The organism is Terrihabitans rhizophilus, from assembly GCF_033898525.1.
Taxonomy (GTDB): Bacteria; Pseudomonadota; Alphaproteobacteria; order Rhizobiales; family Methylopilaceae; genus Flaviflagellibacter; species Flaviflagellibacter rhizophilus.
The window spans coordinates 1-54,100 of the sequence record NZ_JAXAFJ010000009.1 but is presented as its reverse complement, the minus strand read 5'-3'; the positions used below and the strand labels follow the sequence as shown (position 1 = coordinate 54,100).

The 54,100-nt window shown below is 65.3% G+C and carries 58 protein-coding genes, 1 tRNA gene and 1 pseudogene (1 of these 60 cut by a window edge); 34 read left to right on the top strand and 26 right to left on the bottom strand.

The annotated features are described in order from the left end of the window. Positions 1-511 carry the 3' portion of a histidinol-phosphatase gene (gene hisN, locus SCD90_RS13665; protein WP_319845245.1) on the top strand. Its footprint begins 281 nt before the window's first position, so 511 of the gene's 792 nt are visible here — the last part of the coding sequence; its start codon lies beyond the left edge, outside the window; the stop codon is at positions 509-511. Here hisN and SCD90_RS13660 read toward each other — a convergent pair. Further along, positions 508-1,257, bottom strand: coding sequence for an arginyltransferase (locus SCD90_RS13660; RefSeq protein WP_319845244.1), 750 nt, complete (start codon positions 1,255-1,257; stop codon positions 508-510). The genes hisN and SCD90_RS13660 overlap by 4 nt on opposite strands. 70 nt (positions 1,258-1,327) lie before the next feature. Then, positions 1,328-1,768, bottom strand: a complete 441-nt coding sequence (locus tag SCD90_RS13655; protein ID WP_319845243.1) for an RDD family protein — start codon at positions 1,766-1,768, stop codon at positions 1,328-1,330. Positions 1,769-1,984: 216 nt separating this feature from the next. Here SCD90_RS13655 and SCD90_RS13650 point away from each other — a divergent pair, with 216 nt between their 5' ends. Continuing rightward, positions 1,985-2,251, top strand: coding sequence for a hypothetical protein (locus SCD90_RS13650; protein ID WP_319845242.1), 267 nt, complete (start codon positions 1,985-1,987; stop codon positions 2,249-2,251). A gap of 46 nt (positions 2,252-2,297) precedes the next feature. Here the strand turns inward: SCD90_RS13650 and SCD90_RS13645 are convergent, their stop codons facing one another. From SCD90_RS13645 to hemB, 3 genes are all read right to left on the bottom strand, one after another. Continuing rightward, complete coding sequence (locus tag SCD90_RS13645; RefSeq protein WP_425265699.1) at positions 2,298-2,939, bottom strand: 5'-methylthioadenosine/S-adenosylhomocysteine nucleosidase; 642 nt, start codon at positions 2,937-2,939, stop codon at positions 2,298-2,300. Then, positions 2,939-4,204 carry a threonine ammonia-lyase gene (locus SCD90_RS13640; protein WP_319845240.1) on the bottom strand — a complete coding sequence of 422 codons (1,266 nt, stop codon included), beginning with the start codon at positions 4,202-4,204 and terminating at the stop codon, positions 2,939-2,941. The genes SCD90_RS13645 and SCD90_RS13640 overlap by 1 nt, the downstream gene beginning before the upstream one ends. Positions 4,205-4,266: 62 nt before the next feature. Beyond that, positions 4,267-5,325 carry a porphobilinogen synthase gene (gene hemB, locus SCD90_RS13635; RefSeq protein ID WP_319845239.1) on the bottom strand — a complete coding sequence of 353 codons (1,059 nt, stop codon included), beginning with the start codon at positions 5,323-5,325 and terminating at the stop codon, positions 4,267-4,269. A gap of 167 nt (positions 5,326-5,492) precedes the next feature. Between hemB and SCD90_RS13630 the strand changes: the two genes are divergently transcribed. Further along, entirely contained in the window at positions 5,493-5,909 is a 417-nt protein-coding gene (locus SCD90_RS13630; RefSeq protein ID WP_319845238.1) for a DUF6163 family protein, read from the top strand. Positions 5,910-6,087: 178 nt separating this feature from the next. Then, positions 6,088-6,603, top strand: a complete 516-nt coding sequence (gene ldtR, locus SCD90_RS13625) for a transcriptional regulator LdtR (protein WP_319845237.1) — start codon at positions 6,088-6,090, stop codon at positions 6,601-6,603. A 3-nt stretch (positions 6,604-6,606) separates the two neighbouring features. Here the strand turns inward: ldtR and SCD90_RS13620 are convergent, their stop codons facing one another. Both SCD90_RS13620 and SCD90_RS13615 read right to left on the bottom strand, forming a co-directional pair. After that, on the bottom strand, positions 6,607-7,008 hold the full coding sequence (locus tag SCD90_RS13620; protein WP_319845236.1) for a hypothetical protein: 402 nt from the start codon (positions 7,006-7,008) through the stop codon (positions 6,607-6,609). Between the two features lie 9 nt (positions 7,009-7,017). Then, positions 7,018-7,848 (bottom strand): TIGR02587 family membrane protein, encoded by an 831-nt coding sequence (locus SCD90_RS13615; RefSeq protein ID WP_319845235.1) that lies wholly within the window; start codon positions 7,846-7,848, stop codon positions 7,018-7,020. Between the two features lie 252 nt (positions 7,849-8,100). Between SCD90_RS13615 and SCD90_RS13610 the strand changes: the two genes are divergently transcribed. The 9 genes from SCD90_RS13610 to SCD90_RS13570 all read left to right on the top strand — a co-directional run bounded on the left by SCD90_RS13610 (position 8,101) and on the right by SCD90_RS13570 (position 17,382). Next, a complete protein-coding gene (locus tag SCD90_RS13610; protein WP_319845234.1) occupies positions 8,101-9,393 on the top strand; it encodes a L,D-transpeptidase family protein in 1,293 nt (430 codons plus the stop codon). Positions 9,394-9,565: 172 nt separating this feature from the next. Continuing rightward, a complete protein-coding gene (glyA, locus tag SCD90_RS13605) occupies positions 9,566-10,870 on the top strand; it encodes a serine hydroxymethyltransferase (protein ID WP_319845331.1) in 1,305 nt (434 codons plus the stop codon). 22 nt (positions 10,871-10,892) lie between these two features. Continuing rightward, the gene (nrdR, locus tag SCD90_RS13600) at positions 10,893-11,363 is read left to right on the top strand and encodes a transcriptional regulator NrdR (protein WP_319845233.1); all 471 of its coding nucleotides are present in this window, start codon (positions 10,893-10,895) and stop codon (positions 11,361-11,363) included. Positions 11,364-11,398: 35 nt separating this feature from the next. Next, positions 11,399-12,469: a bifunctional diaminohydroxyphosphoribosylaminopyrimidine deaminase/5-amino-6-(5-phosphoribosylamino)uracil reductase RibD gene (gene ribD, locus SCD90_RS13595; protein WP_425265698.1), complete on the top strand. Its 1,071-nt coding sequence runs from the start codon at positions 11,399-11,401 to the stop codon at positions 12,467-12,469. 1 nt (position 12,470) lies between these two features. Continuing rightward, positions 12,471-13,082 (top strand): riboflavin synthase, encoded by a 612-nt coding sequence (locus SCD90_RS13590; protein ID WP_319845231.1) that lies wholly within the window; start codon positions 12,471-12,473, stop codon positions 13,080-13,082. A gap of 30 nt (positions 13,083-13,112) precedes the next feature. After that, positions 13,113-13,607, top strand: coding sequence for a 6,7-dimethyl-8-ribityllumazine synthase (gene ribH / locus SCD90_RS13585; protein WP_425265697.1), 495 nt, complete (start codon positions 13,113-13,115; stop codon positions 13,605-13,607). Position 13,608: 1 nt separating this feature from the next. Next, positions 13,609-14,091 (top strand): transcription antitermination factor NusB, encoded by a 483-nt coding sequence (gene nusB, locus SCD90_RS13580; RefSeq protein WP_319845229.1) that lies wholly within the window; start codon positions 13,609-13,611, stop codon positions 14,089-14,091. After that, positions 14,088-15,092 carry a thiamine-phosphate kinase gene (gene thiL, locus SCD90_RS13575; protein ID WP_319845228.1) on the top strand — a complete coding sequence of 335 codons (1,005 nt, stop codon included), beginning with the start codon at positions 14,088-14,090 and terminating at the stop codon, positions 15,090-15,092. The genes nusB and thiL overlap by 4 nt, the downstream gene beginning before the upstream one ends. A gap of 163 nt (positions 15,093-15,255) precedes the next feature. Continuing rightward, positions 15,256-17,382 carry a sodium-translocating pyrophosphatase gene (locus SCD90_RS13570; RefSeq protein WP_319845227.1) on the top strand — a complete coding sequence of 709 codons (2,127 nt, stop codon included), beginning with the start codon at positions 15,256-15,258 and terminating at the stop codon, positions 17,380-17,382. 41 nt (positions 17,383-17,423) lie between these two features. Here SCD90_RS13570 and SCD90_RS13565 read toward each other — a convergent pair whose 3' ends face one another. Then, positions 17,424-17,870 (bottom strand): outer membrane protein assembly factor BamE, encoded by a 447-nt coding sequence (locus SCD90_RS13565; RefSeq protein WP_319845226.1) that lies wholly within the window; start codon positions 17,868-17,870, stop codon positions 17,424-17,426. A 117-nt stretch (positions 17,871-17,987) separates the two neighbouring features. On the opposite strand from SCD90_RS13565, the gene SCD90_RS13560 reads away from it, so the two are divergent. The 6 genes from SCD90_RS13560 (at position 17,988) to SCD90_RS13535 (ending at position 22,411) form a co-directional block, all read left to right on the top strand. Then, positions 17,988-18,542, top strand: a complete 555-nt coding sequence (locus SCD90_RS13560; protein ID WP_319845225.1) for a ubiquinol-cytochrome C chaperone family protein — start codon at positions 17,988-17,990, stop codon at positions 18,540-18,542. Continuing rightward, positions 18,539-19,090, top strand: coding sequence for a YceD family protein (locus tag SCD90_RS13555; RefSeq protein WP_319845224.1), 552 nt, complete (start codon positions 18,539-18,541; stop codon positions 19,088-19,090). Before SCD90_RS13560 ends, SCD90_RS13555 begins: the two co-directional genes overlap by 4 nt. Positions 19,091-19,183: 93 nt before the next feature. Beyond that, positions 19,184-20,245 carry a phosphate acyltransferase PlsX gene (plsX, locus tag SCD90_RS13550; protein WP_319845223.1) on the top strand — a complete coding sequence of 354 codons (1,062 nt, stop codon included), beginning with the start codon at positions 19,184-19,186 and terminating at the stop codon, positions 20,243-20,245. 2 nt (positions 20,246-20,247) lie between these two features. Continuing rightward, positions 20,248-21,222 carry a beta-ketoacyl-ACP synthase III gene (locus SCD90_RS13545; protein WP_319845330.1) on the top strand — a complete coding sequence of 325 codons (975 nt, stop codon included), beginning with the start codon at positions 20,248-20,250 and terminating at the stop codon, positions 21,220-21,222. Positions 21,223-21,305: 83 nt separating this feature from the next. Further along, positions 21,306-21,620, top strand: coding sequence for an integration host factor subunit alpha (locus SCD90_RS13540; RefSeq protein WP_319845222.1), 315 nt, complete (start codon positions 21,306-21,308; stop codon positions 21,618-21,620). 32 nt (positions 21,621-21,652) lie between these two features. Next, on the top strand, positions 21,653-22,411 hold the full coding sequence (locus tag SCD90_RS13535) for a MerR family transcriptional regulator (RefSeq protein WP_319845221.1): 759 nt from the start codon (positions 21,653-21,655) through the stop codon (positions 22,409-22,411). A 672-nt stretch (positions 22,412-23,083) separates the two neighbouring features. Here SCD90_RS13535 and SCD90_RS13530 read toward each other — a convergent pair. Together SCD90_RS13530 and SCD90_RS13525 are read right to left on the bottom strand one after the other, a co-directional pair. After that, positions 23,084-23,161: transfer RNA gene (locus SCD90_RS13530), tRNA-Pro, on the bottom strand. Positions 23,162-23,307: 146 nt separating this feature from the next. Continuing rightward, positions 23,308-24,507, bottom strand: coding sequence for a porin (locus SCD90_RS13525; RefSeq protein ID WP_319845220.1), 1,200 nt, complete (start codon positions 24,505-24,507; stop codon positions 23,308-23,310). Between the two features lie 333 nt (positions 24,508-24,840). Here SCD90_RS13525 and murJ point away from each other — a divergent pair, with 333 nt between their 5' ends. After that, positions 24,841-26,376, top strand: coding sequence for a murein biosynthesis integral membrane protein MurJ (murJ, locus tag SCD90_RS13520; protein WP_319845219.1), 1,536 nt, complete (start codon positions 24,841-24,843; stop codon positions 26,374-26,376). A 49-nt stretch (positions 26,377-26,425) separates the two neighbouring features. After that, complete coding sequence (locus SCD90_RS13515) at positions 26,426-27,655, top strand: O-antigen ligase family protein (RefSeq protein ID WP_319845218.1); 1,230 nt, start codon at positions 26,426-26,428, stop codon at positions 27,653-27,655. Positions 27,656-27,667: 12 nt separating this feature from the next. Here the strand turns inward: SCD90_RS13515 and SCD90_RS13510 are convergent, their stop codons facing one another. The 5 genes from SCD90_RS13510 to SCD90_RS13490 form a co-directional block, all read right to left on the bottom strand. Then, a complete protein-coding gene (locus SCD90_RS13510) occupies positions 27,668-28,489 on the bottom strand; it encodes a glycosyltransferase (protein ID WP_319845217.1) in 822 nt (273 codons plus the stop codon). Beyond that, entirely contained in the window at positions 28,486-29,829 is a 1,344-nt protein-coding gene (locus SCD90_RS13505; protein ID WP_319845216.1) for a lipopolysaccharide biosynthesis protein, read from the bottom strand. Before SCD90_RS13505 ends, SCD90_RS13510 begins: the two co-directional genes overlap by 4 nt. Then, positions 29,819-31,330, bottom strand: a complete 1,512-nt coding sequence (locus SCD90_RS13500; RefSeq protein WP_319845215.1) for an undecaprenyl-phosphate glucose phosphotransferase — start codon at positions 31,328-31,330, stop codon at positions 29,819-29,821. The genes SCD90_RS13505 and SCD90_RS13500 overlap by 11 nt, the downstream gene beginning before the upstream one ends. Positions 31,331-31,391: 61 nt before the next feature. Then, on the bottom strand, positions 31,392-32,549 hold the full coding sequence (locus tag SCD90_RS13495; protein WP_319845214.1) for a glycosyltransferase family 4 protein: 1,158 nt from the start codon (positions 32,547-32,549) through the stop codon (positions 31,392-31,394). After that, a complete protein-coding gene (locus SCD90_RS13490) occupies positions 32,546-33,109 on the bottom strand; it encodes a polysaccharide biosynthesis/export family protein (RefSeq protein ID WP_319845213.1) in 564 nt (187 codons plus the stop codon). Before SCD90_RS13490 ends, SCD90_RS13495 begins: the two co-directional genes overlap by 4 nt. Positions 33,110-33,240: 131 nt before the next feature. On the opposite strand from SCD90_RS13490, the gene SCD90_RS13485 reads away from it, so the two are divergent. Both SCD90_RS13485 and SCD90_RS13480 read left to right on the top strand, forming a co-directional pair. Continuing rightward, positions 33,241-35,403, top strand: a complete 2,163-nt coding sequence (locus SCD90_RS13485) for a GumC family protein (RefSeq protein ID WP_319845212.1) — start codon at positions 33,241-33,243, stop codon at positions 35,401-35,403. Then, entirely contained in the window at positions 35,403-36,443 is a 1,041-nt protein-coding gene (locus SCD90_RS13480) for a polysaccharide deacetylase family protein (RefSeq protein WP_319845211.1), read from the top strand. The genes SCD90_RS13485 and SCD90_RS13480 overlap by 1 nt, the downstream gene beginning before the upstream one ends. On the opposite strand, the gene SCD90_RS13475 is transcribed toward SCD90_RS13480, so the two are convergent. After that, positions 36,440-36,652, bottom strand: coding sequence for a DUF2842 domain-containing protein (locus SCD90_RS13475; RefSeq protein WP_319845210.1), 213 nt, complete (start codon positions 36,650-36,652; stop codon positions 36,440-36,442). The genes SCD90_RS13480 and SCD90_RS13475 overlap by 4 nt on opposite strands. Positions 36,653-36,740: 88 nt before the next feature. On the opposite strand from SCD90_RS13475, the gene SCD90_RS13470 reads away from it, so the two are divergent. Next, entirely contained in the window at positions 36,741-37,790 is a 1,050-nt protein-coding gene (locus SCD90_RS13470) for a COX15/CtaA family protein (RefSeq protein ID WP_319845209.1), read from the top strand. Between the two features lie 20 nt (positions 37,791-37,810). On the opposite strand, the gene SCD90_RS13465 is transcribed toward SCD90_RS13470, so the two are convergent. The 4 genes from SCD90_RS13465 to SCD90_RS13450 form a co-directional block, all read right to left on the bottom strand. Then, positions 37,811-37,981 (bottom strand): hypothetical protein, encoded by a 171-nt coding sequence (locus SCD90_RS13465; RefSeq protein WP_319845208.1) that lies wholly within the window; start codon positions 37,979-37,981, stop codon positions 37,811-37,813. A gap of 211 nt (positions 37,982-38,192) precedes the next feature. Then, entirely contained in the window at positions 38,193-39,050 is an 858-nt protein-coding gene (locus SCD90_RS13460; RefSeq protein WP_319845207.1) for a 23S rRNA (adenine(2030)-N(6))-methyltransferase RlmJ, read from the bottom strand. A gap of 21 nt (positions 39,051-39,071) precedes the next feature. Continuing rightward, positions 39,072-39,740, bottom strand: coding sequence for a ribonuclease T2 family protein (locus SCD90_RS13455; RefSeq protein WP_425265696.1), 669 nt, complete (start codon positions 39,738-39,740; stop codon positions 39,072-39,074). A 2-nt stretch (positions 39,741-39,742) separates the two neighbouring features. Next, positions 39,743-40,195 (bottom strand): hypothetical protein, encoded by a 453-nt coding sequence (locus tag SCD90_RS13450; RefSeq protein ID WP_319845206.1) that lies wholly within the window; start codon positions 40,193-40,195, stop codon positions 39,743-39,745. 136 nt (positions 40,196-40,331) lie between these two features. On the opposite strand from SCD90_RS13450, the gene SCD90_RS13445 reads away from it, so the two are divergent. Continuing rightward, the gene (locus SCD90_RS13445; protein ID WP_319845205.1) at positions 40,332-41,567 is read left to right on the top strand and encodes a type III PLP-dependent enzyme domain-containing protein; all 1,236 of its coding nucleotides are present in this window, start codon (positions 40,332-40,334) and stop codon (positions 41,565-41,567) included. Positions 41,568-41,608: 41 nt separating this feature from the next. Here the strand turns inward: SCD90_RS13445 and SCD90_RS13440 are convergent, their stop codons facing one another. After that, positions 41,609-41,962 carry a cupin domain-containing protein gene (locus tag SCD90_RS13440; RefSeq protein WP_319845204.1) on the bottom strand — a complete coding sequence of 118 codons (354 nt, stop codon included), beginning with the start codon at positions 41,960-41,962 and terminating at the stop codon, positions 41,609-41,611. A 161-nt stretch (positions 41,963-42,123) separates the two neighbouring features. Between SCD90_RS13440 and SCD90_RS13435 the strand changes: the two genes are divergently transcribed. The 5 genes from SCD90_RS13435 (at position 42,124) to SCD90_RS13415 (ending at position 45,336) form a co-directional block, all read left to right on the top strand. Continuing rightward, on the top strand, positions 42,124-42,516 hold the full coding sequence (locus SCD90_RS13435; protein WP_319845203.1) for a septal ring lytic transglycosylase RlpA family protein: 393 nt from the start codon (positions 42,124-42,126) through the stop codon (positions 42,514-42,516). A 115-nt stretch (positions 42,517-42,631) separates the two neighbouring features. Beyond that, complete coding sequence (locus SCD90_RS13430; protein WP_319845202.1) at positions 42,632-42,868, top strand: DUF3072 domain-containing protein; 237 nt, start codon at positions 42,632-42,634, stop codon at positions 42,866-42,868. Positions 42,869-42,964: 96 nt separating this feature from the next. Further along, a complete protein-coding gene (locus tag SCD90_RS13425; protein WP_319845201.1) occupies positions 42,965-43,414 on the top strand; it encodes a DoxX family protein in 450 nt (149 codons plus the stop codon). Positions 43,415-43,531: 117 nt separating this feature from the next. Then, complete coding sequence (locus tag SCD90_RS13420; RefSeq protein ID WP_319845200.1) at positions 43,532-44,632, top strand: OpgC family protein; 1,101 nt, start codon at positions 43,532-43,534, stop codon at positions 44,630-44,632. Then, positions 44,569-45,336, top strand: coding sequence for an SGNH/GDSL hydrolase family protein (locus SCD90_RS13415; protein WP_319845199.1), 768 nt, complete (start codon positions 44,569-44,571; stop codon positions 45,334-45,336). Before SCD90_RS13420 ends, SCD90_RS13415 begins: the two co-directional genes overlap by 64 nt. Positions 45,337-45,365: 29 nt before the next feature. Here SCD90_RS13415 and SCD90_RS13410 read toward each other — a convergent pair whose 3' ends face one another. From SCD90_RS13410 to uvrB, 3 genes are all read right to left on the bottom strand, one after another. After that, a complete protein-coding gene (locus SCD90_RS13410) occupies positions 45,366-45,626 on the bottom strand; it encodes a PepSY domain-containing protein (protein WP_319845198.1) in 261 nt (86 codons plus the stop codon). 91 nt (positions 45,627-45,717) lie between these two features. Beyond that, complete coding sequence (locus SCD90_RS13405) at positions 45,718-45,990, bottom strand: PepSY domain-containing protein (protein WP_319845197.1); 273 nt, start codon at positions 45,988-45,990, stop codon at positions 45,718-45,720. 82 nt (positions 45,991-46,072) lie between these two features. Beyond that, positions 46,073-48,847, bottom strand: a complete 2,775-nt coding sequence (uvrB, locus tag SCD90_RS13400; RefSeq protein ID WP_319845196.1) for an excinuclease ABC subunit UvrB — start codon at positions 48,845-48,847, stop codon at positions 46,073-46,075. 158 nt (positions 48,848-49,005) lie between these two features. On the opposite strand from uvrB, the gene SCD90_RS13395 reads away from it, so the two are divergent. From SCD90_RS13395 to SCD90_RS13385, 3 genes are all read left to right on the top strand, one after another. Further along, complete coding sequence (locus SCD90_RS13395) at positions 49,006-50,151, top strand: WG repeat-containing protein (RefSeq protein WP_319845195.1); 1,146 nt, start codon at positions 49,006-49,008, stop codon at positions 50,149-50,151. Between the two features lie 126 nt (positions 50,152-50,277). Further along, positions 50,278-51,606: an NCS2 family permease gene (locus SCD90_RS13390; RefSeq protein ID WP_319845194.1), complete on the top strand. Its 1,329-nt coding sequence runs from the start codon at positions 50,278-50,280 to the stop codon at positions 51,604-51,606. A gap of 49 nt (positions 51,607-51,655) precedes the next feature. Beyond that, the gene (locus SCD90_RS13385) at positions 51,656-52,009 is read left to right on the top strand and encodes a DMT family protein (RefSeq protein ID WP_319845193.1); all 354 of its coding nucleotides are present in this window, start codon (positions 51,656-51,658) and stop codon (positions 52,007-52,009) included. A 9-nt stretch (positions 52,010-52,018) separates the two neighbouring features. Here the strand turns inward: SCD90_RS13385 and SCD90_RS13380 are convergent, their stop codons facing one another. Continuing rightward, a complete protein-coding gene (locus tag SCD90_RS13380) occupies positions 52,019-53,131 on the bottom strand; it encodes a PQQ-dependent sugar dehydrogenase (RefSeq protein WP_319845192.1) in 1,113 nt (370 codons plus the stop codon). 289 nt (positions 53,132-53,420) lie between these two features. Here SCD90_RS13380 and dksA point away from each other — a divergent pair, with 289 nt between their 5' ends. Further along, on the top strand, positions 53,421-53,831 hold the full coding sequence (gene dksA / locus SCD90_RS13375; RefSeq protein ID WP_319845191.1) for an RNA polymerase-binding protein DksA: 411 nt from the start codon (positions 53,421-53,423) through the stop codon (positions 53,829-53,831). A gap of 70 nt (positions 53,832-53,901) precedes the next feature. Here the strand turns inward: dksA and SCD90_RS13370 are convergent. Then, positions 53,902-54,100, bottom strand: a pseudogene (locus SCD90_RS13370) (flagellar biosynthetic protein FliO); the annotation flags it as partial.

The window sequence follows — 54,100 nt, the reverse complement described above, 5'->3', positions numbered from 1 at the left end:
CATCACCGGGCTGCCCACGTGGGGCACGCTGATCGGGCTGCTGAAGGGTGGCGTGCCGGTTTATGGCACGATGAGCCAGCCCTTTACGAAGGAGCGCTTCTTCGGGGATGGGGGCTCGGCGCGGTGCCGGGGCCCTCACGGCGAACGCAAGCTGCGCACGCGCGCCTGTGCTCGGCTGGAGGATGCGACGCTCTCCTCAACCTCGCCCCGCTTGTTCTCCGGGGGGGACCTCGTTGCCTTCGAGGCGCTGGAGGACCGCACGCGCCACACCCGCTTCGGCGGGGATTGCTATGCCTATTGCATGCTGGCCGCCGGGCAGATCGATCTTGTGGTCGAGGTCGGGCTGAAACCCTATGACATCGTCGCCCTTATCCCCGTCATCGAAGGGGCGGGCGGAGTCATCACCGATTGGGAGGGCGGTCCGGCCGCCGCCGGCGGGCGCGTCATCGCGGCCGGTGATCGCCGCATCCACGCGGCAGCCATGGACCTTCTGAGGAGCGCTGGCGCCTAGGCGTCGGCGCGTTCCCATCCGGCAGGCGCCAGCCGCTCCTGCGGCATGAAGCGGCTCTTGTAGCTCATCTTCTGCGAGCCGCCGATCCAGTAGCCCAGATAGACGTAAGGAAGACCAAGCGCTTTCGCGCGGGCGATATGGTCGAGGATGATGAAGGTGCCGAGACTGCGGTGCGGCTCGGTCGTGTCGTAGAACGAGTACACCATCGACAGCCCGTCCGAGAGCACGTCCGTCAGCGCCGCGGCGATCAGGGGGCCCGTGCCGCGCCCGTTGATGGCGGTGTCCGGGCCGCGCCGCCGATACTCCACGAGACGGCTGCGAACATGGCTCTCCTCGACCATCTGCGAGTAGTCCAGCACGCTCATCGAGGCCATGCCGCCATCGGCGTGCCGCCCGTCCACATAGCTGCGGAACAGGCTGTACTGCTCGCCCGTGGTGACCGGCGCCTTCATCTCGCCAACCAAATCGGTGTTGTGCGCCCGGATGCGACGGAAACCGCGTGTCCAGTCGAACTCGTTGACGAGCACGCGCACGGACACGCAGGCATGGCAGCCCTCGCAGGCCGGGCGGTACGCGATGGTCTGGCTGCGGCGAAAGCCGCCCTGGCTCAGAAGGTCGTTCAGGCCCGGCGCGCCGCCGCCCACAAGATGTGTGAACACCTTCCGCTCGACTTGTCCCGGGATGTACGGGCAGGGCGCTGGAGCTGTCAGATAGAACTGCGGTGTGTTGCGTGGATGCTCTGTCACGGCTCGGTCGGCAAACGCCCTCTCGTCACGATAGCACTGACCAAACCGAGCCGGAATGGGGCGTCTGCGTTCAAGCGTTCTCGACGGTGGCGCCGATGAGAATATCCTGCAGCAGGCGCTTGCGGGAATTGAACAGGCTGACAAGCAGGACAAGCGGCGTCAGGAACGTCACGGTCACGTAGAACAGCACGACATGCGCCGCGCCGGTGACGAAGCCCGCGGGTTCGCCGCTTTCGGTGCGGAAGACCAGCCCCATGATGCGCATGCCCGGCGTGCCGCCATAGCTTGCCACCGCGAAGCCCGAGTAGATCACCGCGACGATCGGGAAGATCACGCCGTACAGGCCCCAGGCAAGTCCGAGCGTGACGATGCCGAGGAAGAACACCAGCACGCCCGCACCGATGCTCAGCAGCGTCACCGCCGTGAAGTCCATCAGGAAGGCGAAGATCCTCTTTCGGCGCACGCCATCGAAGCGGCGGGTGTCGTACAGGGGTTCGGCAGCAAGGCTCATGTCGGTCTCCTCGATGGAGATATGGGGGCTTTCCAATCGGGCACAACGGCCAAGTGGTTCCATGCAGAAATGCACGGCTGCAGTGCATCAGGGGCCCTTCATTTGCGTAGCGGAAGGTACAAATAGGGGTGCAGGACGACACGCCCATAGAGACGCCGCCGCCCGTAACGCAGCTAGAAGGACGCTCGAAGGAGCGCCCGTTCGGGAGCCAAGACCATGAACACCATCAAGACCCTGATCCTCTCCGGTGCCCTTGCCCTGACGGCCGGAGCCGCACTTGCCCAGCAGCCGGCCGGCGCGACCCATGACAGCCAGCGCATTCAGGAAGGCATCTACGCCGCACAGTCCAACGAACAGGCCGCCCCTGTCCTGCGTGAGGGCCGCGCCTCGGCAGTCGGTGCCGCGCCGGTCCGGCAGGAGCAGGTCCGCGAGCCTTTCTACTTCCGCCAGGCCACCAGCGGCAGCGACCGCAACGCGAACTGAGCGCTACGCGCAATCGCCTGAAAGGCCGCCCATCGGGCGGCCTTTTTCATGCCGGCAGCCGGCACCAATAAGCGCGCTTTTGCCTTGAGAAGGCATCTGGCAAGGTCTCGATCACTGAAGCCAGGCGGACATCGATCTCCGCCAGATAGCGCGTCCAGTCGGAGAAGCGGGACACGGGCTCGGCGCCATCCGAGATGCCGCGCAGCCCGATCATCCCGGCACCTGCGGTCATCGCCGCACGCATCACCGCGAAGCTTTCCATGTCCACCATGTCGGCCGCCAGATTCCCGTAGGCCGCGCCGCTGATGATGGCGCCTCCGGTGCTGAGGCTGGCCACCGGTAGACCCGGCAGGCGAGAGTGGATTGGCACGATGGCGGGAAGGTCGAGGAAAGGCGTGCGCCCTTTCTCGAAGCCAAGAGGGCTCGCATCCATGTCGCGGTAGCTCAACGCAGCGACCTGGAAGATTTCGGCCTGCGGCAGGCTGCGGGACCCCGCCGAACCAAGGCTGATGACGAGATCGGCCGGGTTTTCGGCCAAGGCGCGCGTGGTGTTCACAGCCGCCTCGACCGGCCCGACGCCGATCATCACCGGCTGGATCAGCGCGCGCAAAGCGGGGCCGAACTCCGCCTGTGCCGCCATTGCGAACAGCACCCGGACAGTGCCATCCGCCGCGTCGAAGGTCTGGATCACTGGCTTTGCAGCGGTGAGCCGCCGGCGTCGATGCGGCGGCACGGAATGCCCTCGAACCTGCACAGGGCCTCATAGACCTGCTGTGCGTGCCGGCCGTCGCGTGTCTCCACTGTTATGTCGAGCGTGGCGCCCTTGGCCGGCACGTTGAGGAACAGCCGGCGGTGCTCCACTTCGAGGATGTTGGCGCCCATCTCGCCCAGCCGCGTCGCGATGCGGCCCAGCACGCCCGGCTGGTCGTTGATGGTGAGACGGAAGGAGGCGATGCGCTGCTCGCGTTCCAGTTCGCGCACCATGATGGAGGCAAGGATGCGGGCGTCGATATTGCCGCCGCACAGCACGATGCCGACCTTCCGGCCGCGGAAACGGTCGGGATGCGCCAGCATCGCTGCGAGGCCTGCTGCGCCAGCACCTTCGGCCATGGTCTTCTGGTTCGCGGCGAAAGCATTCACCGCGCGTTCCAGATCGGGCTCCGACACCAGCAGGATCTCGGACACGAGGGCCTGCACGACAGGCAAAGTCAGGCCACCGACATTCTTGACGGCGATGCCTTCCGCCAGCGTGGGGCCGCCATTCGGCTTCGGCTGGCCCTGCATGGCGTTGATCATCGAGGGGTAGAGCGCGCTCTCCACGCCCACGATCTCGATGCCCGGCTTGAGCGCCTTCGCCGCGATGGCAATGCCGGAGATCAGCCCGCCGCCGCCGATCGGCACAACGAGAATGTCGAGGTCAGGCGCGTCCTCCAGCATCTCCAGCGCGACGGTGCCTTGGCCTGCGATGACATCCACATCATCATAGGGATGGATGAGGCTGAGCCCTTCCTCCTCGGCGATCCGCAGGGCACGGATCTGCGACTCGGCCAAAGTCTCGCCGTCGAGGACGACGCGTGCGCCGAACGCCTCGGTGGAGCGCACCTTCACCTGCGGCGTCTGCTCCGGCATCACGATGGTGGCCGGGATGCCGAGCCGCTGCGCGTGATAGGCGACGGCCTGCGCATGATTGCCGGCCGACATGGTGATGACGCCGGCGCGGCGCTGTGCCTCATCCAGCCGCGACATGCGCACGAAAGCGCCACGGTCCTTGAAGCTGTTCGTGACCTGCATGTTCTCGTACTTCACCCAGACCTCGGCTCCGGTCAGCGCCGACAGCTTCGGTGCAGGCAAAGTGGGCGTTCTCAGCACCTGCCCTTCGAGCTGGGCCTGGGCCGCCCGTACATCGTCCACGCTGACGGGCAGGGGCGGGACCCCGTTCTGGGCAAGCGACATGCGAATCCTCCGGCTGGCACCAAGCATAGACCGGGCCAGCTGGCTTGATGTGAAAGGGGAGGTCAGCCGCGCTTGAGGCGTTCGGCCACGGTCGCGGCATAGTAGGTCAGCACCGCATCGGCTCCGGCGCGCTTGAAGGCCAGCAGGCTCTCCATCATCGCGCGGTCGTGGTCGATCCAGCCATTGGCGGCGGCAGCCTCGATCATCGCGTACTCACCGGACACCTGATACGCGAAAGTGGGCCGCTTGAAGGTTTCCTTCAGCCGCCACAGCACGTCCAGATAAGGCATTCCGGGCTTCACCATCAGGATGTCGGCGCCTTCCTCGAGGTCGAGCCGTGCTTCAAGCAGCGCCTCGTTCGTGTTGGATGGGTCCATCTGATAAGTGCGCTTGTCGCCGATCAGGCAGGCACTGGTGCCGATCGCATCGCGGAACGGGCCGTAGAAGGCCGACGCGTATTTAGCGCTGTAGGCCACGATCTGGACGGTGTTCAGGCCCTCGGCATCCAGCGCGCGGCGGATGGCGCCGACGCGGCCGTCCATCATGTCGGAGGGCGCGATCATGTCGGCACCCGCGCGGGCCTGCAGCAGCGCCTGCTCGACGAGCACATCGACACTCGCGTCGTTCATGATCTCGGAGCCGTCCAGCAGGCCGTCATGGCCGTGGCTGGTATAGGGATCGAGCGCGACATCGCACATGATGCCGATTTCCGGCACCCGCTCCTTGATGGCGCGCACTGCTCGGCACACCAGATTGTCTTCGTTGAAGGCTTCCGAGCCAATGGCGTCCCGCAGCAGGGGATCGGTGAAGGGGAACAGGGCAATGGCCGGAACCCCGAGGCTTGCCGCACGCTCGGCTTCCGCCACGGCCTCGTCCACACTGAGGCGCTCGACGCCCGGCATGGACGGCACGGCCTCGCGATGGCGTTCGCCCTCGATGATGAAGAGCGGCCAGATCAGGTCATCGGCGGTGACGAGGTTTTCGCGGACGAGGCGCCGCGACCATTCGGTCTTGCGGTTGCGGCGCGGGCGCACCGCCAGGTCGAGCGTCGACGCGCGCAGGCGGTCCACGTTCTCGGTTCCTGCATCGCTGGCGGGGATGCGCCCGAAATTGTCGTGCATGATCCTGACCTCGTTCAACCGGCGCCGCCCACTCTCTGCACCGAGCCGCTTATTAGCACGGGCGGCCCCTTGCGGACATCCGACCATCCGCTTGCAAGGCGTACCGGCGCGTTGACGGGTGGGGCGCCGGCTCCTAATCCTCCGCCAAGCAGCCGGGAGCAGCCAGAATGATCGAGTTTCTGCGCCAGAGGGCGGCACCCCTGAACGATGCGGGCGAGGTGGACTGGCCGCGCGCTCTCATCCTGTTCTTCCGTGTCATGGCCGCGGTCCAGTTCATGAAGGGGCTTGTCCACTGGGGCCTGCTTCTGGGGGACGCTGGCGGGGAGGGCGTCGGCACCGACCTCGAGTATCAGGCGGCCAACATCTATTTTGCGGTGCTGGATCCCATCGCCTCCGTCGGCCTGTGGATGACCTCCTCATGGGGCGCAATCCTGTGGCTGCTCGCGGCGGTCAGCCAGATCGCTGCCTGCGCGGCTTTCAATGAGGTGTACGGGACGCTTTGGCCGCTTCTCGTGTTCGAGCTGATATCCGTCGGAGTCTACGTTTACATTACTTGGCAGGTCTCGAAGGTCTCAGATGATTAGAGCCTTAGTATAGTCCGTAAGGAGCGGTTAAGGACGAAGGGTTACCAGTTGTTCAGTACAAGAAATAAAGACAAATTTAGCCAAGGCTTTTAAGCGCATTTTTAGCCCTGACCGCTAGTTTCCAATGCAAGAGTGGCAAACATGGCAACGCGCCACCACAGCTTGGAAGAGGCGACCGATGAACAATCTTGCCCGTGCAGTGCAGCAGCCGCAGGAAAGTGCCGTAAAGGCGGAGGAGATCCGTCCTCTCTACCTTGAGGCACTTACCCTGGTGGAGCGTCTGCACCGCCGCCTGCTGGACGTCATCAAGGATGAGTTCGACCGCCGTGGTCGTTCCGACGTCAACAGCGTGCAGGCGTTGCTGCTCTACAATATCGGCGACGCCGAGCTTACTGCAGGTGAGCTGCGCACCCGAGGCTATTATCTTGGGTCGAACGTTTCCTACAATCTGAAGAAGCTCGTCGAAGCCGGTTTCCTGCATCACCAGCGCTCGCGCATGGACCGCCGCTCGGTGCGCATCAGCCTCACCGAGAAGGGCAAGGAGATCCACGACATCGTGGACGCCCTCTACGCGAAGCATGTCCGCTCCATCGAGCAGGTCGGCGGCATCGGCCCGCAGGATTTCCAGGTCATCAACAAGGCCCTGGTCCGCCTCGAGCGCTTCTGGACCGACCAGATCCGCTTCCGGCTTTGATCCCTAGGGCTCCCGGTAGCCCAGCACCCTGAGCTCCACGCCGTTGGGGCCGGGGTCCATCCGGAACACGACCGTTCCCTTGCGCTCGCTGCCGCCGGGCACGAAATCGAACGTGGTCTCGCCGGTTTCCTCGCCGGCGCGGCCTTCGACCCGGACGTCCGCGGCAGTTTTCGAGCCGCGGTTTGCCGCCAGGATCTCGGCGGCAAATCCCCCCGAGCCCGGCTGAACCGAGAGCATCTGAAGCGCGATGTCGGGCTTGCTGTCGTCGCCCGTCCACGCCTCCACGACGATGACGCTTGCGAAAAACAAGGCCAGAGCCGCGCCGGTGGCGGCCGCCACATATTCGAGCCAGGGCATGCCGTCGCCTTCCGGCTTCCCCGTCTGCCCTTCCTTCGTGCCTGCCATGTCCGGTTCCTAGATGACGAGCCGCGCGGTGGCCGCGCCCAATGCTGCGGGGAAGCCGAGCACGATGACCATGTTCGCCACCTCGTGCAAAGCAAGCCCGTCGAGTCGGCCGAAGGTCCATGTCACGTACAGGCTGACGAGCAGGGCGACCCCGTAGCCGGCCACGGTGAACCCGAAGAAGACGAAGGCGAAGCGGCGGCCCTCGGGCCAGCTTTCCTGCCCGGCGAATTCCACGCTGTAGACCAGTGCGTGCTGGATCACGAGGGTGACGGCCGCCAGCATCAGCACCTGCCACCAGGTCATCATGTGGCTGATCAGCTCCACTTCGTCGGTCGGCGCCACATTGAAGGCCACGAAAACCGCGCCGCCGAACATCAGGAACAGCTCTGCGGGATAGGATGATTTCGCCTCTGTCTCCGCCTTGTCCCCACCGCTGCCTGACGAAGACTGAAGTTGCTTGCGCGACAACATCGCGCCGATGGCGGACGGGACGGCGACCAGCGCCACCTTGCCGACGATCTCGCGCAGCGGCATTTCCAGAGTGATGACGCCGAAGACGGCCAGGAAGAAGGCGGATATGGCCGCTCCCAGGGCAAAGCCGGAAAGCGCGTCGAGAATCACGTCCGGCCAGCCCTCGTCCTCGCCGAACCCGGAGAAATAGGACAGGCCGAAGAGCAGGGCGAAGCTGACCAGCAGGAACAGCAGGAAACGGACGGGTTCGAGGTAGAAGCCCATCCACCACATTTCCATGGTCATCATCAGGGGGAACGCGAACAGGATCGCGCCGGCGGCACCCCGCGCCAGTTCACGTGCATATTCCCGGTTGGTGCGTGTCAGCACGAGAGCCTCCGCGGAAATCGGGCTTGATGTGCGCGAGCAACAGGCTGCGCACATCGATCGCAGGAGATGCATGACACCATCGTTCCGCCCCAAATCAATGGTGTGACACGCCCATGTCGACGGACGCTCCGGGGAGCCTGCCGACATTTCTTTAACCCTGTCATGGTTAAACCACTGGTCTGGTGGGGTGATAGCCGGATGCGAGGACCAAAGGCGATGAGTTCAGCGGCACCTGTTACGACCAAGACTGTGATGCGTAACTTTCGCCGCCCAGCATATGCCGCATTGACGGCTATGGGCTGCGTCTTGCTGGCGGATGCGGCATTGGCGCAGAACGCGAAGCTCCAGACCGTGTCCGCGGAATGGGAGCAGCGCTTCGATGGCGCGCCCCAGGCCGCCCGGATGCCCAAGACGTCCGTACCGATCCTGAGCCAGCAGACCGCGATGTCCAGCGAGGCTGGGCTTCAGCAATACATCCAGATCGAGGCCGCCGGCGGCTGGCCGACAATGCCCGACGGCCCCGTGCTGAAGCTCGGCACGCGCAGCCCGGATGTTCGCATCCTGCGCGAGCGCCTGCTGGTCTCCGGCGATCTTCCCGTCAATGCCGGCGATCCGACGGTGTTCGATTCCTATGTCGACGCCGCCGTCAAGCGGTTCCAGGCCCGGCACGGCCTGATCGTCAACGGCGCGGTCGGCCCCGACAGCCGCGCGGCCATGAACGTGCCGGCATCGATGCGCCGCCACCAGCTCGAGACCAGCCTTGCGCGCCTCGCCACGCTGACCAAGAAGATCGAAGAGCGCTTCGTGATGGTCAACATCCCGGCGGCGCAGATCGAGGCCGTGTCCGGCGGCATGGTGGACCTGCGCCACACGGCCGTCGTGGGCAAGATCGACCGCCAGTCTCCGCAGCTTGCCGTGAAGATCCAGGAGGTCAACTTCAACCCCTATTGGACGGTGCCGACCTCCATCATCCGCAAGGATCTCATCCCCAAGATGCAGCAGGAGCCGGATTACCTCGCAAAGAACAAGATCCGCATCTTCACGCAGAAGGGCGAGGAGTTGCAGCCCGAGCAGGTGAACTGGAATTCCAACGAGGCGATGGGCTACCGCTTTACGCAGGATCCGGGCGATCTGAACTCGATGGGGTCCATCCGTCTCAACATGCCCAACAAGGATGGCGTGTACATGCACGACACCCCGTCCAAGGGCCTGTTCGGAGAGAACAATCGCTTCCATTCGTCCGGCTGCGTGCGCGTGCAGAACGTGCGCGAACTCGTGGATTGGCTTCTGCGACCGACGCCGGGTTGGGACCGCCAGCAGGTCGACGCGGCGATCCGCTCCGGCAAGCGCATCGATGCGAAGCTCTCCGCTCCGGTGCCCGTGCATTGGGTCTACATCACCGCCTGGGCCGATGCCGAGGGCATCGTCCAGTTCCGCGACGACATCTACAATATGGACGGCGTGGGCCAGCTTGCCTCGGCCGACATGTCCCAGATGCCTTACGATCAGAGCTACGGCGCACAGCCAGCCGGCCAAGCGCACTAAGCCACCGAAGTTTTCGGTTCAAAGGCCGTCGGGACCAGCAATCCCGGCGGCCTTTTCTCGTCCGGAGTGCCAACACCGAGTAGGCCGTTGGCGCGGATCAACCGGATATGGTAATCGCCCACCAGATTTTGGGTGCATGGGCGAGGGGCGCCTGGGCGCCAGGGAGCATATGATGTCGCAGACAGGGATGAACGGCACGGCCGGGTTCGACGGCTTCTTCTCCGCATCGCTTGCCGATGCAGATCCGGAAATCTTTGCCGCGACACAGAAGGAACTGCACCGCCAGCAGGAGGAGATCGAGCTGATCGCCTCCGAGAACATCGTCTCGCAGGCGGTGCTGGAAGCCCAGGGGTCGGTGCTGACCAACAAATATGCCGAGGGCTACCCCGGGCGCCGTTATTACGGCGGTTGCCAGTATGTGGATGTGGTTGAGCAGGTCGCGATCGACCGGGCCTGCAAGCTGTTCAACGCCAAGTTCGCCAATGTGCAGCCGAACTCCGGCTCCCAGGCCAACCAGGCGGTGTTCCTCGCGCTGCTCCAGCCGGGCGACACCTTTCTCGGCCTCAACCTCGCCGCTGGCGGACACCTGACGCACGGCGCCTCTGTGAACGTCTCCGGCAAGTGGTTCAAGCCGGTCCCCTATACGGTGCGTCCCGACGACCACCTGATCGACTACGATCAGGTGGAGCGGCTGGCCCATGAGCATCGTCCCAAGATGATCATCGCCGGGCACTCCGCCTATTCGCGGCATCCGGACTTCGCCCGTTTCCGCAAGATCGCGGACGATGTCGGCGCAATCTTCTTCGTGGACATGGCCCATTTCGCCGGTCTCGTGGCGGCCGGCGAGCATCCGAACCCGCTGGACCATGCCCATGTCGTCACCACCACCACGCACAAGACCCTGCGCGGTCCGCGTGGCGGCATGGTGCTGACCAATGACGAGGCCATTGCCAAGAAGATCAATTCGGCCGTGTTCCCCGGCATGCAGGGCGGGCCGCTGATGCACGTCATCGCCGCCAAGGCGGTGGCGTTCGGCGAGGCGCTGCGCCCCGAATTCAAGACCTACCAGCAGAACGTCATCGCGAACGCCCGTGCGCTGTCCGACAACCTGAAGGGCCACGGCTTCGACATCGTCTCCGGCGGCACCGACAGCCATCTCTTGCTGGTCGACCTGCGTCCCAAGCGCCTGACCGGCAAGGTGTCCGAGATCGCGCTCGGTCGCGCCAACATCACCTGCAACAAGAACGGCATCCCGAACGACCCGGAGAAGCCGATGGTGACATCCGGCATCCGCCTCGGCACGCCGGCCGGCACCACGCGCGGCTTCGGCACGGCCGAGTTCCGCGAAGTGGGCGACATGATCGCCGAGGTGCTCAACGTGCTGTCCCAGAACGGCACGGAAGAGGACAGCCTCGTGGAAGCCGCCGTAAAGGAAAAGGCCAAGGCGCTGGTGAAGCGGTTCCCGATCTACGCCTGATCGACGAGGGCAGGGGTCCGACATGCGCTGCCCACATTGCAACAGCCTGAACACGCAGGTGAAGGATTCCCGGCCGACGGAGGATGAGACCGCCATCCGCCGCCGCCGGGTGTGCCTCGACTGCAGCCGCCGCTTCACGACCTTCGAGCGCGTGCAGCTGAAGGAACTGGGCGTACTCAAGCGCTCCGGCAAGCGCATCCCGTTCGACCGCAACAAGCTGGAACGCTCGGTGGAGATCGCGGTTCGCAAGCGCCCCGTCTCGCCCGAGCAGATCGACGAGATCGTCAGCAGCGTCGTCAGGCGGATGGAAGGCTTCGGCGAATCGGACGTGCCGTCCTCCGTCATCGGCGGCTACGTGATGGAGGAGTTGAAGGCGGTGGACGACGTCGCCTATGTGCGCTTCGCCTCCGTCTACAAGGACTTCCGCGAGGCCCGCGACTTCGAGGCGGCCCTGGCCGAGATCGCGGATCGCGGCCCGCCGGCAAAGCCGTGAGCACCGGTGACGTGACGGAGCAGGACCGCCGCTTCATGGCGGCGGCTTTTGGTCTCGGCACGCGCGAACTTGGCCGGACCTGGCCCAATCCTGCAGTCGGGGCCATCGTTGTGCGCGACGGTCGTCTGGTCGGGCGCGGCTGGACGCAGGCCGGTGGACGGCCGCACGGCGAGCCTCTGGCCTTGGCGGAAGCCGGCGAACTGGCGCGCGGCGCCACGCTCTACGTGACCCTCGAGCCCTGCTCGCATCATGGCAAGACGCCGCCATGCTGCGACGCCATCATCGCCGCGGGCATCGCACGCGTGGTGGCCGCGATGCCCGATCCCAACCCGCTGGTGGGCGGACAGGGCTATGCGCGCCTGCGAGCAGCCGGCATCGAAGTCGTTGAGGCTCTGCTGGAAGATGAAGCGCGCCGCCAGCATGCGGGGCACATCTCGCGCATCCTGAAGCAGCGGCCGCATGTTCTTCTGAAGCTTGCGGTTTCAGCCGACAACAAGGCCGGCTTTTCGGGCCGAGAGACCGCCATCACGGGCGAGGCCGTGCGCCGTCGCGTCCATATGCTGCGGGCGCGCCATGACGCTATCGCCGTGGGTATCGGCACGGTGCTGGCGGACGATCCAACGCTGACGTGTCGCCTGCCCGGCATGGAGGGGCGCTCTCCGCTGCGCGTGGTGTTCGACCCGGGATTGTTGCTGCCGCTGGATTCGCAGCTTGTTCTGACAGCAGCAGAGCATCCGGTTCTGGTGCTCACCAGTGCAGGTGTGCCGGAGGCTGCCGCCGATGCCTTGCGGCAGCGCGGTGTCGAGGTGATCGCGGCTTCGGACTCCACAGGCGAGGTCATCTCGCTGCCGGCCGCCATGGCCGTGCTGAACGAGCGTGGCATCACGCGCCTGATGGTTGAGGGCGGGCCGCGTCTTGCGGCGGCGCTGCTGAAGGCCGATCTGGTGGATCGGGCGGTGATCTTCGAGAGTGAAACCGTTCTCGGCGACGGGGCACTGGCCGCTCTGCCGGAGCGCCATGAGCACGCTCTGCCGAAGGCTGGCCTCCGCCTCAGCCACGGCGTGCGGATCGGCTCCGATACCGCGTTCCACTACGAGAGAGGCTAGCATGTTCACGGGCATCGTCAGCGGCATCGGCCGTGTCGTCTCGGCAGTACCGGACAACAGCGTCGTGCGCCTGCGCATCGCCACACCCTATGACGCAGCCGGCGTGGATCTCGGAGCTTCCGTATCCTGCTCGGGCGTCTGCCTGACCGTCACCGCAAAGGAAATGTCCGATACCGGCAGCATGCTGGCCTTCGACGCGGCACCTGAAACGCTGAAGATCACCAATGCCGCACGCTGGGAGGAGGGCACTCGCCTCAACCTCGAGCGCGCCCTGCGCATGGGCGACGAGCTTGGCGGGCACCTCGTCGCCGGGCACGTCGACGGGCTAGCGCGCATCATCGCCCGCGATGATTTCGGCTCCGCCACCGGCTTCACCTTCGACGCGCCACCGAAACTGGCCCGCTTCATCGCTCCGAAAGGCTCGGTCTGTCTCGACGGCACGTCCCTGACCGTGAACGATGTGGAGGGCACGCAGTTCACCTGCCTTCTCATTCCGCATACGCTGGAGGTCACCACATGGGGCGACCGGAAGGCGGGCGATGACGTCAATCTGGAGATCGATCTAATGGCTCGTTACGCCGCTCGCCTTGCGGAGGCGGGCGGGCTCGGCTAATCCGGCCAGAACGTTTCGAGGATCAAGATGATTGCCGAACCGCGCCGCGAGGCCGCGACCCTTCCGACACGTGCGTTCATCCTCATTGTCGAGGCGCGCTACTACGAAGACCTCGCCGACGAGCTCCTGTCAGGCGCGCAGGGCCTGCTCGACCGCGCGGGCGCGGAATACCTCACCATCACCGTTCCCGGCGCGCTGGAGATTCCGGCCGCAGTCGTCATCGCCCTCGCCGAAGCCGAAGCGCACGGCCGGCCGTTCGACGGCGTGGTTGCGCTGGGCTGCGTGATCCGGGGCGAGACCTATCATTTCGAGATCGTGGCCGGCGAGAGCTCGCGCGCGCTGATGGACCTCTCGGTCGCCCGTGGCCTTCCTGTCGGAAACGGCATTCTCACGGTCGAGAACGAGGAACAGGCCTGGGTGCGTGCCCGCATCACTGAAGGCAATAAGGGGGGAGGCGCGGCCGATGCTGCACTCAGCCTTATCCGCACCCGCCGCCGTCTCGCAGCCAGCATGGACGAGGCCTGACATGGCACGCGCAGAAAAACGCTCCGCCTCCCGCCTTGGTGCGGTGCAGGCCCTCTACCAGATGGACATGGCAGGCACGCCGCTGAACGACGTCCTGGCCGAGTTCGAGAGTTTCTGGCTGGGACAGGAAGTCGAGGGCGAGGAGTACAAGCCGGCCGAGACCGCCTTCTTCCGCGACATCGTGGAAGGCGTGGTGCGCGAGCAGCGCCGGCTCGACCCGCACATCGACCGGGTGCTGAGCGATGGCTGGCCCCTCAAGCGCATCGAGACGGTGCTGCGCGCGATCCTGCGCGCCGGTTCCTATGAACTGCTGAACCGCCGCGACGTGCCGGCGCGCGTCGTCATCACCGAATATGTCGATGTCGCCCACGCCTTCATGGAGCGCGACGAGGCGGGAATGACCAATGCGGTGCTCGACCGGCTGGCCCGGGAACTGCGAACGGACGAGCTGGAAAGCCGCCCCACCGGCGGATCCGGCCAATGACGCGCGGCGGCGGGCGTCCTGACGAAGACGGGCTCATCGCCCGCTTCTTCCGCCCGCTTGCCACTGCGCCCGGCGCCGCCCAGCTGCTGGACGACGCCGCGACCTACCAGCCTCCGGAAGGGCACGAGCTTGTGCTGACCACGGACGCACTGGTCGCGGGCGTCCACTTCTTCCCCAACGATCCGCCGGACGCCATCGCCCGCAAGGCACTGCGCGTCAACCTCTCCGACCTTGCGGCCAAGGGCGCCCGCCCGGTCGGCTACCTGCTGTCCATTGCGCTGACGGAGGACTGGTCGCCGGATTGGCTGGAGAGCTTCGCCGACGGCCTGGCTTCCGACCAGGAAGAGTTCGGCGTTGCGCTGTTCGGTGGGGACACCGTGCGCACGCCCGGTCCGCTTTGGATTTCCGTTACGGCCTTCGGACTCGCGCCCGAGGGGCAGGTGCCGCGCCGCGACCGTGCCGTGCCCGGCCAGAAGATCTACGTGACCGGTACGATCGGCGACTCGGCGCTCGGCCTCAAGATCCGGATGGACGAGAGCCTGCGCACGCGCTGGCAGCTTTCGGATCGAGAAGCCGAGCATCTTCTGGACCGTTATCTCCTCCCGGAGCCGCGCACGCGCGCCGCGGGCCTGATGAACGACTTCGCCTCCGCGTCCATGGACATCTCGGACGGCCTTGCCGGCGATCTCGGCCGCATGTGCTCGGCCTCCGATGTCGGTGCGGTGCTGGATGCCGACCGCCTGCCGCTGTCGGCCGCCGCCGCAAAGGCCGTGCGCAGTGATCCATCCGCGCTGAACACGGTGCTGACCGGCGGCGACGATTACGAGATCCTCGTCACCATTGATGCCGACGCCGCCGAGGTGTTCGAGGCGGCGGCGCTGGATCAGGGCGTCCGAGTCACCGCCGTGGGCACCATCATGCCGAGCTTCTCCGGGCATGTGCGCGTGGAACGCAGGGGCCAGCCGCTCGTGCTGGACCGTTTGGCCTTCCGCCACTTCTGACACCCCCCAACACTGCTGCTGAATTCCGCCGCCGCAGCCCTCATTGCGGGCCGCGCGAACATGCGCCAGTCTGACGCAAGGTCAGTTCGCGGCCGAAAAACAAGCAACGACAATGCGAACGGGGATGAAGGCGCCAGCCTTCAGCAAAAAGGAACGTCAGCCCATGCTTCCACTTTGGGGGATCATTGCCGCCAGCGCCTTGTCCATTGTGTACGGCGTCTGGACCATCAACAGCATCATGAAGGCGGATGCCGGGACGCCTCGCATGCGCGAGATCGCCGGTGCCATCCAGGAAGGCGCACAGGCCTATCTGACGCGCCAGTACACCACCATCGGCGCAGTCGGCGTCGTCATCTTCATCGCACTGGCGTTCCTGCTGTCGCTGCCTGTGGCGGCCGGATTCGCGGTGGGGGCCATCCTCTCCGGGGCCGCCGGCTTCATCGGCATGCATGTTTCCGTGCGCGCCAATGTGCGCACCGCGCAAGCGGCGAGCCGCAGCCTGGCTGGAGGCCTCGACATAGCGTTCCGCTCGGGTGCCGTAACCGGCATGTTCGTGGCGGGTCTCGCTTTGCTCTCCGTTGCCGGCACCTTCGCCGTGCTGACGGTCGGCCTCGGCCATGCGGCGGGCGATCGCGAGGTGATCGATGCCATGGTCGCGCTGGGCTTCGGCGCGTCGCTGATCTCCATCTTCGCGCGTCTCGGCGGCGGCATCTTTACCAAGGGCGCAGATGTCGGCGGTGATCTTGTGGGCAAGGTCGAGGCTGGTATCCCCGAGGACGATCCGCGCAACCCCGCGACCATCGCCGATAATGTGGGCGACAATGTCGGCGATTGCGCGGGCATGGCGGCCGATCTGTTCGAGACCTACGCCGTCACCGTTGTGGCGACCATGGTGCTGGCCGCCATCTTCTTCGCCGGCACGGAACAACTCGGCGCGGCCCTTCTGTACCCGCTCGCGATCTGCGCGATCTGCATTCCCACCTCCATCGCCGGCACCTTCTTCGTCCGGCTCGGGACAAACGGGTCCATCATGGGCGCGCTCTACAAGGGGCTCATCGCCACGGCTGCGATGTCGCTGGTGGGCGTGGCGCTCGTAACCTGGGGGCTGCTGGGCTTCGGCACTGAACTCACTACCACGCGAGGCGCGACCTTCACGGGGCTGGACCTCCTCCTGTGCGGCGTCGCCGGGCTCGTGGTGACAGGGCTCATCGTCTGGGTGACGGAATACTACACCGGCACCGACTTCCGGCCTGTGAAGTCCATCGCGCAGTCCTCCGTGACCGGCCACGGCACCAATGTCATCCAGGGCATCGCGGTGTCGCTGGAATCGACCGCGCTGCCGGCGCTCATCATCATCGCCGGCATCATCGTCACCTACAGCCTCGCGGGCTTGTTCGGCATCGCCATCGCGGTCACCACAATGTTGGCGCTGGCCGGCATGGTCGTCGCGCTCGACGCCTTCGGCCCGGTCACTGACAATGCCGGCGGCATCGCGGAGATGGCCGGACTGCCGGACGAGGTGCGGCACACGACGGATGCGCTGGATGCGGTCGGCAACACCACGAAGGCCGTGACCAAGGGGTACGCGATCGGCTCGGCGGGGCTCGGCGCTCTGGTGCTGTTCGCCGCCTATACGGAAGACCTGAACTACTTCATCAGCAATGCCAGCGCCGAGAGGTTCTCCTACTTTCAGGGAGTAACGCTCGACTTCTCGCTGGCGAATCCGTTCGTGGTGGCGGGCCTGCTGTTCGGCGGCATGCTGCCTTACCTGTTCGCCTCCATGGGCATGACGGCCGTGGGCCGCGCCGCAGGTGCGGTGGTGGAGGAGGTGCGCCGCCAGTTCCGGGAGAAACCCGGCATCATGGCCGGCACGGACCGGCCCGATTACGGGCGGGCGGTTGACATGCTGACCCGCGCCGCCATACGCGAGATGATCATACCCTCGCTGCTGCCGGTGCTGTCGCCGATCATCGGCTACTTCATCATCCTGGCCATCGCGGGCAAGTCAGCGGCCTTCTCGGCACTCGGCGCCATGCTGCTGGGCGTCATCGTGACGGGGCTGTTCGTCGCCATCTCGATGACGGCAGGCGGCGGTGCCTGGGACAATGCCAAGAAGTACATCGAGGACGGGCATCATGGCGGCAAGGGCTCGGATGCCCATAAGGCCGCAGTGACCGGCGACACCGTAGGCGACCCCTACAAGGACACCGCGGGCCCGGCCATCAACCCCATGATCAAGATCACCAACATCGTGGCGCTCTTGCTGCTCGCGGTGCTGGCGCACCTCTGAACGGGAAGGGGGAGCCGCTCAGGCGGCTCCCCCTTCGTTTCTTAGAAGGACAGCAGGCCCAGGAGCTGGGACACGAAGTTCTTCTCGACTCCGGAGGTCGGCGTGCTGCGGCTGATGAAGTCGAACACCACACCGTCCTGCAGGCCATAATTGGCGATGCGGGAGACACGACGGTCACGATCGAAATAGATGGCCAGCACCCGGCGATCCACCGTCTGGGCCTTCATGAAGCGCATGGTGCGCTTCTCCGTGGAGGAGATGTAGTAGAACACCTGCCCGTCGATGGTTGCCGTGGTGGACGGCGTGCCGAGGACGATCTGCACCTGTTCCTGGCTGGAGCCGACAGGGATCTGTTCCAGCTGGGTTTCCGAAACCATGTAGCCGCGCACCTGCGTGGTGGAGACGGCGCTGCACGCACCAAGCGCAAGCGCGCCGAGCACCACAAGGGCAGGGGCCGGGCGCCACGGGCGCGGAGCACTCTGGAACATCAAACAACCCTCTTCTCGCACCGCCGGGTCAGCCCCGGACTTGCTCATGGCGGCGCCATGGCCTAACCCGACATCGTTTCCCGCGCAACGCCCCTCGACGGCTCACCGGTCCTTGCCATGATTTTCGGCCTTTTTCGCCGGTCCCACGACGATGACGACGTGCGGACCATCTATTCCGGCATCATGGCGCATGCGAGGCACCCCGCGTTCTATGAGCGGTATGGCGTGCCGGACACGCTGGATGGCCGCTACGACATGCTGATGCTGCATGCCTTCCTGTATCTCCACCGGCTGAAGACCGAGCCGGAGACGGCGCGAGAGCAGGGGCAGAAGGTTTTCGACCTCATGTTCCTCGAAATGGACCGGGCACTTCGCGAGATCGGCGTCGGAGACCTCGCGGTGCCGAAGAAGATCAAGAAAATGGCCTCGGCCTTCTATGGGCGCACAGCCGCCTATGATGAGGCGCTGTCCGGCACGGGCGGTGAACTTGCAGAAGCGCTCGGCCGCAACATCTATCCGGAGGAAGGTGCGGAACACGCGCCGCTGCTGGCCCGCTATGTTCGCCATGCGGCAGAGGTGCTCGCGGCACAGGACCTGACCGTGCTGGTGCGTGAAGGTCCCTCCTTTCCTGATCCCGCACCGTTCGCGGAGCAAAAGAGCGCAGCGCTATGAATGAGATGCCCCCCTTCAGCCGCCGTCTGGCGATCAGCGATGTGCCGCCGAACGGCACCTGGATGAACATCAGCGCGGGCGAAGCCGAGCGGGCGGCGCTGGCGCGCGACATGGCGCTGCCCGAAGTTCGGCGGCTGGAAGCCCGTTTTCATGCCAAGCCCTGGGGCCGCTCCGGCCTGAGGGTAACAGGCGAGATCGAGGCCGAGATCGTGCAGATTTGCGGCGTGACGCTCGAGCCATTTCCCGCCCAGGTGCGGGAGGAGGTCGATGTCCGCCTCGTCGATGCCGCCGACCTTCCCAAGATGGAAGAGGTGCCGGGCGCCGAGCATGAGGCCGATCTCGACGCTCCCGACGTTCTGGACAATGGCGGCGTCGATCTTGGCGCGCTGGCTGCCGAGCATCTCGCCCTTGGCATGGATCCTTACCCCCGCAGCCCGGCTGCTCGCGGGGAGGAAGCTGCATCCACCGAAGAAGAAGCCCCGCCTGTCGAGACCCACCGGCCTTTCGCGGGCCTGGGCAGCCTCTTGAACAAGCGGGATCAGAGCTGAAAAAGCCGGGTTGCGCCTGCGGGGCGAGACGCTATTGTCGCGCCCTCTGCGCCGAGACTGCTTTCCGAGCGCAAGGCGCGTAGCAAAACTGTCATGCCAAATCCGATTCGTATTGCCGTGGACGCTATGGGCGGAGACCACGGCCCTTCCGTCACCGTGCCCGGCACAGCGCTGGTGCTCGAACGCAAGCCCGACACGAGGTTCGTCTTCTTCGGGCGTGAGAGCGAGATTGCACCCTTGCTCTCCTCTCGTCCCGCGCTGAAAGCGGCTTCCGAGATCGTCCACACGGACGATGTGGTGGGCATGGACGCCAAGCCAAGCCAGGCGCTGCGCACCGGCCGCCGTTCCAGCATGTGGCTCACCGTCGATGAGGTTAAGAACGGCATGGCGGATATCGCGGTGTCCGGCGGCAACACCGGCGCGCTGATGGCGATGTCGACAATCCACCTGCGCACCCTTGCAGGCATTTCGCGCCCCGCGATCGCAGGTCTGTGGCCGACCTTGCGCGGGGATAGCGTCGTCCTCGACATGGGAGCGACCATCGGCGCCGATGCGCGCCAGCTCGTCGATTTCGCGGTCATGGGCAGCGCGCTCGCCCGCATCGTCTTCGACACCGACCGTCCCACGGTGGGCCTGCTCAATGTGGGCGTCGAGGAGATGAAGGGCGGGGAAGAGGTCAGGGAAGCCGCGCAGATGCTGCGCGATGGCGGCTTTGCCATGGATTATCGCGGCTTCGTGGAAGGCGACGATATCGGCAAGGGCACGACCGATGTGGTGGTGACGGAGGGCTTCTCCGGAAACATCGCGCTGAAGGCCGCCGAGGGCACCGCCCGCCAGATCTCGACCATTCTCAGGACCGCGCTGCAGGCAAGCTGGCGCACCAAGATCGGCTACCTCCTCGCAAAGCCTGCGTTTGACGCGCTGCGCGAGAAAATGGACCCGAGCAATTCGAACGGTGGCGTCTTTCTCGGCCTGAACGGCGTGGTCATCAAAAGCCATGGCGGCTCCGATGCCGAAGGATTTGCCGCCGCACTTGAACTCGGGCATGACATGGCCCGCTACGAGCTCCTGTCCAAGATCACGGCAGGCCTCGCTACTTACGACCGCACACGCGAGGCCGAGACCGCCTCCGAAGGTGGAGCCCTCATATCGTGACGATCATGCGTTCCGTTGTCGTGGGCGTCGGCAGCGCATTGCCGGCCCGCGTGGTCACCAATGAGGAACTGGCCCAGAAGGTCGACACCTCCGACGAGTGGATCGTCCAGCGCACCGGAATTCGGCAGCGCTATCTCGCCGGTGAGGGCGAGACCAGTTCCACGCTTGGCCTCGCCGCAGCGATAGCTGCCCTGGAGGACGCCGGCCTGACGCCTGACGATCTCGACCTCATCATCGTGGCGACCACGACGCCCGACCTGACCTTTCCATCCACTGCAACGCAGATCCAGGCAAAGCTGGAGATGTTCCACGGCGCCGCCTTCGACGTGCAGGCGGTGTGCTCGGGCTTCGTCTATGGCGTCTCCATCGCCGACAAGTTCCTGTCCTCGGGCAGCCATCGCCGCGCTTTGGTCATCGGCGTCGACACCCTGTCACGCATCCTGAACTGGGAAGACCGCACCACCTGCGTCCTGTTCGGCGACGGGGCAGGGGCCATCATCCTGGAGGCGCAGGAGCAGCCGGGCGAGATCAAGACAGACCGCGGCGTACTGACCTCGCATCTTCGTTCCGACGGCCGGCACGGGCCGCGCCTGTGCGCCACCGGCGGTCCTTCGACCACCGGGACCGTGGGTGTGCTGACCATGGAAGGCAAGGAGGTGTTCCGGCACGCGGTAGGCATGATCACCGACGTGGTCTACGACGCCTACAAGGCCACCGGGTTCACCTCCGACGACCTGACCTGGTTCGTGCCGCACCAGGCCAACCGGCGCATCATCGATTCCAGCGCCCAGAAGCTGGGGATCGATCCCGCCAAGGTGGTGATCACGGTGGACCGGCACGGCAATACGTCCGCCGCATCCATTCCGCTCGCGCTGGCCACCGCCTATGGCGAAGGCCGAATCAAGCAGGGCGATCTGGTGATGCTTGAAGCCATGGGCGGCGGCTTCACCTGGGGTTCGGCACTATTGCGTTGGTAAGCCGCCAGTTCTGTTGACCAATTCCGCTACGCGGTTAGGCTGACGGCAGGGATACAAACAATCAAGAACGTCCCGGAGGAAACATGGCCAGTCGTACAGTCACGAGGGCCGACCTCAGCGAGGCTGTGTACCAGCGCGTGGGATTGTCGCGGACCGAGAGCGCGGCACTCGTCGAGACCGTGCTGGATGAGATCACCTCGCGGCTGGAAGCCGGCGAAACCGTGAAGCTGTCCTCGTTCGGATCCTTTATCGTCCGGCCCAAGGGGCAACGCGTGGGCCGCAATCCGAAGAGCGGAGAGGAAGTGCCGATCCCGCCGCGCAAGGTTCTGGTCTTCAAGCCCAGCAACATCCTCAAGGGCCAGATCAATGGCGAGGCTGTGCCGCAGGACGAAGATTGATCCCGCGAGGCGAATCACCCGAATCTAGCGGCATGGACAAAGCTCCCGGCGCATTTCGAACCATCAGCGAAGTTGCGGAAGACCTCGATCTGCCGCAGCACGTGCTGCGCTTCTGGGAAACCCGCTTCCCCAACATCAAGCCGCTGAAGCGCGCCGGTGGCCGCCGCTATTACCGCCCGGACGACGTTCTGCTTCTGCGCGGCATCAAGCACCTGCTCTACGGGCAGGGCTATACGATCCGTGGCGTGCAGCGCATCCTCAAGGAGCAGGGCCTGCGCCATGTCATGACGGCGTGGCAACTTGCGGAGGATGAGGCGCAGCCGCCACCCGCAAGAAGCACGCCCTCGGTTGAGAGCTCGCGTCCGGCGAGGCCCCCGGCCAGCACGCTCGAGGATGATCTCCGGATCGAGCCGCGCTTCTCCGCGGAGGAAGACGACGAGGACGACTTGTCGTTCGAGATGGCAGAGGACGAGCCTGAGTTCGGCGACGATCCGGACACGGCACCCGAGCCTCGAAGCCCTTCGCGCCGCGATGAGCCGGCGCTGACAGGGAGCCGCATTCCAGAGTTTGCCGCAGAGTCGCCAGCTGCGCGTGAACCGGCACCTGAGCCGCGCGCAACCGAGCGGCGCCAGGCGCCGCTTGCGCCGGTCGTGCGGGCGCCGCTGCAGCTTTCGCGCCCTGAGACCGCCCCTGTGGCCCGTCCGGCACCTGCGATTTCCCCGGCCGCGCGGAGGCGGCTGGAAGCCGTGCTTCGCGATCTGCTGGAGTGTCGCCGCGCTCTGGACGTGTAGGGCTGCGGAGGTTCCGACAGCGCGCGGGTGACCGATGGCTAGGCAAGCCCGGACAGTTCGCATGTTGCCGGTGGTTACCGCAGAAGGCTGCAGTGGTGCCAGCCAAGCTCCGCCGCGCATGACCCGCGGGATAAGCGGCGAACGGTTTAACTTCGCCGCTCTATATGTGCACACGCCCCGTCAGGTCCCGCGGATAGCTCTCGCCGCGCGCCATTCCGTTGGTGACGCTGGTGAGCATCATAGATTCCACAACGTCACTCCGGTGAGCGATCCGTACAGCCTCTCGCCGCGAAATCTGCGCTTGGTCGCGGCAGTCGCATCATGTCCACAGTCGTATCTGCGGTCGATGTCGATGTCGGTATCGATGCCCGCGCCCGGATTCCGATCTGCAGGTTGACCTGCCGCAACTAGTGCGGCTGTAGCGGCGAGAGAAGCGAAGCGGAACGCACGCGGCGAACAAAGGACTCCATGCGAGACCGCACGGAGTTTCATCTCGTGTTTCTGCTCTAAGGGAATTTCGGGAGAGGCGGCAGGAAGGCCGCGAAGTCAGCATGGGGAGATTATGAAGCTTCCGGTGCTTGCAGGTGCTGCCGTGCTTCGCTCGTGGCCTTTGCGGCTTCTTGAGCCGAACCGCCAGAAGGCGTCTTCTCTCTCTGCTTTCAGAGGAGAAATTGGTCGGAGCGAGAGGATTTGAACCTCCGACCCCTAGTCCCCCAGACTAGTGCGCTAACCGGGCTGCGCTACGCTCCGACGCGCAAATCTCTAGGAGATGTGGGCGCTTCGGGCAAGGGGAGTCTGCACCGCAATAGGGCTTTCCCGGTCATTGCAGCTCGCCCGGTGGACAACAAAAAACCCCGGCGATCGCTCGCCGGGGTTCTTTTCAGATCCTGATGGGATCAGAAGGTGCGGGCCACGCGGAGCACGCCAGCGAACTGGTCTTCGTCCTCGCCGAGGTCCACACCCTCGATTTCGAGGTTCTGATACTGCAGCGCGAGGCCGAGTTCCAGGTTGCTGACCGGCGACCAGAAGGTGCTGGCTTCGACGAAGAGCACGTTGAAATCAGGAATCGCGGTTGCATCCGAGCGATCGAAGTCCGAGTAGATCACTGAAACGTGCGAGTTAATGCTCTTGTTCCAGAAGTAGGCAACACCGCCGCCAACGGAGAAGGCTTCAACGTTCTCACCATTCTCATCCTGGTCGCGGAGAAGGCCGCCACCGAAGTCCGGATCATTGCGGAAGTTTCCGCTGAAGTCTTCACCGCCGATGTAAGACGTCGCGCCTTCCGTGTAGGCAGCCTGCACCCAAACCTTGCTGCCCTTGGCTTCAGTCGGCAGATTGACGCTCAGGCCAGCCTGAACAGCCCAGCCGATAGAATCTTCGATGCCTTCGAAGCCATCACCCTCGTTGTCCTGAACGGCCGCAGAGATCTTGGCATCGCCCCAAGCCTGCTTCACGACGAGCGAAGCAATGCCGTTCGGCCAAACCTGGTCGAGGTCGGACTCGCCGTCATCAAGGTCAAACGGGCGAGCGCGGAAGTACTTGTCTTCCATGCCGATGTTGAACTCGAAGCCGCCACCCAGGGAAGCGGTGTAGGCAAAGGTGTTGACCTGCTCGTCTGAGAATAGATCGCCGATCGTCTTGTACGGCACGAAGTCGTACAGCGAACGGGAAAGGCGGCCAGCGGTGAAGCCAGCGAACTGCACGAAAGCCTGACGGACGTTTACGGAGCTGGCGCCGTCATCATAGCCACCATTGCTGTCGGAGCGGCCTTCGAATTCGATGAAGCTGCGAAGCGTGCCCCACTCGGTCTCGGAACGGGCGTCGACCTGCAGGCGGCCGCGCACGTCGGTGTAGAAGTCGTCGCCTTCCTCATCATCGGTTGCGCCATCCTCTTCCCACTTGCTGTCCATACGCACCAGACCGCCGATCTTCAGGCAGGTGTCGGTGCCGGGGATGTAGAAGTATCCCTTGCCGTAGGTGTCGCAGACCTTCACGTACTCGACCGGCTCAGCCATCGGCAGGTCGGCAGCGAACGAACCGCTCACAGCAACGCTGGCCAGGCCGGCGCCGATGATGAGGCTCTTGTAATTGATCATTTCTAGTCCCCCAGAACCCGATACCCAGGAAAGGTATCACTCAGTTTTGCCTATTCGCTAGGCTGTTTCGCGCCGCGGCGCGCAGTAGATGTCCAGTGTGTCGGTTCGGCAACGGTGTTGCTGACCAACATCGACGGGTTTGAGGGGTAGACGAGGCGTTTGTCACTTGCATGACAAATCTGCAAAGCTGAAAGCCGCTGGCGAACCACTATGGTTTTGCGGCAACACCTTGGAGAACCAGCTTTTCTGGGTCTGGGTACTCCGCGCCCATCGCCCGTAGCGCTCGATGCCGGCCTGTCGTAGAGCAGCAGCGGCAAGTCCGGGGATAGTCACGTGTGGCGCAACGCAGCATCTGTCGGTGGGCTCACCCTCCTGTCCCGCCTGTTCGGCTTTGTCCGGGACGTTCTGATGGCGGCCTTTCTCGGCGCTGGCCCTGTAGCCGATGCTTTCATGGTGGCCTTTCGCCTGCCCAACCATTTCCGCGCGATCTTTGCCGAAGGGGCATTTAACGCCGCTTTCGTGCCGCGCTACGCGGCGGTGCTCACCACCAACGGGGAAACGGGTGCCCGCGAATTCTCCGGCGCCATCCTGTCGCTGATCGCCATCGTCCAGATTGCCTTGCTGGCCGTCGCCTATCTGGCGATGCCGCTGTTCGTTGGGCTATTGGCGCCCGGTTTCAGGGACGATCCGCAGCAATTCGCGTTGGCGATCGACCTGACGCGCATCACCTTTCCCTATCTCGGCCTGATCTCCGTGGTCACGCTCATGGCGGGCGTGCTCAACGCGCACAACCGGTTCGCCGCGGCTGCCGCGGCACCGGTTCTGCTGAACATCTCGATGATCGCCTCGTTGTTCGCGGCGTCTGCGTTCCCGAGCATCGCGCACGCCCTGGCCTGGGGCGTGGTGGCCTCCGGGGTGGCGCAGATGCTCTATCTGCTGTGGGAACTGTGGCGCAGGGGCCATGCCTTCGCCCTGCGGGTGCCCCGCTGGACCGTGGACATGCGGCGCTTCCTGCGGGCGTTCGGCCCTGCGGTGCTGGGCTCCGCCGGCGTCCAGATCGCCATGTTCGCCGACACCATCATCGCGAGCTTCCTGCCCCCAGGATCGGTGTCCTACCTCTATTACGCCGACCGGCTCTATCAGCTTCCACTCGCCGTCATCGGCATTGCCGTGGGCGTGGTGCTGCTGCCCGACCTCTCGCGCAAGGTGGCCGCCGGCGACGAGCCGGGCGCCCGCACCGGGCTCAATCGTGCACTGGAGGGCATCATCGTCCTCACCCTTCCATGCGTCGTCGTGTTCATGCTCGCGGCGGAACCGGTCATGGCCGCCCTGTTCGGGCGAGGGCAGTTCGATGCGGCGGCCGTTGCCGGTTCTGCCGCCGCATTGCAAGCCTATGGCGTGGGGCTCACGGCCGTCGTTGCGATACGGGCGCTCACTCCGGCATTCCACGCGCGGGGAGATACGGCCACGCCGGTCAAGGCGCTCGCCGTATCGATCGTGATCAACGTCCTGCTGAAGATCCTCCTTGTCGGAACGCTCGCCCATGCCGGTCTGGCGCTGGCCACGGCGTGCGGAGCCTGGGTCAACGCCGTGCTGCTGGCGCTCCTGCTCGGCCGCCGGGGCATGTTCGCCCCGGACCGCAGGATGATCCGCCTTTGTATTCTGGCGCTGGCGGGTGGGTTTGCGATGGCTGCTGTGCTCGAGGCGCTCGTTCCCCATACGCGTCCCCTGATCGCGATGGTGCCGGAGTTCGGCGTGTTGTTCGAGGTGTCGGTGCGCCTTGCTGCAGGCCTCATCGCCTATGTCGCGGTTCTGGCCGGTGGATGGGTGCTGATGCGGCGGGATCCGAGGATCGGTGGAGCGTCTTAGAGCCCGTTAACGAGCCGGCGGTAAGCTGCCGCACGTTCCGGATGCCGCCATGACCGTCGCCAGCTTTGACCAACCAAGGGTCCTCATCCGCCGGGAAAGCCTTGTCCTTGGCCTGCTGGCGCTGACCATGCTCGTTTCGTTCATGGTGTCCATTGAGCCCGCGCCCTATGAGGGCTGCATGCTGCTGCTCGCGGTGGCGCTCCTGATCTCCGGAGCGAAGCTGGACGCCATCCTGCTGCCGCTGCTGGGTTTGATCGCGCTGTGGGCGGCAGCCGGGTCGTTCGCCGTGCTGCAGGTGGCCTTCGATCATTCGGCGGTGATCTACCTCGCCATCACCATCTATCTGGCGCTGAACACGGTCATCTTCGCCTGCCTGCTAGGTGAGAACACGCAGCGCAGGCTGCAGGTGCTGCTGAACTGGTACGTCGTGGCGGCAACGATTTCGGCGGGGCTTGGCACATTGGCCTATTTCGGGGTGCTGCCGGGCGCGGACATGTTTCTTCTCAATGGCCGTGCGTCCGGCGGGTTCAAGGACCCGAACGTGTTCGGCCCGTTCCTGATCCTGCCGCTCCTCCACCTCATCCAGGTCTTCATCTACAAGGGCTTTCGACCTCTTGCGATGGCCGCGCTGGTTATCATCCTGATGGGCCTGTTCTTCAGCTATTCACGCGGGGCCTGGGGCCACTTCGTCGCTTCGTCGCTCGTGATGCTCGGCCTCATGTTCGTGACGAGCCCGACCGCGGCGTTCCGCCTGCGGCTGATCAGTCTCTCCGTGGTGGCCGTGTTCGGCGTGGCCGTGCTGCTCGTGGTCCTGCTCTCAATCCCGTCCATTCAGAACATGTTCGCCGAGCGCGCGAACCTCGTGAACTATTACGATACAGGCGAATATGGCCGGTTCGGCAGCCAGGCTGCCGGGTTCCGGCGCATCTTCGAGTTTCCGGTTGGGCTTGGGCCCAAGCAGTTCTCGGTGATGTTCGGGATGGACCCGCACAATGTCTATCTCGCCTCGCTCTATGCCTATGGCTGGATTGGCGCGCTGGCCTATTACGGCTTCGTCGTCTCGACGGTGGTCGTCGGTCTGCGCGGCGTCTTCATCCGGGCTTCATGGCAACCGGCGCTGATCGCATTTCTGGGAACGTTCGTGGGCGTGGCCGCCGAAGGCTACATCATCGACACCGATCACTGGCGCCACTTCTTCCTGCTGGCCGGCGGCATATGGGGCCTCACCATTGCGTCGCTGAGGAGGCGTGGAAGCACCGTCGCGGCGCGCGCCGCTTAGGCGGGCGGACGCTCAGGTGGGCTGGCGTGTTCCGACCCTCGTGCGGATGGCACGCTTCAGCGGACCCCAGATCGACAGCGGCACCATCAGGGTGATGAGCGTGCGCGCAACGCCGAGATAGCAGCCCGGCGCGAGCGGATCGAAATAGCGCAGCTGCGTCTTCAGCCGTGTCCGGATCTGGCGCTGCCAGTTGTTGAACGTGATGCCGGCTGGATTCAGCAGATAGGTGCTCAGCGGCTCCGGGAGGCAGTCGACACGTCCGCCGCGGGCCACGATGCGGTAGAGGAATTCGTAGTCCTCACCGGCCGGAAAGTCCTCGGAATAGTCGCCGAAGCGCGTCACCACGCTGGAGCGGAAGAAGAACGTGGAGTGCGCGAAGGGCAGATTGTAGCGCACACGCTTGCGGATGACCGCGGGCCCTCCGGTTGTCCCGCGTGTGAAGAGGAAGGCACCGCTCGCGTCGTGGGTGGGCGACATGCCGCCCAGAATGTCCAGTGCGGGATCGCGCTCGAACCTGTCCAGCTGCAGCCGGAACCGCTCCGGAAGGCAAACATCGTCGGCGTCGTTGCAGGCGATGAAGGGATATCCCTCCGCGAGGATGTAGCGGAGACCTTCGTTGCGGGCTCCGGTGACCCCCAGATTTCGTTCGAGCCTCAGCACCCGTATCCGCGGATCCTCCGCCACGATGCTTGAGATCGGCACGCGGGAATGGTCGTCGACGATGACGACGTCGCAGGCTTCCGACTGCGACAGAAGGGAGCGCAGCACCTCCTGAAGCAGGACCGGATCGGGATTGTAGGCGGGCATCAGCACCGCGATGTCGCTGGACCTCATGCGGTGCCCACCCCCTTCGGCGCGCCGGACCTGAGCCTGTAAAACACGCAGGCCGTGAGGATAAGCGCCTCGATGGCCACGCCCGCGGCCTTGGCGATGGCTGCACCGTAAAGCCCCGCATTGAGCGCGCCGAACACGATGGCGAGGGCGGTCGCGCTCTGCGTGGCCAGCAGGACGAGGGCGTTCAGGCGCTCGCCACCCGTGGACTCGAGGATGGACGCCGACATGCCCCCGGCCGTTGCGACGGCGAGGCCGATGAGGAGGATACGGAAGGGCGTGACGCCTTCGGCATAGTCGGCTCCGAACAACTGGATGATGTAGGGCGCCAGCAGATAGCCAAGCACGCCGAGAGCCAAAGCCGTCACCGCCGAGAGGCCATAGACCATCTCGATGCGGGCGCGGAGAGCCTCCGGCTCTGCACCGTAATGCAGCTTCGCAAAAACCGGCGCTGCGATGAGGCGGAGGCCGACGAGGAGCAGGGAGGACATGGCGGCGGTTCTGGCGGCCGCGAAGTAGATCGCGGCGTCCTCGGCACCGAGGGTTGCGCCGACGATGACGGTGTCCACGGTCATCGAGGCCACATAGAGCAGGGAGCCTATGGCCATCCATGTGGAGGCCTTGGCCCAGTTGCCCGTCTCGACCACGGGAAGCACCGGCTTCATGCGCAGTATCAGGCCCCCGATGCGACGCGCCTGCCAGCCCACGAGGACCACAAGCGTCACGGCGAGCAGCAGCAGCACGTTCAGGAGGCTGACTTCGCCATACCGGGCAAGGACGACGACGCCGACGCAGGTGAGGAGCCGCCAGGCAATGTCGCGGGGAACCAGCCCCGCATAGGCATGGCCGAGCGCGCGCAGCACGTTGCACGCGTAGTCCGAGAATGCGTAGACGAGGGTCAGAAGGGCGAAGGCCACCAGCACGCCGCTGACCAGCAGGCTCGACGGCAGGAGCCGCATTTCGTAGGCCCCGCCGAGAACCAGCAGGAAGACGAGGGACGTGCCGGCCAGCACGCGGAGGCCGAACAAGAGCACGCCTTTCTTGCGCGCCTCATCCTTCAGTGCCTCGAACTGCGGGATGCTCTTCAGCACGAAGACCGGCTGTCCGAAGGTCAGGACGGCGGCGGCGAGCGTGGCGGCCGAGAACAGCACCCCGTAGAGGCCGAAGCCATCCACCGTCATCAGGCGGGCCAGCAGGATCAGGAAGAGATAGTTCAGCGCGGCGGATGCGACCTTGACGCCGGAGGTGGCGACGGCCGCGGCAAGCAATGGAATGTCCAGGCGAGAGCGCAGGCCCGCCAGCCGCCCCATGGGAGCCGCGTCCTGCCCCGCCTCAATAGGCATTCTCGGTCCTCAGCAGGGAGATCGGGGTCATTGCCAGGATCCTCAGATCCAGCATCACGGACCAGTTCTCGATGTAGAACAGGTCGTGGGACACGCGCTGCTGGATCTTCTCCTCGGTATCGGTCTCCCCGCGCCAGCCATTGATCTGCGCCCAGCCGGTGATGCCCGGCTTCACGCGATGGCGTGCGAAATATCCGTCCACCACCTGGTCGTAGAGCTGGTTCTGGGCTTTGGCATGCACCGCGTGAGGGCGGGGGCCGACGAGCGAAAGGTCACCCTTCAGCACGACGTTGAACAGTTGCGGCAACTCGTCGAGGCTGGTCTTGCGGATGAAGCGGCCGACCTTGGTGACGCGCGGATCGTCCTTGGTCACGAGCTTGGTGGCCGTTGCGTCGGTCATGTCCGTGTACATCGACCGGAACTTGAAGACCTCGATCAGCTCGTTGTTGAAGCCGTAGCGCTTCTGCCGGAACAGGACCGGACCCTTTGAGTCCATCTTGATGGCAAGGGCCACGCCCGCCATCACCGGCGCGAGGACAACGAGCATGGCAGCGCCGACGAGACGGTCGAACAGCCATTTCAAGACCACGTCCCAATGGGCGATAGGCTTGTCGAAGATGTCGATGACCGGCACGGAGCCGACATAGGAATACGAGCGGGGCCGGAACTGCAGCTTGTTCGTATGCGCTGCCAGCCGGATATCCACCGGCAGTACCTGCAGCTTGCGGAGCATCTGCAGGATGCGGCCTTCCGCCGAGATCGGAAGCGAGAAGATGACCAGGTCGATGCGCGTGCGGCGGGCGAACTCCACGAGATCGTCGACCGTCCCAAGCTTCGGCACGCCGGCCACCATGTCGGGGGAGCGCTCGTCGGTTCGGTCGTCGAAGACCCCGCACAGCTCCACATCGGTCTTGGTGTCGGCCTTGATCCGGCGGACAACGTCCTCGCCCGGAAGGCCGCCGCCGACGATCACCGTGCGACGCAGCAGCCGGCCCGCCCGCGTCCAGTGCTTCACCAGCAAGGCAAGCCCGAACCGCTCGGTTGCGAGCACGACCACCGCAAGGCTCCACCAGCCGAGCAGCCAAGGCAGGATGGGCGCACCCCAACCAAGCAGGAAGAGGCCCGCAAGCACGGCCAGCATGAGGCCCGTCCACGCGGCCACCACGCGCGTGATCTGCTGGAAGCGCTGCCGGAACATCGGGATGGAATAAAGCTGTGCCGCTTCGAACAGCAGAACCGCGACGATGCCGACGAGCAGGATCAGGGCCGCTTCGGGCCATAGCCCGTCGCTATGCTCGGATCCCAGCACAAGCCGTGCGGTGAACCCGGAGACGACCAGCACGGCGGCCTCGGTAATGCGCACCAATCCCGAAACCACGACCGGGGAAAAGGTGGGCTTCACCGGCTGCTCGGCCAGGTCCAGTGCGCGCGGCGGCATGCCTGGGCGCGGCTGGGTCTCAGGTGTTGGTGGCGGTGGTGAGGTGATGTCGTCCACGGTCATGATCGGCCAGCCGCTTTTACGGCGCTTCGATCATGAATGCAGCAGAGGCGTCACGGAAGGCTTAATGGCGGCGCTGCAGATCGGCCCTTGTTGCAAGCGCCCGGCGATACGCATCTTCCACTTCGGAGATCATGCGTGACATGGCGAAATTGCCCCGCACGAAAAGGGCAAGTTCTTCCGCGTTCCGTCGGAGTTCCTGTTCCGGCTGGCGAAGAGCCGCGCGGATGGCGTCGCGAAGGACCGGGGGCTCGCCGGCAGGAATGAGCCGGTCGCTGAACGGTCCGAAGATCTCGGGAATGCCCCCGACATCGGTCGAGATCAGCGGCACCCCCGCGCCGGCAGCCTCGAGCACCACATAAGGCAGGGATTCCTTGCGCGACGGAACGATCATGATGCGGGCGTTCTCGAACCCCTCGCGCACGGGGCCGGCCGGCGCGAAGCGCACTTGCTCCGCGAGGCCGAGCGAGCGAACCCGATCATGCAGCGCCGTCTCATGCGGTCCAGAGCCCTGGATGCGTATTGTGGGCCGCAATCCTTCCTCGGAGAGCATCGCGAGCGCATCGAGAACGGTGTCGACACCTTTTTCGAAGCGCAGCTCGCCCACATACAGCAGGTCCGCCGCATCGGCGCTCCGCGTGACGGGTGCGAACTCGCTTTCGGAAATGCCGTTGTGCACCACGTGGATCGGCACCTCGACCTGGCCGAGCGTCTCGCGCACCTTTCGCGCGATGAAGTGGCTTTCCATCAGCAGGGCGCCGGTGCGGCGGGCGAGAATGCGCTCCGCGGTGGTGTAGACGCGGTGCACAGCGGTGCCCGGGGCATAATGGAAGCTGCCGCCGTGAGGCGTGTAGCAGGTCACCGGCCAGCCGCGTGTGTAGAAGCCCGGCAGGCGCGCAAACGCGCCGCCCTTGGCCCCGTGTCCATGGATCACATCCGGCCGTGCCTCGCGATGGAAGGCCGCCATCATTGTAAGTGCATGCCGATCGTGCAGCGACGGCACGCGCGCCATGGGCATTCGCCGCAAGCCAAGGGCCAGTTCCGGCTCCAGAGCCTCAAGCTTTTCATGGTCGCGCGGATTCCCGGCCACTGAATCGCACAGGATGCCGACCTGATGGCCCGCGTCCACCTGTCCGCGAGCGAGATCCATCACATGGCGGAAAAGCCCTCCCAGCGGTGCGCGGAAGACGTGGATGATCCGGAGCGGCGCGCCGTCGGTCAAAACCAGCGCTCCTGAACGAATATCGTGTCGCCCGGCCGCATAAGCGTCGTGAGCGGCACCTCAATGCGCACCACATCGGCACCGTCGCGGCGGGCAAGCTGAACGGGACCGCGGCGTCCGCGCGGCGTGTAGCCACCGGCAATGGCGACAGCCTGTTCGACGGTCATGCCGGCGATGTAGGCGTACTGCCCCGATTGCGCGACTTCTCCGAAGATGAAGAAGGGACGGTAGGCCTCGATCTCGACGGAGACGTTCGGTTCGCGCAGGAACTGCTTGCGCAGCCTCTGTTCGAGAACAGCTTTCAACTCCTGCGGCGTCTTGCCCTCCGCGGGCACAGTGCCGAGCAGCGGCAGCGTGATCATGCCTGCCGCATCCACGGCGAAGCTGCCGGAGAGATTGGTCTGGTCGAACACCACGATCCGCAGGCGGTCTCCGCTGCCGAGGCGATAGGGAGCATCGGGCAGGGGCGCTGCCATGACGCCGGTCTGCGGCGGCGCACAATTGGCGGCCGAGAGCAGGATCAGGGGCATGATAATGAGCCAGAACGGCAGCCGAGGCATGATGATCCCTGACAAAGGTCCGAGCCGCAGCGTTACTTACTTATGGTTAACAAAACCTTCCCAACCATGTGGTTAATAGCTTTTCAACCTGCTGGTGCGACAGTGCTTCCTGCTTGAAGGATCGCATCGACATGCAGGGCGCCGTTTACGACATGGGCATTGTCCGCGATACGCGATCGCCTGCGGAAATCGACCTAGGCGGGATCGGCCGCGCCTTGTGGCGCCGCAAGCTCCTGATCCTTGGTCCCACGATCCTGGTCGCCATCGGCGCCACGCTCTTTGCCCGCACCCTGGTGCCGCAGTACCGTTCCGAAGCACTCGTGCTCGTGGAGAGCAAGGAGAACGCCTATACGCGGCCGGCAGGGGCGGAACGCGATCCCCAGACCGCAGCCGCCGACGAACTCGCCGTGCAAAGCCAGGTGCAATTGCTGCGTTCGCGCGATCTGGCCCTCTCGGTCGTCGAAGAACTCGATCTGAAGAACGTGCCGGAGTTCGGCGGCTCGTCCGAGATGTCCTCCGTCAAGGCCGTGCTGGTGAAGCTTGGCTTCGCGCCGGATCCGGCCCTCATGACGGATGAGGAGCGGGCGCTCCAGGCCTATTACGATCACCTGACCGTGGCCGCGATCCCGGGCTCGCGGGTGATCTCGACCGTGGTGCTGTCCGCCGACGCGGGACTGGCCGCCCAGATCGCCAACACCGTCACCACACGCTATCTGCAGATGCAGCAGGCGGCCAAGCAGGCGATCAACCAGCAAGCCTCCAACTGGCTCAGCGGCCAGATCGCGGATCTCAGCCGCCGCGTGGCGGAGGCCGAGGCCAAGGTCGAGAACTACCGCACGTCGCAGAACCTGTTCGCCGGTCCAAACAATTCAACGCTGTCCAGCCAGCAGCTCAACGAACTCAGCAGCGAACTTTCACGCGCCGTCGCGCAGCAGACCGAGGCCCAGACCAAGGCCGACGCCATCAAGCAGGCCTTGGCAGCCGGGCGTCGCGTCGAGTTCCTCGATATCGGCAATTCCGAACTGATCCGCCGGCTGGCGGAGCAGCGCGGCAATCTCGCCGCATCCATCGCACGCGAGTCGCGGACCTTCCTGGCGGGGCACCCGCGCATGAAGGAGCTCAACGCGCAGCTGTCCTCCGTCGACACGCAGATTCGCGAGGAAGCCCGAAAGGTGGCGCGCGCCTATGAGAACGAGGCCACTCTGGCGGCTTCGCGCGTCACCAACATCCGCGCAACGCTCGATTCACAGAAAGAGGTGGCGGGCTCGGCCAACGAGCAGGAAGTGCAGCTGCGCGCCCTCGAGCGCGAGGCTCGCGCCCAGCGCGAACTGCTGGAGCAGTTCATGACGCGCTATCGCGACGCCTCGGCCCGCGAACAGGTGGAATCGATCCCGCCGGATTCGCGCATCATCTCGCGCGCTGCCGCCGCCAGCTCGCCATTTTCGCCGAAGCCGCTGCCCATCGTGGCACTCTCCTCCGTTGCGGCCTTCATCCTCCTCGTCGTGCTGTTCACCGTGCTGGAATTCCTCTCGCAGGGTTCGCGCCCGGTGCCTCTGGCTGCCGCGAAGGCGGGTGTGCTGCCGGCCCGGCAGGAGATCGATGCGGACACTCCCATGAAACAGGCGGCTGCCGCCGCAGGAACAACGGCACTGCTCGGCAGCCGCGACATGGCCATGGAAGCCGCGGACATGAAGATCCTCGGGGAACTGGCCACCCATCTGGCGGCCACTCCGCGCGGGCAGGACGCGCTGAACATTCTCACCGTCACGGCCGCACCGGACATCGACGCCGGCGGCATTGCCATGACGCTCGCCCGCTCGCTCGCGGGCCATGGGCGGAAGGCCATCGTAGTGGATGCCGGCGGCGAGAGTGCCCGCTTCCGGGAAGCCATGGGCGACAAGGCCGAAACGGCGGGTCTTGGTGAACTTGTCTCCGGCGAGGCTTCCTTCGTCGATGCCATCCAGCGCGACCGTGCTTCCCACGCGCACATGATCACGCTTGGGCAGCAGGATCCGCTGGAGCCCGCCTCCGCTCAGCGTATCGGCGTGGTGTTCGACGCACTTGGCCTGACCTACGACTTCGTCATCGTGCTGGGACCCTCGATCGGGCGACGGACCGGTTTCGAGGCGCTGGCAAGGCGCACGGGTGCCGCCATCCTGATCGCCGCTGCGGCGGATGACGAGGCCACCACATCCGCACATCAGATGCTCCTGCAGGCGGGCGTCAGCGACGTGGTCGTTCTGGTCGCGGGCGGCACAGGCAAGGGACCGGTGTCGCGGACCACCGAATCCTGATGGAGGACAGCCGCACCCGCCGCCTGCGTCGGACGCTCGACGCGCTGCACCTCCTGCGGCTGGACAGGCTGCTGGGTCGCTGGACAGCGGGCAGGGGGGTGGTCTTCACGCTGCATCACTGCCGTCCGGCCGAACAACGGGCGTTCGCACCCAATCACCTGCTCGGCATCACGCCGGATTTCCTTGATGATGTTCTGGGGCTTCTCCGCGAGCGCGGCATCGACGTGGTCACCCTCGACGAGGCGTTGCGGCGAATCCAGGATCCGGATGCAGGCCGCTTCGCCTGCTTCACCTTCGACGACGGCTACCGTGATGTGCGTGACCATGCCCTTCCGGTGCTGCGGCGACACGGCGCGCCGGCAATGCTCTTCGTCACCTCAGGTTTCGCGGATGGCACAGGCGATCTGTGGTGGCTGCGGCTGGAGCACGCGATCGCCGGCGCGGACAAGGTGCACTTCGCGGGCGATGCGCTGAACACGCGCACCGATGAAGAAAAAGCCGCAGCCTGGGAGCACATCTACTGGACGCTGCGCGGGATGGATGAAGCCACCATGCGGCAGGCCATCGACAGGCTCGAGGAAAGCGCGGGCACGCGGGACGATGGCCTCACTGCCCGGCTTTGCCTCGACTGGGACGAACTGCGCGAAGTCGCTGCCGATCCGCTCGTGACCATCGGCAACCATACCTGCGGTCACTTCATGCTCGCGAAGCTGGGGGAGGACGCCATGCGCCGCGAGATCACTGGCGCGCAGCAGCGCATCCGCAGCGAACTCGGCGTGGAACCGCGCCACATCGCTTTTCCCGTGGGAGACCCGACCTCGGCTGGTGTGCGAGAGTTCAGGACAGCGGAGGAACTAGGCTTCGCGGGCGGCTGGACCACGCGGCTGGGCACCCTGTTCCCGGCGCACGCCGCGCACATGACCGCGTTGCCCCGTGTTTCGCTCAACGGACATTACCAGCAGCGCCGCTACGCCGAGACCTTCATCTCCGGCCTGCCATTCGTGCTGCGCAACCGCCTGCGCGTGCTGGACGTGGCCTAGACCTCCTCGGGCTTCTGCATCCACTTGATGATGATGCCCGCGGGCACGATCCAGCCCATGCCGGCGATCACGTAATACATGAAGTGCCAGAAGCCGCCGGCCTGCTGGATCCGGCCCTGCGCGAGCGCCATGAAGAACAGCGCCCAGCCGAGCACCAGGATGATCAGCAGCACGGTGCCGATGAACTTGCGCACGCGAATCGGCATCATGTCTCCGGGGGGGGTAGGACAAGGAGCGCGTTGCTCCCCGAGGGCAGGGGGCCTATCTCTCGGGCTACGCTGCGAGGATTGCAAGACCATGGCGCCTGCCGACCGTTACCGCCCCGTCCGCATATGGCTGATGTTCGTCGCGCTGATGGTGTGCGTGATGGTGCTGGTGGGCGGCGCGACGCGCCTGACCGAATCAGGCCTGTCCATCACAGAATGGAAGCCGGTGACCGGCGCGCTGCCGCCGATGAGCGACCAGGCCTGGAACGACGAATTCGCCAAGTACCAGCAGATCCCGCAATACCAGCAGATCAACAAGGGCATGAGCCTTGGCGACTTCAAGAAGATCTACTTCTGGGAGTGGCTCCACCGCCTGCTGGGCCGCGTCATCGGCCTCGTCTTCATCGTCCCGCTCGCCGTCTTCTGGTGGCGCGGCAATCTTGACCGCAGCCTCGCGCCTAAGCTGTTCCTGCTCTTCCTGCTCGGCGGCCTTCAGGGGGCGATCGGCTGGTGGATGGTGGCGTCGGGCCTGACGGAGCGCACGTCCGTGGCGCCCTACCGGCTGGCCGTGCACCTGACGCTCGCCTTCTTCCTCTTTGCAGCGATCCTCTGGACGGCTCTGTCGCTGAAGCCGCGCAACCTGCCGGTCCGGCCCGCCATCAAGGCCGCAGCGTGGGGGCTCCTCGTCCTGTCCTTCGTGCAGGTGTTCCTCGGAGCCATCGTGGCGGGGCTCGACGCAGGCCTGTCCTTCACGACCTGGCCGCTGATGGACGGCATGCTCATCCCGTCAGCCGCCAGCCTCTCGCCGCTGGAACCGCTGTGGCGCAACCTGTTCGAGAATCCGATGACGGCGCAGTTCGTGCACCGCATGACGGCTTATCTGCTGCTGGCCGCCGCCGTCGCGAATCTGGTGCTGACGCGCGGAACGCCGGCCTTCCGGCCAAGCGCCGTCCTGCTGCTCACCATCGTCATTCAGGCCGTGATCGGTGTCCTGACGCTCATCCACGTCGTGCCGCTGGGGCTGGCGCTGCTGCACCAGTTCGGCGCGCTGGCGGTCATCGCCCACGCGGCCAGCAATGTGCAGCGGTTCAGCACGCAGGCGCAGGTAGCTGTACCCAGTGCAGTGCTGCAGAGGGCCTGAGGCGCAGGGCTAACCGATGATCAGGCCGCCTTGGCCAGCTGGTCCTGGCTCTGGATCTCGCTGATGAGCGAGGCGATGTTCGCCTCGCTGCGGCGACTGCGCGTGGCGTAGAGATATGCGCAAAGTCCCGTCCAGGCGACGACCTGGATGCCGAAAAAGGCGATCGAGAGATGAAGCGGCAAGGGATCCACGACAGCGTTCCTTGGTGGGTCCGATCAGGTCGGACAACTTATCTTGCGGGTAGGCTCTTAACGCCGAGTGACCTTCGCGACGGATCTATCAAGATATCCGTGTCGCCCGTCATCAGCGGCGCGCCGTCCTTTTGAAGCATCGGGAATCCGGTGAACAGCGGATTGTGCGGCCCGATGATATTCCTCGCCGCACTGTTGCACCTTTACGACCTCAAGCCCGTCTCTCGCCGGCAATCTGGAAGACCCGGGACGTGCTGCGGCCGTCGCGGCCGAGCACCCGGGCCAAAGCGGGCAGGAGGATCCGCAGGTCGCGCTCCAGCGTCCAGGGCGGGTTGACGATCACGAGCCCCGTGCCGTTGAGACGCGACGCATCTTCGGGCCTCTGGATCATGATCTCCGCGCCGAGAATCGACGGCACGTCGAGATTTGCCAGCCGGTGCGTGAAGGCCGCGATCTCACCGGGATCCTTGACCGGATACCAGAGTGCATAGGTCCCGGTGGGCCATTTGCGGTGCGCCGCGTCCAGCGCGGACACCATGCGCAGCAATTCATCCGGCTCTTCGAACGGCGGATCGACGAGAACGAGGCCGCGCCTCTCCTTCGGCGGCACATAGGCGTTGAGCCCGGTCCAGCCGTCGATCTCGACCACGCGCATCCGCTTGTCGCGCGCATAGCGGCGGCCGAGCAGCGCTGCATCCTGCGGATGCAATTCGCACAAGACGAGGCGGTCGTCGGGACGCGCGAGAGCCCGCACGAGCTCGGGCGAGCCGGGATAGTAGCGGAGCCCGCCTTCCGGGTTCAGCCGGTTGACGGCGTCCTGCCAGGGAGCCAGCAAAGCCGCGACCTCCGGCTCGAAGCGCGTGTTCCAGACGCGGGCCACGCCGTCGCGCCACTCGCCCGTCTTCTGCGCCTGTTCGGAGTGCAGATCGTACAGGCCGATGCCGGCATGGGTGTCGATGTAGCGGAAGGGTGCAGCCTTCTGCAGCAGGTGCCGGACGATGAGAGCCAGCACGCTGTGCTTCAGCACATCCGCGAAGTTGCCGGCATGAAAGCCGTGTCGGTAGTTCATCTTACGGGCGGCCGCTGCGGTTCAGCGGGAGGACGACGCGCGTGCCGGCGGCAGCGCCAGCTTGTCGCTGCGGCAGGAGCGGCGGTCCACCTCCGGACAGGAGCGGAAGCCGAAGCCCTTGTTCATGCAGATGCGAACTTCCTGCAGGCGGCGGTCGTTGCAGGTCACGGCGATCATGTCCGCGCCGAGCCCGGGATTGGCCTGCCGGAAAGCGGCCTCAATCTCGCCCGGCGTGGTGGTGCGCCACTCGCCCGATGCTTCATAGGTCGCCGGGATGCTGACGCGGCTGCGCGCTTCGCGTGTTGCGTCGAAGTAAGCAGTCGAGGTCAGGCCGGTGCAGGATCCATGCTTGCGCCATTCGTGGATGACGAGGCCGCGGCTCGGCATGATGTCGAGCATGCGCCCGATCTCCGCCTCCGGCACGCGCGGCGCCTTCCGGTCGCAATATTCGGGGAAGCCGGCTTCATGCTGAGGCCAGAGGCCGTGAACGACGAAGTGGAAGGGGCGCGGCCCGGCGCATTGCGGTCCGTCCTCATCCGCTCGCTTGCTGAGGCAGTAGCTCGGCGACCACGACAGGGACAGCACGTAGAAGTCGAACTTTCCCGGCGTGTTTTCCTGGGCAGACGCGGTCGAGGCGGTGGCGAACAGCGAGGTCAGCAGCAGCAGGAGGGCTGCTGCCGCCCGCGCCATCATCAAGGCTGAGCCATCCGGCAGTTGGGAGCGTAGGAGAGGTTGCGGTCCAGCCCGATCACGCAGAACTCCACGCCGAACTTCACGCCCAGGGTGCCGGTGTCCTTGCCGATGGAATAGAACACGGAGCGGATGGTGCCGTCGGAGACGCGGGTTTCAGCCTGGCAGAATCGGCGCGGGATGAAGGAGGCGCCCCACGGGCGGTAGCCAAGTTCCTCGGCGTTCAGGAACGAGAGCAGGACGAGATCGGATTTCCAATACTCCTTCTCCTTGCTCTCGAATGCGTCGGACATCTCATTGAAGACTTTGGGGCTGAAGCAGTTCGGCAGGTCCGGGTCTTCGACCACAACGCGCTTCTCGATCACCATGGGGCGGGTGAGGTCGGCAGCGATCGCCATCTGCGGAGCGAGCAGGGCCAAGGCGGCGAGCAGGGCCTTCAGGGCGCGCGTCATCATGGATGTGGTCTCTTAGGTTATTCGGCGGGACGATGCGGCGGCGGGCCGTGCCGGTCAAGCCTTTGCAGGGGAACAAAAACCCGCAGCCAGGGCATGATAGCGTGCGCGCCACACCCCGGCGCGAAGCGGAGACCACATGGACAAGTTTACGACGGGACGCGAAGCGGCACTGGCGCTAAGGCCAGACCGACCCGTCTACGGCTTCCGGCCCTCGGTTCTGGCCCAGGACACGCGCGCCTTCCTGGACGCCTTTCGCGGCCAGACCGCCTACGCCGTGAAGACGAACGGCGAGGACATGGTGCTGAAGACGATCAGCGAAGCGGGCGTGAAGGCCTTCGACGTCGCCAGCCCCGCCGAGTTCGCGGCGGCCCGGCTGGCCGACCCTGCTGCGGCCCAGTTCTACATGCACCCCGTGAAGGCGCAGTCCGACATCCGCCTGGCGCTGGAGACCTATGGCATCCGCCACATGGCAGTGGACCATGAGGACGAGATCGCGAAGATCCTGCGCATCGTTCGCGCCATGGATCTGGATCCCGCCGACATCACCCTGTTCGTGCGCATCGCCACGAAGGGGCATGCCGCCTACGAATTGTCCAAGAAGTTCGGTGCCGCCGCCAAGCATGCGGTGGAGCTTGTGGAGCGCATCGACCGCATCGGCTTCCGCTGCGGGATCGCCTTCCATGTCGGCAGCCAGGTCGAGGACCTTTCCACTTATGAACGCGCGCTCGCCAGCGCTGCATGGGTGCGCGGACGGGCGGCGGCGGACATAGCGGCGCTAGATATCGGCGGGGGTTTTCCCGCCCGCTACGGCCACGATCCCAAGCGCAAGGCGCCGCCGCCCGTCCCGGCCGTGGGTGAACTGGTCCGCGACATCCAGACCGAGATCGACGAATGGGGGCTGGACGACCTTCCGCTGATCGCGGAGCCGGGCCGTGTCATCGTGGCCCGCTCGCTCTCGGTCATCGTGCGCGTGCTGCTCAAGAAGGGGCAGCGCATCTACATCAATGACGGCATCTGGTCGTCATTGTCGGATGCGTGGACCGGCAAGATGACGCTTCCGGCGCGGCTGATCCCCGATCCCGCGCGGCGGCGGCGGGGTGCATCGACCAAGCTGACGCCGTTCCGCGTCTGCGGGGCCACCTGCGACAGCGTGGACATATTGAGCCGCCCGTTCTGGCTTCCCGAACATGTCGATACGGGGGACTGGATCGAGATCGGCCATATCGGCGCCTATTCGCTCTCGCTTCGCACGCGTTTCAACGGCTTCTACCCCGATGAGTTCGTGGAGATCGCCACGGCCTATGAGGATGAGGACACCGGCGAGGAGGGCTACGCCACGGTGGAGACGCGCGGCGGAATGGCGGCAGAGTAGTCGACCGCTCCCCGGCGGGGAGAGGTGACTCCGGGCGACCGTCAGGGAAGGCGGATCACGTAGCTCTTGCGCGTTGTTTCCATCACCTCCCACACGCCCGTGAAGCCGGGCCGCAGGACGAGCCGGTCGCCCGCCCGCAGGTGGATCGGCTCTCCGCCATCTGGCGTCACGACGGAATGTCCGCTCTCGATCTCGCAGAATTCCCACTCGTCGTACCGGACGCGCCAGGCCCCCGGCGTGGCTTCCCACAGGCCCGTGAACAGCTTGCCGTCGGGGCTTTCATCAACGTTCCAGGTTAGTGCAACCGGCTTTCCACGCAGGATGCGATCTTCCGCAGGAGAAGCTTCTTCCGGAACAATGTTGTTGATGTTGAACTGCACGAAAGTTGAAGTCATCTGTTGTTCCCGCGACGTCGAATTGGTTCCATAGCCAGCCATGTCAGATTGTCGCATCTGATATACGATCACTGATCTGCCCGTGTCGGGCCGCATTTCTGCCTCTTCTGGACTGTCTTTCGCGCCTCATCCGGGCCGGGGGGCCCAGTCGAGGAATGTATATGCGTTTTCTGAACATCGCTGCGGCCGGCGCCGCTCTTCTCGCTGTTGGCGCCATGAATGTCACCGTAGCGTCGGCTGCGCCGCGCAAGGCGGAGAAGAAGGTCCATCGCATGTCCGGCATGGCGTCCTGGTACCAGATGGGTCACCGGACCGCGTCGGGTGCCCGCTACAATCCGGACGGCCTCAGCGCCGCCCACCGTACGCTTCCTTTCGGCACCAAGCTTCGTGTCACGAACAGCCGCACCGGCAAGAGCGTCAACGTCGTCGTCAATGATCGTGGCCCCTTTGTCGGCGGCCGGGTCATCGACGTGTCCCGCGGCGCCGCGCGCCAGCTCGGCATGATGGGCACCGGTGTTGCCCGCGTCCAGATTCAGCAGCTCGCCTCCAACTGAGGCTCGGGGGGCAGCGGGTCAGGTCTCGCGTTCCCAAGCCTCTCCTCATCACCGACGCCCGGGAACCCAGCCGTTTCCCGGGCGTTCTGCGTCGGAACGTATGGAGAACATTGCCATGGCCAACGACGCCGATCACACCGAGAACCCGAAGACCGATCCAAATCCCGGCTCCAACACCGAGAAGCCGGTGGAGGATTGGGTGTCCGGCGGCGAACCGATGACGGGAGCACAGGCCTCCTATCTGAAGACACTTTCGGAAGAAGCCGGGCAGGCGGACGCGTTTTCCGAGGATCTTACCAAGGCGGACGCCTCGAAGCGCATCGACGAGCTGAAGAAGGGTCTCGGCCGCTGAGGCGTGCAGCCATGCATTGCCGGTTGTGAGCCGCGGCACGAAATGGGCTCTGGCATTCCGTCGCGGCGTCGAACATTGTCGCGGCGGAGGTGATCAATGCTGCTGAACCGCTCAAACCCTGTCGAACGCCCGTTCGTATCCGCCGCGCGCTATGCGCCCATCATGCTCAGTGTCCTGCGCATCATGACGGGCCTGCTCATCATGCAGCACGGCACCCAGAAGCTGTTCGGCTTCCCGGAAGCGTCGGCACGGGGCATGCCGCCTCTCGTCTCGCTCATGGGCCTCGCGGGCGTTATTGAACTGGTCGGCGGATTGCTGATCGTCATCGGGCTCTTCACGCGCCCCACGGCGTTCCTCCTCGCGGGCTTCACAGCCGTGGCCTATTTCATGGCCCACGCTTCCAAGAGCTTCTTTCCCATCCTCAACGGTGGCGAACTCGCAGCGCTTTACTGCTTCGTGTTCCTCTACCTGATGCTGGCTGGCGCCGGACCGTGGAGCCTCGACGCGCGCCGCGGCCTCGAAGCCTCGCGCACGAGCCGCTACTAGACGCCTGGAACATGGCAGTCGCGCCCCGGGGGCGTGGCTGCCACGCGGCCGGCATGCTGTTATCGCGCCATGAGCAATGTTGAGTCGGGAGATGCGCGCCGGTCGCGGGCGCGCTTGATGAGCGTCGATTTCTGGCGCGGCTTCGCCCTGATCACCATCTTTATCAATCACATACCGGGCAACGCGTTCGTCTGGCTCACGCACCGCAACTACGGTTTCTCGGATGCGACCGAGATCTTCGTGATGCTTGCCGGTGTCGGGGCGGCGTTGGCCTATCTTCCCCGGTTCAGGCAAGGGGAAGCGGCGGCGACCAGCTTCCGCATCGTGCAACGCGCCTTCCAGCTCTACACGATCCACATCATGCTGATCGTCTGCTGCGGAGCCCTCATCGCCTACGCGGTGACGGTCACGGGAGATACCCGCTTCTTCGAAGCGTTTCGCCTCGATGTGCTGGTGAACGACACCATACCCGGCTTGATCGGGCTCGCGACGCTCATGCTGCAGCCCTCCTATCTCGACATCCTGCCGCTCTACGTGGTTCTGCTGCTGATGTCGCCGCTGCTGCTGGTGCTGGCCGCGCGCAACGTATGGCTGGGACTGGGTGCATCCGCGGCGCTGTACCTCACGGCCCAATTGGTGCCGGTTCAGCTCTCGACCTTCCCGGCGGAAGGCCTGTGGTTCCTCAATCCGCTGTGCTGGCAGCTCCTGTTCACCATCGGGCTGGCCATTGGCGGCATGATCCTGAACGGAGATGGCGTGCGCTCACGCGTGCTGTTCTGGGCGGCGGCAGTTTACGTGGCCGCCTCGGCGGTCTGGATCGTCAGTGGCTTCAATCCGACATGGAATCTGTCGCCTGTGCCGCTGTTTGCGTGGGAATTCAGCAAGTCGGACCTGCATCTGCCGCGCCTTCTCCACGTGCTGGCTCTCACCTATGTGGTTAGCCACCTTCCGCTGGAGCGGTGGATACGGCAGACGAGGCTGCTGGGCTCGGTCGCAGTGCTCGGGCGGCACTCGCTTCCCGTGTTCGCGCTCGGTACGGTGCTCGCCGTGGCCGGGCAGTTGCTGCGGGCTTTGTCGGGCGGCGGGCTGCTGGTGGATATCGGGCTTATCGGCTCAGGACTTGCTATGCTGTTTGCATGTGCTGGTGTGCTGGAATGGAACCGTCGGGAACAAGAGGATCGTCGCCACGCCATCGGGCCAGCCGCTTCGGCGCGCTGACCTTTCTGGCTGGCGTGCTCGTGTCGGCGCTGGTGCCGGCAGCACCCGCGCGCGCCGGTATCCCGGATCGCTGCACGGTGCCGGATGCCTATCTCAAATTCCCTGCGATGCTGGACCGGACCGAGGCGCTGATCGGTCGCAAGGGTCCCGTGCGCATTCTGGTGATCGGCGCAGAGCCTTCGCAGGCTGCCATGGGTGTGGAGCCCCCGCTGGAGCGGGCACTAGAACAGCGTCTTCCCGGGATCAGCATCCACGTCTCGGAAGCCCGCTCCGCCGGTCTCGCCGATGACGACTTCGAGCAATTGCGGACCATGGTGGCGGCGCGGGAGCCCGACCTCGTTATCTGGCAGGTTGGGGTCCGCGATGCGCTGGCGCTCAACGATCTCGGCGAATTCGAGAGCACGCTGGACGAGGCCAGCGCCTGGGTCGAGGGCAGGGGCCTCGATCTGGTCCTGGTGGATCCGCCGTTCGTGCCCCAGGTGGCGCATGAGCGGATCTACGTTCCGTATGTCGGCGAGATCGGCGAGAAGTCGGTTGCGGACGGAGTTCCCGTGCTGCGCCGCTACGCGGCGATGCAGTACTGGAACATCGAGCGCGAGAAGCGCCGTTCGCCATTGTCCGAGTTCACGGCAAAGCAGCCGTGCATGACGGAATTGCTCGCCGAAGCGATTTCGCGGGCTTCGCGCAAAACGGCAAAGAAATAGCCCCGGCCATGTCGGCCGGGGCCTGATCGTCAATCGTCGACGTCGATGACGTTGAGCGAGCGGTCGAGCTTAAGATCCACCTTGCGGTTCTCGACGGTGCGGGCGTCCTCGACCTCCCAGATGCCGTCTTCGAACTTGACGTCTCCCCAGGACACGTAGCCCTGCTCGAGCAAGGCTTCGGCGATGATGGCCCGTTCCTCGCCGGACGGATCGTTAGCGGCGAACGCGTGAAGCGGCGCGAGGGCCAGACCGGCCACGAGAATGGCGGTGCTGATCGATTTGGTCTTCATCTCTTGCTCCTTGCATGCTGCACGGGTGGCAGAGCCAAGATTATGCTGCGGAATGCGGCAGGGGCTTGGCCTGCCGCATTTCAACCAGCAATCAGTTGTCGAGTTCGGCCTTTGTAACGGCGAAGGAGGTGTCGAGGTCGACATCGTAGCGCTTGCCGTCCGCGCCCACGGCATTGTCGACTTCCCACTTGCCGTCATCCATCTCGATCTTGCCCCAGCTGGTGTAGCCCTTGGCTGTGAGCGCGGCGCTGATCTGGGCCGTCTCGTCCGCGGTCGGAGCCCTGTCCTGGGCGAAAGCGCCGGCAGGAAGGAAAGCAAAGCTCGTTGCAAGGGCAGCTGCGGCACAGGCCGTCCGGATGGTCATAGACTTACCTCTCGATCGGGAACGATATGGACAGGGTCCACATGGGCTAACGCGTTCGCAACCCGATGGTTCGCGCGTTCTCCTATCGCCCGCGCGTGCCGGGACGCCCTCCGCTGGACCGGCCGCCTTCGGTGACGCGACGGACCTCGACCGTGTCGTCATGCGCCTCGGACGCCAGTCCCTCGACTATCCGGCGCGGAGCCGCCAGCGGTAGATCGCGATTGTGAGGCCCCATCTCCTTGAGGGTCGGCTTGTGCACGCGGGAGCTGGGCGGCGGCAGCGGATCGACCGGTGCGGTCGGCAGGCTCTCCTCCGGCGGACGGTTTCCGCGCCGGTGCTTCGGCGATCCCGCGCGCGGAGGACGCTCCCCGAACTTGCCGGCCTGTTGCTCGACATCGGACTGCCGGGTGAGGGCGTCGTCCGCCACCAGCAGCTCGGTCTCCCGCAGCCTCTTCAGCTCGTCGCGCAGGCGCGCGGCCTCCTCGAACTCCAGATTGGCGGCGGCCTCGCGCATCCGCTTCTCGAGATCCGCAAGCGTGGCCTGGAAGTTGTGGCCGATGGTGACGCCGTCCTTCACCAGCCCGGTGTCCACCCGGACGTGATCGCGCTCGTAGACGGAGTCGAGGATGTCGGCGATGCGGGCCTTGACGCTTTGCGGAGTGATGCCGTTCGCGGTGTTGTAGGCGATCTGCTTCTCGCGGCGGCGTGCCGTCTCCGCCATCGCGCGCTCCATGGAGCCTGTGATGCTGTCTGCGTACAGGATGACGTGGCCATCCACGTTGCGCGCCGCGCGGCCGATGGTCTGCACCAGCGAGGTCTCGGAGCGCAGGAAGCCTTCCTTGTCGGCGTCGAGGATGGCGACCAGCGCGCATTCCGGGATGTCGAGGCCTTCGCGCAGAAGGTTGATGCCCACCAGCACGTCGAAGGCGCCGAGCCTGAGATCGCGGATGATCTCGATGCGCTCGATGGTGTCGATGTCCGAATGCATGTAGCGCACGCGGATGCCGGCCTCGTGCAGGTATTCGGTCAAGTCTTCGGCCATGCGCTTCGTGAGCACGGTCACGAGAGAGCGGTAGCCGGCTTTCGAGGTGGCGCGGATTTCGTCCAGCACGTCGTCGACCTGGCTGCGTGCCGGGCGCACCTCCACCGGCGGATCGATCAGGCCGGTCGGGCGGATCACTTGCTCGGCGAACACGCCGCCGGTCTGCTCCATCTCCCATTTGCCGGGGGTGGCGGAGACATGAACCGTCTGCGGCCGCATCTCGTCCCACTCCTCGAAGCGCATGGGGCGATTGTCCATGCAGGAGGGCAGGCGGAAGCCGTATTCGGCAAGCGTAGCCTTGCGGCGGAAGTCGCCGCGATACATGCCGCCGATCTGGGGAATGGTGACATGGCTTTCGTCCACGAAGACGAGGGCGTTGTCGGGCAGGTATTCGAACAGGGTCGGCGGCGGCTCGCCCGGCTTGCGGCCCGTGAGCCAGCGCGAATAGTTCTCGATGCCGGCGCAGGAGCCGGTGGCCTCCATCATCTCCAGGTCGAAGGTGGTGCGCTGCTCCAGCCGCTGGGCCTCCAGCAGGCGGCCCATCTTGTGCAGTTCATCGAGCCGCATCCGCAGCTCTTCCTTGATGCCTTTGATGCTCTGGATCAGGGTCGGGCGCGGCGTTACGTAATGGGAGTTGGCGTAGACCTTGATGAAGGACAGGTCGTTGGACTTGTGACCCGTCAGCGGGTCGAATTCCTGGATGGTCTCCACCTCGTCGCCGAACAGGCCGACGCGCCAGGCGCGGTCCTCGTAATGGGCCGGGAAGATCTCGATGGTGTCGCCGCGCACCCTGAAGGTGCCGCGCACGAAATTGGCGTCGGACCGCTTGTACTGGATGGCCACGAGGTCGGCCATCAGCTGGCGCTGGTCGATGCGCTCGCCCACCTTCAGGCCGAAGGTCATGGCCGTGTAGGTCTCGACCGAGCCGATGCCGTAGATGCAGGAGACGGAGGCAACGATGATGACGTCATCGCGCTCAAGCAGCGCCCGGGTCGCCGAATGGCGCATGCGGTCGATCTGCTCGTTGATCGACGAATCCTTCTCGATATAGGTGTCCGTCCGCGGCACATAGGCCTCGGGCTGATAGTAGTCGTAGTAGGAGACGAAGTACTCGACGGCGTTGTTCGGGAAGAAGTGCTTGAACTCGCCATAAAGCTGAGCCGCCAGCGTCTTGTTGGGCGCGAGGATCAGCGCCGGGCGCTGCGTCTCCGCGATGATCTTGGCGACGGTGAAGGTCTTGCCGGAGCCGGTGACGCCCAGCAGCACCTGGTCGCGCTCGGCGTTCTTCACGCCCTCGACGAGCTCCGCAATGGCTGTGGGCTGATCGCCCGCCGGTTCGAACTCCGAGACCAGATCGAGCGACTTGCCGCCTTCCCACTTTTCGGGACGCGGCGGGCGGTGCGGCACCCAAGGCTTGCCCTGAAGTTCCTTGCGTCCGTGCTGGATCAGGTTTTCCAGCGCCTGCACGGTGGCGGACACGCCGCCTGCGCCGCCATCGGACAGGCCGGGCGGGGAGAACGGGTTGGGGAAGGAGGCCGCGATGTCCTTCTTCGTGGGCGCATCGCCTTCCTTGGCGGCGTCCCAGCGCCGGTCGCGCGGTTCCACCTCCGGCGTCGCGTTGCGCCGCGTGCGGGTGGAGGGCTTCTTCGCCACCTTGTCGGCGGCCTGCTGGGCAGCGGACGAACCCCGGCCCAAGGCCGCGACAAGATCGGGATCGCCGATCAGGCCCGAGAGATCGGGCACGTCTCCGCCATGATCGAAGCTGGCCTGTGGGCGTTCGCCGAAGCCGGCGTCGGGGCGTGTCTTACGAGGCATGGGCGCAATATGGGGGCATCCGCCGCCGAAGGGGAGGGCTCACGCGCAAAGCTGTGCGAGGATAGCCGGATGCGTCACCAAGGACACGGTGGGATCGACTATGCTGATGCCGCGAATCATGAGGATGCCGCGCACCGGCACCTCTGCGGGGTCATTCCATGCGTCGTCTTCCGATCTTCGTGGCGCTTGCCGCCGCTCTTTTCGCCGGCCCCGTCTGGGCACAATCCTGCACCCCCGCGGACACGCCCGATATGGGCGCCGGCACGCCTGCGCCGGACCTGTTCCGCTGGTGCGCGGAGGAGGAGCGCTGCGGCGCCGTGGACAAGACCGGCGCCTGGGTGGTGCCGCCGAAGTTCGCGGACATCCTCGTGGCCAATGGCTTCATCGCAGCGCTCGAGGGCGAGCTATGGGGCTTCGTCGACCGCAGCGGCAACTGGCTGGCAAAGCCGGCCTTCATCATCAATGCGGACGATCCGCCGTTCAGCGAAGGCATGGCCGCCGTCGTGCAGGGCGAAAAGACGGGCTATGTCGATCTGACCGGCAAGCTGGTAATTCCCGCGCGCTTCGAGGACGGCACCGCCTTCCGGGACGGACTTGCCAGCGCGGTTGAGGGCGAGAAGCGCGGCTATATCGACAAGACCGGCGCCTGGGCCGTGACGCCGAAGGCCGAATTCGACTTCCTCGACTGGTTCCAGGACGGCGTCGCGGTCGTGGTGCGCGCCGAGAAGTACGGCCTCATCGACCGGACCGGCGCGGTGGTGATCGAGCCGAAGTTCGACTGGCTGAGCGGGTCCACCGGCGGGTTTCTGGTGGCTGAACTGGACGGCAAATCCGGCGTCGTGGATCGCACCGGCACCTTCGTGGTGGAGCCGAAGTTCGAGGAGATGGGCGAGTTCTCGCAAGGACGCGCGCCGGCCAAGCTTGGTGGCAAATGGGGCTTTATCGATACCTGCGGCACCTTCGTCGTCGAGCCGAGCTATGACGACGTGTTCGGCTTCAACGGTGGCCCGGCGACCGTGAAGCTCGGCGACAAATGGGGCCTGATCGACCGCGACGGCAACCAGATCCTCGAGCCCTCGCTTGCCAACATCCAGAGCGATGGCTGGACCGAGGGCCTCACCAGCTTCGCCGCCGGCGAGAACATGCTGGAAGGCATTCTGGACAGCGCAGGCAAGGTGGTCGTGGGGCCGCGCTACCAGACGGCCCTGCCGCTCGGCGGCGGCGTCATCTGGGCCTATGAGGGCGAGAGCGAGGTCCTGCTGGATGCCAAGGGCGATCCTGTCATCATCGCGCCCGCTCCTTAAGTTCTCCACCGCCTTTAAGTGCGCCAGCGCACCGATGCCGTGCATGCAAATTGACGCGGCACGGCCGCCCGTATTTCCATAAAGCTGGGAGACGGTTGCGGCGTCTCCGGAGCGGGGATGTGCAGCATGGCGATCGGAAATGGCGGGGTGCCCGCGCGTGACGGATTTCTGGAGCGGTTCTTCGCTCTGAGCGAGAACGGCACGGATGTGCGGCGGGAGGTGATCGCCGGGATCACCACCTTCCTCACCATGGCCTACATCATCTTCGTCAATCCCAGCATCCTTTCGGCCGCCGGGATGCCGAAGGAGGGCGTCTTCGTCGCAACCTGCATCGCGGCGGCTCTGGCCACGCTGATCATGGCGCTGTACGCGAATTATCCTGTGGCGCTGGCCCCGGGTATGGGCCTCAACGCCTTCTTCGCGTTCTCGGTGGTCGGTGCGCAGGGCTATACCTGGCAACAGGCTCTCGCCTGTGTCCTGTTCTCCGGCGTTCTGGCGCTCATCATCTCCGCGCTGCCGATCCGCGCCTGGCTCATCAACGCCATACCGGCCAGCCTGAAGATGGCGACATCCACCGGCATCGGCTTCTTTCTCGGCATCATCGCCCTGCAGCAGGCCGGACTGGTGGTCGATCACCCGGCGACGCTCGTCACACACGGCGACTTCCTGAAGGTCGCGCCGCTGCTGGCACTGCTGGGCTTCTTCATCATCACGGCTCTGAACCACCTCAAGGTGATGGGTGGCACCATCATCGGCATCCTGGCGGTGACGCTCATCGGCATCCCGTTCGGCGCGGCCAGCTTCAGCGGCATTGTGTCGGCACCGCCTCTGGCGAGCGGCACCTTCTTCGCGCTCGACTTTTCGCGCACGGCGGAAGGGGCTTTCTGGATCGTCGTCCTCACCATGTTCTTCGTCGACTTCTTCGACACGGCGGGCACACTGGTGGGCGTTACCCACCGCACCGGCCTGATGGATGCCGATGGTCGGCTTCCGCGCATGCGGCAGGCGCTGATTGCCGATTCGGCCGGCACGACGATCGGCGCGCTGATCGGCACTTCGAACACCACAAGCTATGTCGAGAGCGCCGCGGGCGTGGCAGCCGGAGGGCGCACGGGTCTGACCTCGGTGGTGACGGCGATATGTTTCCTGCTCGCCCTGTTCTTCTCTCCGCTGGCAGGCTCCGTGCCGCCTTATGCCACGGCTGCGGCGCTCCTCTATGTCGCCGTGGTAATGGCGCGCGGCTTCGTCACCATCGATTGGGACGACCTCACCGAGGCAGCACCGGCGGCGATCACGGCCATTGCCATGCCGCTGACCTATTCCATCGCCACCGGTCTGGGCCTGGGCTTCATCACTTACGCGGTGCTCAAGCTTCTCACCGGGCGTATGTCGGAACTGACGCCGCCGGTGATCGTGCTGGCAGTGATCTTCGCGCTCATGCTGCCAATGCTCTAGCGGATGCGTCGCGGACGGCAACGCATCTCACCCTTTTCGGCGGTCCCCCATGTCAGGCTTTTCCATCCCGGCCATCGCACCGATCGTGCTTCTGATCGGCTCCAACATCTTCATGACGTTCGCGTGGTACGGGCACCTGCGCTTCACGTCGTCGCCGCTCATCACGGTCATCCTCGTCAGCTGGGGCATCGCCTTGCTGGAGTATTGCCTTGCTGTGCCAGCGAACCGGCTGGGCTACGGCGTCTACTCCGCAGCCCAGCTGAAAACGATGCAGGAGGTCATTACCCTGACGGTGTTCGCAGGGTTCTCGGCCCTTTACCTGAAGGAGCCGCTGGGCTGGAACCACCTAGCCGGGTTCTCCCTCATCGTGGCCGGTGCCTTCCTGATCTTCAAGAAGTGGTAGACGCCGCCGTCACCGGGCGGGTGTCAGCCGCAACAGCTTGCCGTTCGCATCGTCTGTGAGGACATAGAGCGCACCGTCCGGCCCCTGACGTACGTCGCGGATGCGGGCGCCCAGGTCGGTCAGCAAGTTCTCCTCGCCGACCACCTTGTCCCCGTCGAGGTCCACCCGCACCAGCGCCTCGGTCTTCAGCGCGCCGACGAACACGTCGCCCTTCCATTCAGGGAACAGGTCGCCGGTGTAGAACGCCATCCCGGACGGGGCGATGGACGGGTCCCAGTGGTGCAAGGGCTGCTCCATGCCGGCCTTGGCCGTGCCTTCCCCGATCTTGGAGCCGTCATAGTTCACGCCATAGGAGATGACCGGCCAGCCATAGTTCTTGCCGGCCTCCGGAATGTTGATCTCGTCGCCGCCCTTTGCGCCATGCTCGATCACCCAGAGCTTTCCCGTGGCCGGGTTGATGGCGGCGCTTTGCGGATTGCGGTGGCCATAGGACCAGATTTCCGGAAGCGCGCCGTTCTCACCCTTTGCATAGGGATTGTCCGCCGGCACCGAGCCGTCTTCCGTGATGCGGACGACCTTTCCGAAATGAGCATCGAGCTGCTGCGACCGCTCGCGGAAGCTCATGCGTTCGCCCAAAGTAACGAACAGATTGCCGTCTGGAGCAAAAGCCAGCCGTGAGCCGAAATGGCCGGTGCTGCTGACCTTCGGCATCTGCTGGAAGACGACTTCGAAGCTTTCCAGCCGCGGGCCATCGTCGGCGAGGCGTCCGCGCCCGACCGCCGTTCCGTTGCCGCCTTCGCCGGGTTCCGAGAAGGTCACGTAGACGAGCCGGTTCTCTGCGAACCGGGGGTGCAGCACCACGTCGAGCAGGCCTCCCTGTCCGCGGCTGTCAACCTTCGGAAGCCCGGCCACCTCGGCCTTCGCTCCGTCGGCCGAGACGCGGAGAAGCGCCCCGCCTTTCTCCGTCACCAGCATTTCGCCGCCCGGCAGGAAGGCAAGCCCCCACGGCTTGTTGAGGCCTGAAGCCACTTGTTCAGTCTTGACCCTGGTCTCGGCAAATGCCGGACCGGCCAGCGGCAGGATGAGAAGAACGGCAAGCAGTGGGCGGGCAGCATGATGCATCGGCTGGTTCCTGTTTCCTGCCGGGAGTTAGCCCACGGTGCAGCCGTGGCAAGCCGCTGGCCGGTCAGGAGATCGTGAGCCGGAACAGGGCGCGAGTGTCCACAGGCTGTCAGCCGCACCACTGCAACCTGAGGGATACAGTCCTGCCTTGACCCACACGCTTGAACAATGAGGAGAATCGCGCAGGAGTGAAGCCGTTGTCGGGGGAACAAAGGGTGGCTATATAGGCCCGCCCTGACAAGGGACGCCGCCAGTGCGGAATGGGCGAACTAACGGATGCGGGCGCGATATGGACGTTATCGACGAGTACCGGCCGACGGAATCAGAGCCGTTCATGAACGACCGGCAGCGGGAATATTTCCGGGCCAAGCTGCTGCGCTGGAAAGATGAGATCCTGCAGGAGAGCAAGGAGACGCTCGAACACCTCCAGGATGAAAACCAGAACCACCCTGATCTTGTGGATCGGGCGTCTTCCGAAACCGACCGCGCCATCGAACTGCGTGCACGCGATCGGCAGCGCAAGGTGATCGCGAAGATCGATGCGGCTCTGAAGCGCATCGATGAAAGGACCTACGGCTATTGCGAGGAAACGGGCGAGCCGATCGGGCTCAAGCGCCTCGATGCGCGGCCCATCGCCACCCTGTCCCTCGAGGCGCAGGAGCGGCACGAGCGGCGCGAGCGGGTTTACCGCGACGAGTAGGCCGCGCAGGAGACGACAACAAAAAGCCCCGGCACGCCGGGGCTTTTTCATGTGGTGAGGGCAGTCGCCGTCAGGGCTGGCGGTCTCGCCCCAACAGGCTCGCCATCTCTTCTTCTAAGGCATCCAGTGTGGCCTTGGTCGCCGACTGCGGCTGGGCCCTTTCAGCGTCCGGACCGGCAGGCGTCGGGCGAGGCGCTTCACGTTCGGCCATCTGGCGCGGCGCGACAGGCGGACGCTCCGGCAGGGGGCGGCGCGGCGGCAGGGGCGCG

Excerpts from the sequence above, each read along its gene's own strand:
- SCD90_RS13655 (WP_319845243.1), bottom strand. The coding sequence starts at position 1,768 with ATGAGCCTTGCTGCCGAACCCCTGTACGACACCCGCCGCTTCGATGGC.
- SCD90_RS13650 (WP_319845242.1), top strand. The coding sequence starts at position 1,985 with ATGAACACCATCAAGACCCTGATCCTCTCCGGTGCCCTTGCCCTGACG.
- SCD90_RS13640 (WP_319845240.1), bottom strand. The coding sequence starts at position 4,204 with ATGTCGCTTGCCCAGAACGGGGTCCCGCCCCTGCCCGTCAGCGTGGAC.
- hemB (WP_319845239.1), bottom strand. The coding sequence starts at position 5,325 with ATGCACGACAATTTCGGGCGCATCCCCGCCAGCGATGCAGGAACCGAG.
- SCD90_RS13630 (WP_319845238.1), top strand. The coding sequence starts at position 5,493 with ATGATCGAGTTTCTGCGCCAGAGGGCGGCACCCCTGAACGATGCGGGC.
- ldtR (WP_319845237.1), top strand. The coding sequence starts at position 6,088 with ATGAACAATCTTGCCCGTGCAGTGCAGCAGCCGCAGGAAAGTGCCGTA.
- SCD90_RS13620 (WP_319845236.1), bottom strand. The coding sequence starts at position 7,008 with ATGGCAGGCACGAAGGAAGGGCAGACGGGGAAGCCGGAAGGCGACGGC.
- SCD90_RS13610 (WP_319845234.1), top strand. The coding sequence starts at position 8,101 with ATGCGTAACTTTCGCCGCCCAGCATATGCCGCATTGACGGCTATGGGC.
- glyA (WP_319845331.1), top strand. The coding sequence starts at position 9,566 with ATGTCGCAGACAGGGATGAACGGCACGGCCGGGTTCGACGGCTTCTTC.
- nrdR (WP_319845233.1), top strand. The coding sequence starts at position 10,893 with ATGCGCTGCCCACATTGCAACAGCCTGAACACGCAGGTGAAGGATTCC.
- ribD (WP_425265698.1), top strand. The coding sequence starts at position 11,399 with ATGGCGGCGGCTTTTGGTCTCGGCACGCGCGAACTTGGCCGGACCTGG.
- SCD90_RS13590 (WP_319845231.1), top strand. The coding sequence starts at position 12,471 with ATGTTCACGGGCATCGTCAGCGGCATCGGCCGTGTCGTCTCGGCAGTA.
- nusB (WP_319845229.1), top strand. The coding sequence starts at position 13,609 with ATGGCACGCGCAGAAAAACGCTCCGCCTCCCGCCTTGGTGCGGTGCAG.
- thiL (WP_319845228.1), top strand. The coding sequence starts at position 14,088 with ATGACGCGCGGCGGCGGGCGTCCTGACGAAGACGGGCTCATCGCCCGC.
- SCD90_RS13570 (WP_319845227.1), top strand. The coding sequence starts at position 15,256 with ATGCTTCCACTTTGGGGGATCATTGCCGCCAGCGCCTTGTCCATTGTG.
- SCD90_RS13565 (WP_319845226.1), bottom strand. The coding sequence starts at position 17,870 with ATGTTCCAGAGTGCTCCGCGCCCGTGGCGCCCGGCCCCTGCCCTTGTG.
- SCD90_RS13560 (WP_319845225.1), top strand. The coding sequence starts at position 17,988 with ATGATTTTCGGCCTTTTTCGCCGGTCCCACGACGATGACGACGTGCGG.
- SCD90_RS13555 (WP_319845224.1), top strand. The coding sequence starts at position 18,539 with ATGAATGAGATGCCCCCCTTCAGCCGCCGTCTGGCGATCAGCGATGTG.
- plsX (WP_319845223.1), top strand. The coding sequence starts at position 19,184 with ATGCCAAATCCGATTCGTATTGCCGTGGACGCTATGGGCGGAGACCAC.
- SCD90_RS13540 (WP_319845222.1), top strand. The coding sequence starts at position 21,306 with ATGGCCAGTCGTACAGTCACGAGGGCCGACCTCAGCGAGGCTGTGTAC.
- SCD90_RS13535 (WP_319845221.1), top strand. The coding sequence starts at position 21,653 with ATGGACAAAGCTCCCGGCGCATTTCGAACCATCAGCGAAGTTGCGGAA.
- SCD90_RS13525 (WP_319845220.1), bottom strand. The coding sequence starts at position 24,507 with ATGATCAATTACAAGAGCCTCATCATCGGCGCCGGCCTGGCCAGCGTT.
- SCD90_RS13515 (WP_319845218.1), top strand. The coding sequence starts at position 26,426 with ATGACCGTCGCCAGCTTTGACCAACCAAGGGTCCTCATCCGCCGGGAA.
- SCD90_RS13510 (WP_319845217.1), bottom strand. The coding sequence starts at position 28,489 with ATGAGGTCCAGCGACATCGCGGTGCTGATGCCCGCCTACAATCCCGAT.
- SCD90_RS13505 (WP_319845216.1), bottom strand. The coding sequence starts at position 29,829 with ATGCCTATTGAGGCGGGGCAGGACGCGGCTCCCATGGGGCGGCTGGCG.
- SCD90_RS13500 (WP_319845215.1), bottom strand. The coding sequence starts at position 31,330 with ATGACCGTGGACGACATCACCTCACCACCGCCACCAACACCTGAGACC.
- SCD90_RS13490 (WP_319845213.1), bottom strand. The coding sequence starts at position 33,109 with ATGCCTCGGCTGCCGTTCTGGCTCATTATCATGCCCCTGATCCTGCTC.
- SCD90_RS13485 (WP_319845212.1), top strand. The coding sequence starts at position 33,241 with ATGCAGGGCGCCGTTTACGACATGGGCATTGTCCGCGATACGCGATCG.
- SCD90_RS13480 (WP_319845211.1), top strand. The coding sequence starts at position 35,403 with ATGGAGGACAGCCGCACCCGCCGCCTGCGTCGGACGCTCGACGCGCTG.
- SCD90_RS13475 (WP_319845210.1), bottom strand. The coding sequence starts at position 36,652 with ATGATGCCGATTCGCGTGCGCAAGTTCATCGGCACCGTGCTGCTGATC.
- SCD90_RS13470 (WP_319845209.1), top strand. The coding sequence starts at position 36,741 with ATGGCGCCTGCCGACCGTTACCGCCCCGTCCGCATATGGCTGATGTTC.
- SCD90_RS13460 (WP_319845207.1), bottom strand. The coding sequence starts at position 39,050 with ATGAACTACCGACACGGCTTTCATGCCGGCAACTTCGCGGATGTGCTG.
- SCD90_RS13455 (WP_425265696.1), bottom strand. The coding sequence starts at position 39,740 with ATGGCGCGGGCGGCAGCAGCCCTCCTGCTGCTGCTGACCTCGCTGTTC.
- SCD90_RS13450 (WP_319845206.1), bottom strand. The coding sequence starts at position 40,195 with ATGATGACGCGCGCCCTGAAGGCCCTGCTCGCCGCCTTGGCCCTGCTC.
- SCD90_RS13445 (WP_319845205.1), top strand. The coding sequence starts at position 40,332 with ATGGACAAGTTTACGACGGGACGCGAAGCGGCACTGGCGCTAAGGCCA.
- SCD90_RS13440 (WP_319845204.1), bottom strand. The coding sequence starts at position 41,962 with ATGACTTCAACTTTCGTGCAGTTCAACATCAACAACATTGTTCCGGAA.
- SCD90_RS13435 (WP_319845203.1), top strand. The coding sequence starts at position 42,124 with ATGCGTTTTCTGAACATCGCTGCGGCCGGCGCCGCTCTTCTCGCTGTT.
- SCD90_RS13430 (WP_319845202.1), top strand. The coding sequence starts at position 42,632 with ATGGCCAACGACGCCGATCACACCGAGAACCCGAAGACCGATCCAAAT.
- SCD90_RS13425 (WP_319845201.1), top strand. The coding sequence starts at position 42,965 with ATGCTGCTGAACCGCTCAAACCCTGTCGAACGCCCGTTCGTATCCGCC.
- SCD90_RS13420 (WP_319845200.1), top strand. The coding sequence starts at position 43,532 with ATGAGCGTCGATTTCTGGCGCGGCTTCGCCCTGATCACCATCTTTATC.
- SCD90_RS13415 (WP_319845199.1), top strand. The coding sequence starts at position 44,569 with ATGGAACCGTCGGGAACAAGAGGATCGTCGCCACGCCATCGGGCCAGC.
- SCD90_RS13410 (WP_319845198.1), bottom strand. The coding sequence starts at position 45,626 with ATGAAGACCAAATCGATCAGCACCGCCATTCTCGTGGCCGGTCTGGCC.
- SCD90_RS13405 (WP_319845197.1), bottom strand. The coding sequence starts at position 45,990 with ATGACCATCCGGACGGCCTGTGCCGCAGCTGCCCTTGCAACGAGCTTT.
- uvrB (WP_319845196.1), bottom strand. The coding sequence starts at position 48,847 with ATGCCTCGTAAGACACGCCCCGACGCCGGCTTCGGCGAACGCCCACAG.
- SCD90_RS13395 (WP_319845195.1), top strand. The coding sequence starts at position 49,006 with ATGCGTCGTCTTCCGATCTTCGTGGCGCTTGCCGCCGCTCTTTTCGCC.
- SCD90_RS13390 (WP_319845194.1), top strand. The coding sequence starts at position 50,278 with ATGGCGATCGGAAATGGCGGGGTGCCCGCGCGTGACGGATTTCTGGAG.
- SCD90_RS13385 (WP_319845193.1), top strand. The coding sequence starts at position 51,656 with ATGTCAGGCTTTTCCATCCCGGCCATCGCACCGATCGTGCTTCTGATC.
- SCD90_RS13380 (WP_319845192.1), bottom strand. The coding sequence starts at position 53,131 with ATGCATCATGCTGCCCGCCCACTGCTTGCCGTTCTTCTCATCCTGCCG.
- dksA (WP_319845191.1), top strand. The coding sequence starts at position 53,421 with ATGGACGTTATCGACGAGTACCGGCCGACGGAATCAGAGCCGTTCATG.